This is a genomic window from Paracoccus gahaiensis, from assembly GCF_005048225.1.
Taxonomy (GTDB): domain Bacteria; phylum Pseudomonadota; class Alphaproteobacteria; order Rhodobacterales; family Rhodobacteraceae; genus Paracoccus; species Paracoccus gahaiensis.
On sequence record NZ_SUNI01000002.1, the window covers coordinates 115344 to 168926 of the forward strand.

The following is a 53583-nucleotide window of genomic DNA, read 5'->3' on the forward strand; positions in this document are numbered from 1 at the left end:
CCGCCCTGTCGCTGGCCGAGGGGCGGCAACGTGCGCTGGACGCCTATCAGGGGCTGAAATCGTGATGCGGGCGCTGGTGCTGGGCGCCTCGGGCGGGATCGGCGCGGCGCTGGTCGCGCGGCTGCAGGCGCAGGGGGCCGAGGTCACGGGCCTGTCGCGCAGCCGCGACGGGCTGGACCTGACGCGGGCCGACACGGTGGCCGACCACGCGGCGCGGCTGGAGGGGCAGGCGTTCGATCTGATCCTCAACACCACCGGCGCGCTGGTCATCGACGGCCACGGCCCCGAGAAATCCATGGACGCCGTCGATCCGCAGGCGATGGCCGCGCAATTCGCACTGAACGCCATCGGCCCGGCGCTGGCCATCCGCCATTTCGCGCCGCTGCTGGCGCGGGACCGGCGGGCGGTGATGGCGTCGCTGTCTGCGCGGGTGGGGTCCATCGGCGACAACGATCTGGGGGGCTGGGTGTCCTATCGCGCGGCCAAGGCGGCGCAGAATCAGATCATCCGCACGGCGGCCATCGAATATCGCCGCCGCAACCGCCATGCGATCCTGGTGGCGCTGCATCCGGGCACGGTGGAAACGCCGCTGACCGCGAAATACGCCGCCCGCTATCCGACCATACCCCCCGATCGCAGCGCCGAGGCGCTGCTGGCGGTGATCGACGGGTTGACGCCCGAGGACACGGGCAGCTTCTGGGACTGGAAGGGCGCGCGGGTGCCGTGGTGAGCGGTCGCGCCTAGGTCAGGAAGGGGTCGGCGGCCTGCAGGATCTGGCGCGCGCCGGGGCTGGTGAAGGATCCCCACTGGCCCAGAACCTGACCCTGCGGGCCCAGCAGGACCTTGTTGAAGTTCCACTTGGGCACGAAGCCGGTCTCTTGCCGCAGCCAGGCATAGAAGGGGTGCACGTCCCCCTTGGCGACATGCAGGATGTCGGTCATCGGCAGGGTGATGCCGTATTCCATCTGGCAGTATTTGCTGACCTCCTGCGCGCTGCCCAGTTCCTGGTTGAAGTCGTCCGAGGGGACGGCCAGCACCACCAGCCCGCGCGGCCCGTGGCTGTCATGCAGCGCCTGCATGTCGCGCAGCTGCCCCGAGAAGCCGCAGAGGGACGCCGTGTTGACCACCAGCACCGGGCGCCCGCGCCAGTCGGCGGTGTCATAGGCGCCTCCGTCGATCGAGGGGAAGGTGAAGCGCGGCGCATCCTGGGCGCGCGCGGGCGCCAGCCCCAGGGCCGAGATCGCGGTGGCGAGCGACAGGAAGACGCGGCGTTTCATGGGCGGTCCTTTCCGGGGCGGTCGGTGCGGCGGGCCATCCGATCATCGGCTGCGGGGCGATTCGTCCAGATGCGGCAGAACAGCACAGCCGCCGCCAGCGCCGCCGTGGCGATGACCGGCCAGCGCCCCCCGGGCCCCGCCTGCAGGTTGGCGATGACGATGCCCAGCAGCGCCCAGATGACGGCGGCGGGATAGGGCCATGCGCCGGGCCGGCGCGTCTGCACGGCCAGCGCCAGCGCGGACACGGCCAGCAGCGCCAGGATCGCGGCGGCGATGGGCGACAGCCAGCCATGCCCGCCCAGCCAGATCCCCGCCGACACGCCCGAGGCCGCCGTCAGCCATCCGGCATAGAGCGCCACCGGCCCCGCCTGCCAGCCCGGATCGCGCCGCCCCGCGCGCAGCAGCGCCAGGATCGCACCTCCCAGCATCGCCAGGATCATCAGCGTCGCCAGCCCCGGCAGGTGCTGCGCCACCGGCAGCCAGACAGACCCCACCGCCAGGCTGGCCAGCAGGGGCGGACGCATCGCGCGCCAGTCCGGGTCGTCCTTGCGCCGCCACAGGCCGAAGCCCGCGCCCAGGATCAGCCACAGATAGATGATCCCCCAGATCGAGAACGCCCAGCCTTCAGGCTGGACCGGTGGATCGACCTGCGGGATCGGGAACCGCCCCGCGTCATAGCCCGCGAAGCCCGGAAAGATCAGCGGGGATGCCGCAAAGGCCAGCGCCGCCAGCAGCACCATCCGGGCCAGGGTCGCGTTCGACATGGGGTCTTTCCTTTTCGGGCGGGGGTCTTCGGGGCGGCAACGCGGCCCCGGGCGGGGGCGTTCCGGGGCACGCGCGGGGTCGGGATCGGTGGGTGGCCGGCGGGGGAACGCAGTGCGTTACGGGGGACGGGTCCGGGATGTCGGAACGCAGGAGCGACGGGTCATGGACGCCGGTCAGGGCGGGGCGGCCTGCAGCACCGCTTGGGCGGCGACGCGTAGGGCGGGGGTGTGGCCGAAGCCCAGGATCTGCCCCTCGGACGCCAGGTCGGCGATGCGCGGGTCGGGGGCCAGCAGCGCCACCAGAGCGTCGCGATCGTCCAGATGGCGCAGGCTGCGGGCCAGAAGCCCCACCTGCGCCGCATCGAGGCAGGGATAGCCGCGCGCCGCCCGGACCTCGGGCGCGATCATCGAGGGATAGACCTCGGCCAGCACCACCATGGCGTCGTGCCACGGCTGGAAGGGCCAGACCGTCACCCCGCGGTGCCGGCGCAGGCGGTTCAGGCGCGGGATGCCGGTCAGGCTTTGCGCACCGACCGCGCCCGCGCCCGCCAGCTGGAAGGGCGATTTGGGGCGCGGGCAGCCGGGCAGGGGCGCCTCGGTCGCGCGATGCGGGGCGAGGCTCGGATGGGGCGGCGGCTTCAGGCGCGGCAGGTTGGGGGTCGGGGTGCGGCGCCCGTCCCCCCAGAAGACCGGCCTGCCGAGCGTCGCGTTCATCCCGGCCGCCACGTCGCGATAGCTGCTGCGATTGGCGTCGTCGTCGTGATGGCACGCCTCCAGATGATCCCACAGCGCCTGCGCCTCGGGCCGCCCGGTGATCCGCAGGGCCAGTCCCGAGGGGTGGCCGAAGGCGAAATCCGCGCCGATCAGCAGGCGCGCTCCCGCCGCGCGCGCCTCTGCCACGGCCGCGTCCAGCAGAGCCGCCGCCTGCGCGCGCGTGGCGGGATTGGCCAGCATCCCCCGGTCGTCGCCCAGCCAAATGGAATTGGCGCCGCGCACGGGGAGGCCCGCCGCCGACCAGTCGAGGATCAGGATGCGGTCAAAGCGCGGCAAGCCGCGCCTCGGCCCGGGCCAGATCATCCGGCGTGTTGATATTGGCGAAGGGGTCGGGATCGCCGGGCCAGAGGGCCTGGCCGGGCTGGTGGCGGGCGGTGAAGCTGCGCACGCGGCGCTGGTCTGCGGCCAGGGTCGCGGCCAGATCGTCGCGCAGGGCCACGGGCCAGATCCCGATGGTCGGGTGCTCGCGCGGCGCGGCTTCTCCGGTCAGGCTGGCGGCCAGGGCCAGCCCCCGAGGCCCCCGCGCCGCCAGAAGGCGCTGCGCCAGATCGGGGGGCAGGAAGGGCGTGTCGCCCGCGACCGTCAGCACGTGATCGGCACCACACTCCGCCGCCCAGTCCAGCGCCGCCAGCACGCCCGCCAGGGGGCCGGGATGGTCGGGCAGGCTGTCGGCGCGGACCGGCAGGCCGAAGCCCGCGAACCGCGCCGGATCGCCATTGGCGTTCAGCGCGATCCGGCCCACCTGCGGGCGCAGGCGGTCCAGCAGATGGGCCAGCATCGGTCGGCCGCCCAAGGGCAGCAGGGGCTTGTCGCCGCCGCCCATGCGGGTGGCGCGGCCTCCGGCCAGGATCATCGCGGGGGGCTGGGGGGATGTCATGACCCGGACTGTGCCCGCTGCCGCGCCCCCGGGCAAGGCCGGGATGGGGCTGCACGATCTGCACTTCGCATTCTTGACATAATCCGTCAGATTCCTTACCCGAGCAGAAACGTCAACCATTCGGCCCGCTCTGCCCGGGGGGATTCGGACCATGCGCCTCGAGACCCTTTCCGCCGGGCATCGTCCGCCCCCACCTGCCTCCCTCCAAGCGGTCCGCCCGGCCGCCCTGTCCAAGGAACCGACCCGATGACCCATCTTGCGACCTCCCTGGCGGCGCTGCCGCTGTTCGGACTGATCCGCGACGGGGGCTGGACCATGTGGCTGATCGCGGCCCTGTCGGTCATCACCCTGGCGGTCGTGCTGTGGAAGCTGTGGTCGCTGTGGCGCCTGGGGGTCTGGGGCGGCAGCCATTCGCGCGCCGCCCTGGTCCTGTGGGCGCAGGGCCGCCCGCGCGAGGCGATGGAGCAGGTGCGCGGCCGCCCCTCGGCCCGGGCGCGGGTGGCGCAGGCGGCCATCGGCACCTCGCTGGACCCGCGCTTCGACGAGGCCGCCGCCCGCGAGGAAACCGCCCGCGTCGCCCGCCAGGCGCTGTTCCGGTCCCGCGCCGGCCTGCGCGCGCTGGAGCTGATCGCCACCATCGCCCCGCTTCTGGGCCTGCTGGGCACGGTCCTGGGCATGATCGCGGCCTTCCAGGTGCTGCAAAGCTCGGGCAACCAGGCCGATCCGTCCGATCTGGCGGGCGGCATCTGGGTGGCGCTGCTGACCACCGCCGCCGGCATGGCCGTGGCGATCCCGGCGGGCGTGGCCCTGTCCTGGTTCGAAAGCATCGCGGACCGGCTGCAGTCGGATCTGGAGGATCTGGCCACCCGCGTCTTCGTCGCCCGCGACGCGCCCGCCGCCCCCCCGGCCCGCAGCCGGCTCGAGGCTGCGGAATGAGCGGGACGACCGGGTTCGATCTGGGGCCCCGGCGCCATCCGCGCCGGATGTCGCTGACGCCGATGATCGACGTGGTCTTCCTGCTGCTGATCTTCTTCATGCTGGCCTCGCGCTTCGGCACCGATGCCGTGCTGCCCATCTCGGGCGGCGCCGAGGGCACGGGCACCGACTGGCAGGGCGCGCCCCGGCTGGTCGACGTGCGCCCCCAGGCGCTGTCGGTGAACGGCGTCGAGACCGCGCCCGGGTCGCTGGTCGCGGGCGTCGCGGCGCTGATGCCCCAGCCCGATGCGGCGGTGATCCTGCGCCCGCGCGACGGGGCCGACCTGCAGCGACTGGTCGGCGTCATGGACCTGCTGCGCGACGGCGGCATCCCGAACCTCATCCTGATCGAATAGGCCCATGCGCATCGACATGCCCCCCCGGAAGCCGCGCGGCGAATCGATCATCCCGATGATCAACGTCGTCTTCCTGCTGCTGATCTTCTTCCTGCTGACCGCGCAGATCACCCAGCCGACGCCCTTTCCGCTGACCCCGCCCGACAGCCGGTCCGAGACCGCCGCCGGGGCCCGCGACGTGCTCTACATCTCGGCCGGGAACGAGCTGGCCTGGAACGAGGCGCGCGGCGCGGCGGTCTGGACGGCGCTGGTGGCCCGAGGCGGCGCGGATCCGGTCGAGATCCGCGCCGATGCCGCCCTGCCCGCCGCGATCCTGGCGGGCCATCTGAAGCGGCTGCGCAAGATCGCCCCGGCGGGCGCGCATCTGGTCGTCACCGGAGGCTGAGCATGATCACGCGCCGCACCCTGGAAACCGCGGGTTTCTTCACCATCGCCGCCGCGCTGCATGTCTCGGCGGCGGCCATCATGCTGTCCGACCGGCTGGAGCGCGGCGACGCCGCCGAGGCCCCGCCCGCCGCGCTGTCCGCCGGTGGCGAGGAGATCCGCGCGATGGTCGAGGCCTGGGAGTCGCCGCCCGAGACCGAGACCGCCCCCGAGATCGCCGCGACGGAACCGCAGCCGCAGCCCGAACCGGCGCCGCCGCCTGCGGAGCCGGCGCCCGAATCCGCCCCAGCCCCGCTCGCTGCGCCCCCCCTGGCGCCGCCCGACCCGGCGCCGACCCAGCCCAACCTGCCGCCGCCGCCCGAGCCGGTGGCCCCCGAGCCCGAACCCGATCCGATCGAGCCCGCGGAGCTGGACCTGCCCGAGCTGCAGCAGCTGACCCCGCCCACCATCGAAGTGGCTTCGCCCCTGGCGCTGGAGGCGTCGTCCCGCCCCGACCGGCGCCCCGCGCGCCAGCCCCGACCCGAGCCCGAGCCCGAACCCCGCCGCGCCGCCGCACCCGCCCCGCAGCCCGCGCGCGAGGCCCCCGCGCAGGCGCAACCCGCCCAACGCGCGGGCGAGGGCGGCCAGTCGCAGCGCAGCAGCGCGGGCGGCGGCGGGGGCGGGGTCCGCGCCGAGACGCGGGCCAGCGCGATGGCGCAATGGACCGCCCAGATCGCCACCTGCATCGGCCGGCAATTCTCGCGCGTGTCGGGCGCCCGGGGAGGCCGGATCGTGGTGAACATCTCGATCGCCCGGAACGGCCGCGTGCAGGGCGCCACGCTGATCTCGGGAACCGGCGATGCCCGGGTCGACGGGCAGGTGGTCCGCACCGCGCAGCGCCTGCGCGCCTGCCCCGCCGCCCCCGCCGCCGTCACCGACGCCACGCATACCTTCACCACGCCCTTCACCCTGCAATAACCCGCCCGGCAGGCGGAAGGGCGCCCCGACCAGGGACGGCCGCCCTCGCACAAAGGTCTCAGGCGGGGTCAAAGCTCGGCCCCGGCACGGCCGAATGCGGCCCATCTTTGACCCCGCCCCTTTCATCTTGGCAAAAATATCCCGCGGGGGTCCGGGGGCGCGAAGCCCCCGGTCCGGCCTGTGCCGTCCCGCGATCAGACGTGGTGCAGGACCAGGGGCCGGCCCAGATGCTGCCCCACCCGGATCGGCGCATCGTAGAGATCCGACAGCAGCGCCTCGGTCAGCACCTCCGCCGCCGGGCCCTCGGCGATCACGCGCCCGTCCTTCATGGCGATGACATGATCGGCCCAGGCCGCGGCATAGTTGATCTCGTGCACGACCATGGCGACGCTGCGGCCCGCGTGGTCGACCAGCGCGCGCAGCCGGCTCATCAGGGCGCGGGCATGGGCCATGTCCAGGTTGTTCAACGGCTCGTCCAGCAGCAGCCAGTCGGTGTCCTGCGCGAAGGCCATGGCGATATGGGCGCGCTGCGCCTGCCCGCCCGAGACCTCGTCCAGGAAGCGATGCGCCAGCGGGGCCAGCGCGAAGGCCTCCAGCGCCTGCGTCACGCGGGCGCGGTCGGCGGGGCCGGGGCGGCCCTTGTGATGGGGCCAACGGCCGAAGGCCACCAACTCGGACAGGCGCAGGCGGCTGGCGATGGCGGTCTGCTGGCCCAGGATGGCCATGACCCGGGCCAGCCGGTCGGTGGGGGTGGTGGCGACATCATGGCCCGCCACGGTGATGCGGCCCGCCTGCAGGGGCTCCAGCCGCCCGATCAGGCGCAGCAGGGTCGACTTGCCGGCGCCATTGGGGCCGATCAGCGCGGTCAGCCGCCCCTTGGGCAGCGTGGTCGAGATGTCGTGCAGGATCGGCGTGCCGCCGATCTGGTGGCTGACCTGGTCGATCTGGATCATCGGATGCGTCCCTTCAGCAGCAGATAGAGGAAGAACAGCCCGCCCGCGAACTCGACCACCACCGACAGGGTGGCGGCCTGGCCCAGCTGGCGCTCGAAGAGCCACTGGCCGCCGACCAGCAGGATCGCCGCCGACAGCCCGGCCGCGGGCAGCAGCACCGCATGGGCGGCGGTCCGCATCAGCCCATGCGCCAGCCCCGCCACGATCAGCCCGAAGAAGGCCACCGGCCCGACCAGCGCGGTCGAGACCGAGACCAGCACCGCGACCAGCGCCAGCACGGCCAGCGTCACCCCGCGATGGGCCAGCCCCAAAGACACCGCCGGATCGCGGCCCAAGGCCAGCACATCCAGCCGCGCCGACATCCGCCAGGCCAGTGCCACGGCCAGCGCGGTCACCGCCATGGCCAAAGGCAGCAGCGTCGCGTCCACCCGGTTGAAGCTGGCGAAGCTGACCGATTGCACCACGGCGAATTCGTTGGGATCCATGATCCGCCCCAGGAACCCCGAGACCGACCGGAACAGCACGCCCAGGATCACCCCGGTCAGGATCATGCGCGGCACGTCGCGCGCGCCGCGCAGCAGCAGCGTGCCGAACAGCGTTGCGGCCAGCGCGGACATCACCGCGATCTCGGCCAGGAACTTCGCGCCGGGCGGCAGGCCCACCAGGCCCGCGCCGCCCAGGGTGATGACCAGCACCGTCTGCAGCAGGACATAAAGCGCATCGAAGCCCATGATCGAGGGCGTCAGCACCCGGTTCGCCGCCACTGTCTGGAAGAGGATGGTCGAGACGCCCACCGCCACCGCCACCGTGACCAGCGCCGCCAGCTTGGTGGCGCGCAGGCCCAGGATGAAGCCGCGATTGCCCGGCCCCAGGCCCTGCAGCATCCAGACCGCCGCCAGCAGCGCCAGCAGCAGCGCCATGCCGCCCAGGATCAGCGCCGGGCGGCGGTCGGGGGCGGGGCCCGCGGCGGCCTCGGGGCGGCGGGCGGCGATCCCGGGGTCCAGCGCGCGGCTATCCATGGGCGGGCCTGCGATGCAGAAGCACAAGGAACAGCACGGCGCCCAGCACGCCCAGGATCACCCCGGCGGGGATCTCGTAGGGGCGGATGACCAGGCGGCCCAGCAGATCGCAGGCCAGCACCAGCACCGCGCCCGCCAGCCCCACCACCGGCAGCGAGGCGCGCAGGTTGTCGCCCATCACGCGGGCGACCAGATTGGGGACCACGAGGCCCACGAAGGGGATCATGCCCACCGTCGTCACCACCATCGCGGTGACCATCGACACCACCGCCAGCCCCAGACGCATGACCGCCGCCGTGGACAGGCCCAGCCCGGTGGCCACCTGATCGCCCAGGCCCAGGATGGCGAAGCGGTCGGCCGAGAACCAAGCCAGCCCGGCGGCCAGGGCGGCGATCCAGAGAAGCTCGTAGCGGCCTGAGATGACGCCCGAGAACTCGCCGCTCATCAGCCAGGTGCCGACATATTGCATCAGGTCGGTCTGCCAGCCCACGAAGGTGACGACCGATCCCAGCACTCCCGACAGCACCAGCCCCGCGATCGGGACCAGCATCACCTCGCGCACCGGCAACCGGCGGATCACGGCCAGGAACAGCGCGGTCGTGACCATCGCCGACAGGCTGGCCGCGATCATGCGCAGCCAGAGCGGGCTGGAGGGCCAGAGGATGGTGATGGCCAGCAGGCCCAAGGCCGCGCCCTCGGCGGTACCCGAGGTGTCGGGGCCCACGAAGCGGTTCCTGACCAGCGCCTGGATCAGCACGCCCGCCACCGACAGCGCGGCCCCGGTCAGGGCCACCGCCAGCGTGCGCGGCAGCCGCGATTCCAGCAGGACCAGCATGGCCTGCGGGTCGCGGAAGACGGCGCGCAGGTCGACCTGGGCGGCCCCCACGGTCAGGCTGGCCAGCATCAGCGCCAGAAGCGCCGATGACAGGGCGGGCAGCAGGCGCATCAGCTGTCGGTGCCGTCCGACAGGGCTTCGGTCAGCAGGTCCAGCGTCCCGATCATCGAGCCATAGCCCCCGGCCGAGATATAGGTTGCCGCCGGATCCAGCAGGATCACCTGATCCTGCTGCCAAGCGGTCGTGCCCTCGACCAGGGCCGAGGCCAGCGTCTCGGTCGCGCCCGCGCCGTCCGCGCCGATGGCCGCGCCCCGGTCGATGACCAGCAGCCAGTCGGGATCGGCCTCGGCGATGAATTCATGGCTGATGGCCTGGCCGTGGCTGGCATCGTCCAGACCCGGCACGGCCTCGGTCAGGCCGGTCGCGTCGAAGATCCAGCCAAAGCGCGAGCCGGCGCCATAGGCCGACATCTTGGGCCCGTTGGTCATCACGATCAGCGCGCTGCCCTGCCCCTCGGCGGCGTCGCGCAGATCTTCCAGCCGGCTGTCCAGCGTGGCGGTCATCTCGGCGGCGCGGTCGCTCATGTCGAACAGCGTGCCATAGGCGGTGATGCGGGCGCGGGCATCGGCCAGCAGATCCGGCCCCAGGGACATGTCGATGGCCGGCGCGACCTGACCGACCGCCGCCAGCTGCGTCATCGAGCGTCCGCCCACGATCACCAGATCGGGGGCCAGCGCGGCCAGCGCCTCCAGATCGGGCTCGAAGAGCGTGCCGACCGGCGTGGCGCCGGGGGCGGCGTCCTGCAGGGCCGGGACCAGGATGCGGTCGATGGTGCCGGTGGGCACCACGTCGAAGGCCTGCAACGTGTCCAGCGCGGCCATGTCATAGACCGCGACCGAGCGGGGCGTGGCGGGCAGGGTGACGGGCCCCTGCGCGGTGTCGAGGGTGACCTCTTGCGCCAGCGTGGCCAGCGGAAGGGAGGCGAGGGTGGCGGCCAGAAGGCCGGACAGCGCGATGCGACGCATGGCAGATCCTTTCGAAGGGGTCATGGCGTGTGGCTGTCGGCTTGGCTTCACGCAGGGCCGGGTTAACGCGCCCCCGACGGGAGGGCAAGATATCCGGGTGTTTTTGTCGGAATATTGCCCAGATTTGTTGACTGTTTGCATCGGCCATTCTAAGGGCAGCCCGAACCCCTTGCGAAGGACGTGCCCCGTCATGCGGATGACCGCCGATTTCCCGACCTCTCGCGGCCCGGCCCTGATGGGGACCATGGCCAAGCATTTCGGCCACAAGATCCCCGTGGCCGTCGACGACCGGCAGGCGGTGCTGGGCTTTCCGATGGGCGACGCGCAGATCGACCTGCGCGACGGCGCCCTGCGTCTGGCGCTGCAGGCGTCGGATGCCGAGGCGCTGGAGCGCCTGCGCGACGTGGTCGAGCGCCATCTGCTGCGCTTTGCCCATCGCGAGGACCCGGGCGCCCTGACCTGGCAGCCCGCCTGAGCCGCTTCACGCGAATTTCGCTGGATCGGCGGGCCGGTTTCTGGTCAGAGGGGCGCCAAGGCAGCCGGCCCCGACGGGTCGGCCAACCACCAAGGCAGGACCGGCGATGAGCATCCATCTGTATCCCAACGACCTTCCCGACGATCTGGTTCTGGGCCCGGTCGTGGCCATCGACACCGAGACGATGGGCCTGGACCCGCGCCGCGACCGGCTGTGCCTGGTGCAGATGTCCTCGGGCGACGGCGAGGCGCATCTGGTGCAGATCGACCGCGGCCAGACCGAGGCGCCGAACCTGACGAAGTTGCTGACCGATCCCAAGGTGCTGAAGCTGTTCCATTTCGGTCGCTTCGACGTGGCGGCGCTGGAGAATGCCTTCGGGGTCGTGACCTCTCCGGTGTGGTGCACCAAGATCGCCTCCAAGCTGGTGCGGACCTTCACCGACCGGCACGGGCTGAAGGTGCTGCTGCAGGAGCTGGTCGGCGTCGATGTCAGCAAGCAGCAGCAGACCAGCGACTGGGGCGCGGCCGACCTGTCGGACGCCCAGCTGGAATATGCGGCATCCGATGTGCTGCACCTGCACAAGCTGAAGGAGGTGCTGGAAGAGCGCCTGAAGCGCGAGAACCGGCTGGGGCTGGCGCAGGCCTGCTTTGACTTTCTGCCCGCCCGTGCCCATCTGGACCTGCTGGGCTGGGGCGACGAGAGCGACATCTTTCGTCACTGAGGCCGGGTTTGGCCGGGGGCGGTGACCGGGGGCGCTTCGCCCCCGTCAGCCAGCGGTTCTTGAACCGATGGCGAACCTCTGGCTGACCCCTGAGGATATTTGCGGACCAAAGCAGGAGCAGGCACGTGGCGGATTTCATCGAGACGGGGCGGCGGGTGATCGATGTCGAGGCCGCGGGGCTGCAGGCCCTGTCGGCCGGCCTTGGGGATGCGTTCTCGCGCGCGGTCGAGATGATGCTGGCGGTCAAGGGCCGGGTGATCGTGTCGGGCATGGGCAAGTCGGGCCATGTCGGGCGCAAGATCGCGGCGACGCTGGCCTCGACCGGGACGCCGGCGCAGTTCGTCCATCCCGCCGAGGCGAGCCATGGCGATCTGGGCATGGTCACCGCCGCCGATCTGGCGCTGGTGCTGTCCAACAGCGGCGAGACGCCCGAACTGGCCGATCTGATCGCCCATACGCGGCGGTTCTCGATCCCGCTGATCGGGGTGGCGGCGCGACCCGATTCGACGCTGATGCGGCAGGCCGACATCGCGTTGGCCCTGCCCGCCGCCGCCGAGGCCTGCGGGAACGGGATCGTGCCCACCACCTCGACCACCATGACCCTGGCCTTGGGCGACGCGCTGGCCATCGCGATGATGGAGCATCGCCGCTTCACCCCCGAACATTTCCGCACCTTCCATCCGGGCGGCAAGCTGGGCGCGCTGCTGGCCAAGGTGGGCGACCTGATGCATGCCGACCTGCCGCTGGTGGGTCTGCACGCACCCATGTCCGAGGCGCTGCTGGTGATCAGCCAGAAGGGCTATGGCGTGACCGGGGTCGTGGACGATCAGGGCCGGCTGGTGGGCATCATCACCGACGGCGACCTGCGGCGCCACATGCAGGGGCTGCTGGATCTGGACGCGGCGGCGGTGATGACGCCCGCGCCGCGCACCATCGGCCCCGAGGCGCTGGCCGGGGCCGCGCTGGCCCAGATGCAGGACCGCAAGATCACCTGTCTCTTCGCCGTGACGGACGGGCGCCCCTGCGGCATCCTGCACATCCACGACTGCCTGCGCGCCGGGCTGGTCTGATCCGGTGAGCCGCACCCGCATCGTCCGCTGGCTGAGGGTGCTGCTGCCGCTGGTGGCCCTGGTCATGCTGTCGACGATGTTCCTGTTCTCGCGCCGCTCGGACACCGAATCGCGCATCCCCTATGCCGAGGTCGAGGCCGAGGCCGCCGCCCGCGAGGGGCGCATCGTCGCCCCCGATTACAGCGCCGTCACGCCCGATGGCGCCCGCCTGTCGCTGCGCGCGGCGCAGGCGACGCCTGCGGAGGGCGGCGGGGCGGCGGGCGATCTGCAGCTGGACTGGCAGCGGCCGGGCGGCGCGGACGGAGACCTCAGCGCCCGGCTGACGGCGCCGCAGGGCGGGCTGGCCGAGGGGCAGGTGCGGCTGGAGGGCGGCGTGCGGATGACCACCAGTTCCGGCTGGCAGCTGGATGCCGCGCGGATCGAGGCGCATCTCGATGCTTCGGTCATCACCGCGACCCAGGGGATCGAGGCGCAGGCGCCTTTCGGCCGGATCACCGCCGGGCAGATGCGCCTGGCGCCCCGCAGCGCCGAAGCGGCCCCGGAGGGTGCCCCGGCCCCGGGGTCAATCTTGAATTTCTCGGACGGCGTGCGTCTGATATACCAGCCCTGAGACCTGTCCTTTCCCGGCCCGTTGCGGCCCCGACCCGATCGAGGATCCGATGATGCTTCGCCCCCTGATGATCGCCCTGACGCTGACATCGGCCTGGCTTGCCTTGACCGGGCCCGCCTTCGCGCAGACCACCGCCTTCGGGGGGATGCGGGCCGATGTCTCGGCCCCGGTCGAGGTCGCGGCGGACAACCTGACGGTCGACCAGACCGATGGCAGCGCGCTGTTTTCGGGCAATGTGGTCATCGGGCAGGGCGAGATGCGCCTGTCGGCGGACGAGGTCACCGTGGACTATGCCGAGGGCGGGCAGGAGCGCATCCGGTCGCTGACGGCCATCGGCAATGTCACGCTGGTCTCGGGCGAGGATGCGGCCGAGGCGCAGCAGGCGGTCTATGACGTGGCGGAGGGCAGCGTGGTGCTGACCGGCGACGTGCTGCTGAGCCAGGGCGGCAATGTGCTGTCGGGCGACCGCATGACCGTCAATCTGGCGACCGGGGCGGCGCAGGTGCAGGGGCGCGTGCGCTCGGTCCTGCAGCCGGGAACCCCGTGATGCGGCGCGGGCCCGCCGGGCCGGGCGACGGGCTGGATGTCCGGGGCCTGCGCAAGTCCTATCGCAACCGACCCGTGATCCGCGACGTGTCGGTGACCCTGCGGCGCGGCGAGGTCGTGGCGCTTCTGGGGCCGAACGGCTCGGGAAAGACCACGTGCTTCTACTGCATCGCCGGGCTGGTGGCGCCGGATGCGGGGCAGGTGCTGATCGACGGGCGCGATGCCACCCGCCTGCCGATGTTCCGCCGCGCCCGGCTGGGCATCGGCTATCTGCCGCAGGAGATGTCGATCTTTCGCGGGCTGACGGTCGAGCAGAACATCATGGCCGTGCTGGAGGTCGCGCTGGACGATCCCCGCCACCGGCGCGACCGGCTGGAGGAGCTGCTGGCGGATTTCTCGATCACCCATCTGCGCAACGCCTCGGCGCTGGCCTTGTCGGGCGGCGAGCGGCGGCGGGTCGAGATCGCGCGCTGCCTGGCCTCGGATCCGGGCTTCCTGCTGCTGGACGAGCCCTTCGCCGGCGTCGATCCGATCGCCGTGGGCGAGATCCGCACCCTGGTCCATGCGCTGAAATCGCGGGGCATCGGCGTGCTGATCACCGATCACAACGTGCGCGAGACCCTGGGAATCGTCGACCGGGCCTATATCCTGCATGACGGGCATGTGCTGATGTCGGGCACGACCGACCAGATCGTGGCCGATCCCCGCGTGCGCGAGGTCTATCTGGGCGACAGCTTCACCATGGCCTGAGGGCCGTGCCGAACGGCCCGCCGGGGGCCGTCCGCAAATCCGCGTCACGGGCTTCGGTGGCCCGTTGACATCCCCGGCCAGCTGTCACCAAATTGAGACATGCGGGCGCGGCTCTGGCGCCCGTCCTACCCGTTTCCGCCCTTGCCGGCATCCGAACGGGCCGGCGCGGCGAAAATGGTCAACCGAAGAGGAATGACGATGCGCTACACCATCAGCGGAAAACAGATCGATGTCGGGGATGCCCTCAGCACGCATGTGAAGACCGAACTGGGCGAGACGATCGAGAAATACTCGCAGCGTCCGACGGATGCCGCCGTGACCTTCTCGAAGGACGCGCATCAGTTCCTGTGCGACAGCGTGGTGCACCTGTCCACGGGCCTCAACGTACAGGCGCGCGGGGCGGCCAACGACATCTATGCCGCCTTCGAGGCCTGCCGCGAAAAGATGGACAAGCAGCTGCGCCGCTACAAGCGCCGCCTGAAGGATCACCACCGCGAACGCGTCGAGCCGGTTGTCTTCGGGCAGGCCGACAGCTATGTGCTGGCCGCCGAGGACGAGGATGCGGAGGCCCGGGACGGCAGCCTGGAGCCGATCATCATCGCCGAGATGGAAAGCCGCGTTCCCACCCTGTCGGTGGGCGATGCGGTGATGCAGATGGAACTGTCGGGAACGCCGCTTCTGGTGTTCCGCAACGAGAAACATGGCGGCGTCAACGTCGTCCATCGCCGCGATGACGGCAATGTGGGATGGATCGACCCGCGCGGCAACGGCTGAGCCCCCGACGGCTGAGCCTTGCCCCGCCCGGGATCCGACATCCGGGATCCGACGTGACGCGCCGCCCTCCGATCTTGCCATCGGGGGGCGGACAGCTTGGGAAAGACATGACGCGATGCAGCTAGCTGAAATCCTCCGGCCCGGGGCGGTGCGCTCTCTGGGGCAGGTCACCTCGAAGAAGCGCCTGTTCCAGGAGCTGGCCGATCTGGCCCATGCCGAATACGGGCTGAACGCCTCGGAAGTGCTGGACGCCCTGCAGGAGCGCGAGAGCCTGGGGCCGACCGGCGTGGGGCAGGGGGTGGCGCTGCCGCATGCCCGGCTGCACGGGCTGGACAAGGTCGCGGGGCTGTTCCTGCGGCTGGACAAGGCGCTGGATTTCGATGCGGTCGACCGCCAGCCGGTCGATCTGGTCTTCGCGCTTCTGGCCCCCGAAAGCAGCGGCGTGGACCATCTCAAGGCGCTGGCGCTGGTCTCGCGCACGCTGCGCGATCAGGACCTGCGCGCCAAGCTGCGGGCCAATGACGACCCGGTCGCGCTGCATGCCGTCCTGTCCGCCGCGCAGGGCATCAAGGCGGCCTGATCCGGGGGAGGGGCCCGCAGGGGGTTCAATTCGGTCCGGATCGGTCCTATATAGGAGGAAGGAAGACATTCCCAGGAGGGCTTTTCCCATGACCCGGCATCTGACGGACCAACCCCGTACCCGCGGCGCGTCGAAACTGGCTGCATTCCTGCGCCAGGATCGGGCGGACCGACCCCATCCCAGCACCCTTGCGCTGCAGACCCGCCCCAAGCCCCGGGCGGACGCAGCGCGCAAGGCCGCCGAATACCTGCGCATCGCCCGCACCGGAACCGACTGAGCCCACCACTGGGGTCGCAAGAGGGGGGCTTTCCGCCCCCCAAGCGCGTGCCGCGCTTTCCCCCCGAGGATATTTCCGGACCAATGCAGAGGCGGCACCTTATGCCTGCATTGGTCCTCAAATATCCCGGGGGGATCGCGGAACGCGATGGGGGCGGAGCCCCCTGCGGCGTCTGGCATCAGGTACGGACGAGGGCCTCGTAGCTTTCGGCCACGTCGCGGGTGATCTGGCCCACCTGGAAATGCCAGTCGCCGATCTGGCCCACCGGGGTCACCTCGGCGGCGGTGCCAGTCAGCCAGCATTCCTGGAAACTTTCCAGTTCCTCGGGCAGGATGCGGCGCTCGTGGACGGTATAGCCCTTGCCCTTGAGCATCTCGACGATGGTCTGGCGGGTGATTCCGTTCAGGAAGCGGTCGGCCAGCGGCGTGTGGATCTCGCCGTCGCGCACGAAGAAGATGTTGGCGCCGGTGGCCTCGGCCACGTAGCCCTCCCAGTCCATGAACAGCGCGTCCGAGCAGCCCTTGGCCTCGGCGGCGTGCTTGGACATGGTGCAGATCATGTAGAGGCCGGCGGCCTTGGCGGCGGTGGGGATGGTCTCGGGCGAGGGGCGCTTCCACTTGGCCACGTCCAGTTTCGCGCCCTGCCATTTCGCATCGCCGTAATAGCTGCCCCATTCCCATGCGGCCACCGCCATGCAGACCGGGTTCCTGGCCGCCGAGACGCCCATGTCCAGCCCCGACCCGCGCCAGGCGACGACGCGCACATAGGCGTTGTCGAAGCCGTTGGCCTTCAGCACGGCTTCCTTGGCGGCGTCGATCTGGTCGGCGGTGTAGGGGATCGGCATGTCCAGCAGCCGGCCCGATTCCAGCAGGCGCAGCGAATGCTCGTGGCCCTTGAAGATCTTGCCGTCATAGCAGCGCTCGCCCTCGAAGACCGAGCTTGCGTAATGCATCGCATGCGTCAGGACATGCACCTTGGCGTCGCGCCAGTCGACCAGGTCTCCGTCCATCCAGATCTTGCCGTCGCGATCGTCGTAAGCCAGCATCTTCTTGTCTCCATCCGCCGCCCGTTTTTGCGATTCTTGCGTCTGTCAGGGCGGATTTGGCATGTTTGTTACGCAAGATGCTTGACGGCTAGCAATCAGCGCTTAGAAAGTCAACAAGGCTGCCATATCGGGCGGCAGCGAAAAACGCGGGGACGGCATGCAGGACAAGGCGCGCATTCAGGCGATGGTGGGCGAGGATCTGCTGTTCCTGACCGACGACCAGCTGCGCCGGGGGATCGAGGCGATGTTCTTCGCCTATCGCGCCTTCACCGCCGATCCCGACCTGATCCTGGCCGATCTGGATTACGGCCGTGCCCATCACCGGGCCCTGCATTTCATCCATCGCGATCCGGGGCTGACGGTGACCTCGCTGCTGGCGGTGCTGGGGGTGACCAAGCAGTCGCTGAACCGGGTTCTGCGGACCCTGATAGAGGACGGGCTGGTCGACAGCCGCATCGGCCGGCGTGACCGGCGCGAACGCCAGTTGCACCTGACCTCGGCGGGCACCGCACTGGAGCGGCGCCTGTCCGAGGCGCAGCGGGCGCGGATGCGGGCGGCCTATCGCAATGCCGGTCCGCAGGCCGTGGCGGGGTTCCGGCAGGTGCTGGAAGCGATGATGGACCCCGAGACGCGGGCGCAGTATCAGGCGCTGAAAGACCTGTCCGACGACCGCTGAGGCCCCCATGACCCACCCCGAGACGCATCTGCCCGATACGCATCTGCTGGTCGTCGACGATGACGAGCGCATCCGCGCGCTTCTGGGGCGGTTCCTGCGCAAGAACGGCTACATGGTCACCATGGCCCGCGACGCGGCGCAGGCCCGGCGGCTGCTGGTGGGCCTGGATTTCGACCTGATCGTTCTGGATGTGATGATGCCCGGAGAGGACGGTCTGGCCCTGACCCGGCATCTGCGCACCCGCCTGAACACGCCGATCCTGCTGCTGACCGCCAAGGGCGAGACCGAGGACCGGATCAGCGGCCTGGAAAGCGGCGCCGACGATTACCTGGCCAAGCCCTTCGAGCCGCGCGAGCTGCTGCTGCGGATCGGGGCGATCCTGCGCCGCGTGCCGGTGGTCGAGCTGGCCCAGCCCAAGTTCCTGACCCTTGGCGCGCTGCGCTATGACAGCGACAAGGGCGAATTGTGGAACGGCGACGCGCCGCTGCGGCTGACCGGCACCGAGACCGCGCTGCTGCGGCGGCTGGCGGCCAGCCGGGGCCAGCCCGTCAGCCGGGCCGCGCTGATCGAGGATCTGGGCCGCGGCAGCCCCGACGAGGACAACGGCGAGCGCGCCATCGACGTGCAGATCACCCGCCTGCGCCGCAAGATCGAGCCCGACCCGCGCGAGCCGCGCTTCCTGCAGACGGTGCGGGGCACGGGCTACATGCTGGTGGTGGACTAGGGCCGCCTCAGGGCCTAGCGTGCCGCCCGTGACGGACCGGGCGACATATCAGGGAATCGAGCTGGACGCGGAGACCGCGCTGGCGCTGCTGGACTGGCAGCTTGAGATGGGCGTGGACGTGCCCCTGATGGACGTGGCCCTGGACCGCTTCGACCTGCCTGCCCGCGCGGCGCCCCCGCCGGCCGCCGCCGCCCCCGAGACACCGCCGGTCCTGACGCTGGAGGGCGGGGCGCCCGACGATCTGGCCGACCGGCTGGCCCAGGCCGAGGCGCTGGCGGCGGGGGCCGACAGCCTGGAGGCGCTGGCCGCAGCCCAGGAGGGCTTCGACGGGATCGAGCTGAAGAAGGGCGCGCGGAATTTCTGCTTTTCCGACGGCAATCCCAAGGCGCGCGTCCTGATCCTGGGCGAGGCGCCGGGCGACGAGGAGGACCGGCAGGGCCGTCCCTTCGTGGGACGCTCGGGGCAGCTCTTGGACCGGATGTTCGGGGCCATCGGGCTGGCCCGGGACGCCGTCGATGCCGAACGCGCGCTCTATATCGCCAATGTGCTGACCTGGCGCCCGCCGGGCAACCGCGATCCGTCGGCGGATGAAATTGCCGTGAGCCTGCCCTTCCTGCGCCGCCATATCCAGCTGGCCGCGCCCGAGGTGATCGTGCTGATGGGCAATATCTCGTGCCAGGCCGCGATCGGCCGGCGGGGCATCCTTCGGCTGCGGGGGCAGTGGGTGCAGGCGTTCGACCGTCCCGCGCTGCCGATGACGCATCCGGCCTATCTGCTGCGCAACCCGCCCGCCAAGCGCGAGGCCTGGGGCGACCTGTTGTCGCTGGCGGCGCGGCTGGAATCGCTTTCCGTTTAGGCTGCGTTTCCCCATCATGCGCTATCCCGGTCCTCCCCCCGGTCCTCCCGATGAGGCGCCCATCCCATGCGATTCCTGACACGCAGCCTGCTGGGGCTGTTCCTGACCTTCCTGACGCTGGCCCTGCTGTTCTTGGCAGGGTTCCAGCTGTGGCAGGCGGCCGCCCAGCGCGGCGCGGGGGGCGGGCCCGCCCGCACCGCCGAGGAGCAGGTCTATGCCACAAGGCTGGTGACGCTGACGCCCGGCACCGTGGCGCCCGTGCTGCAGGTCTTTGGCCAGGTCCGCACGCGGCGCGAATTGCAGCTGCGGGCCGGGGCCTCGGGCCGGATCGTGCAGCTGGACGCGGCTTTGCAGGAGGGCGGTGTCGTCGTGGCGGGACAGCTGTTGGCGCGGATCGACCCGGCGGCGGCGCAGGCGGCGCTGGACAGCAGCCAGGCCGAACGCGACGACGCGCAGGCCACTCTGGCGGATGTGCGCCGCCGCGTGGACATCGCCGCCGAGGATCTGGCCGCCGCCGAACGCCAGGCCGAGCTGCGCGAGGCCGCCGTCACGCGGCAGGGCCAGCTGGCCGAGCGGGGCCTGGGCACCAGCCTGGACCGCGAGACGGCGGAGCTGGCGGCCTCGACCGCGCAGCAGACGGTGATCGCCGCCCGCGCGGCCCAGGCCGATGCGCAAAGCGCGGTGACGGCGGCCGAGAACGCCCTGCGCCGGGCCGAGATCGCCCTGACCGAGGCGCGGCGCGCATTGGCCGATACCGAGATCCGCGCCGGGTTCGACGGCCGCGTCACCGCCGTCACGGCGGTCGAGGGCGGGCTGGTCAGCCTGAACGAACAGCTGGCCACGATCATCGATCCCGAGGCGCTGGAGGTGCAGATGCCTTTGTCGCTGGACCAGTTCTCGCGGCTGGCGGGCCCGGACGGTGCGCTGCTGCCGCAGGAGGTGACCCTGCTGCTGGACGGCAGCGCGGGGCAGAGGGCGGCGCGGGCGCGGCTGGACCGGGCGGCGGCCTCGGTCGCGGAAGGCTCGGCCGGGCGGATCGTCTATGCGCGGCTGACCGAGGGCGGCGGGGCGCTGCGCCCGGGCGATTTCGTCACCGCCCGCATCGCCGAGCCGGCGCTGGAGGGCGCGGCGATCCTGCCCGCCACCGCGCTTGGGCCGCAGGGCGAGGTTCTGGTGGCGGGCGCGGACGGGCGGCTGGCGGCGATGGCGGTGACCGTGCTGCGGAGGCAGGGCGACGATCTGGTCGTGGCGGTGCCGCCCGCGCTGGCCGGGGCGCGGATCGTGGCCGAACGCGCCCCGCAGCTGGGCATCGGGATCCGGGTGCGCGATGTGACCGAGACACCCGACCCGCCGCCCGCGCCGATGCAGGGCCCCGAGCAGCGGGTCGAACGCCCCGAGGGTGCCTCGCGTGGCTGAGCGCCCGCCCGCCCGGGACGGGCTGCCCGACCGCCCGGGCCTTCTGGGCCTCTTCGTGCGCCATGCCACATTGGCCAACCTGCTTCTGGCGGTGATGGTCGTGGCGGGCCTCTATTCCGCGCCGCGCCTGCGGGCGCAGTTCTTTCCCGACACGGTGGTGCAGCAGATCCAGGTCTCGGTCCGGTGGGACGGGGCGGGGGCTGACGATGTCGACCGATCCGTGGTGGGGGTGCTGGAGCCCGCGCTGATGGCGGTCGAGGGGGTGGCCCTGACGGAAAGCCAGGCCAGCCAGGGCGCCGCCCGCATCACCCTGGAATTCGAGCCGGACTGGGACATGTCCCGCGCCACGGGCGAGGTCGAGACCGCCATCGCCGGGGCGGGCGATCTGCCCGAGGGCACCGAGGACCCCGAGATCACCCGCCGCGCCTGGCGCGATTCGGTGACCGACGTGGTGATCTCGGGTCCTGCGGGGCTGGACCAGCTGGGCCGGATCGCGGACGACCTGACCGGCAGGCTCTATGCGCGCGGCGTGACGCGGCTGACCGTCACCGGCCTGTCGGCGCCCGAGACGCTGGTCGAGCTGCGCATGGCCGATCTGGTGCGCCATGACGTGACGCTGGAACAGATCGCCGCCACCATCGCCGCCGCCGCGGCCCCCACGCCCGCGGGCGACGTGGCGCAGGGCGGATCGCGCGTGCGGACGGGGGCCGAGACGCGCAGCCCGGCCCAGGTCGCGGCGCTGGTCCTGGCTGCGCTGCCCGACGGCACGCAGCTGACCATCGGCGACGTGGCGCGGGTGTCGGACACCGGCATCGACCGGGGCGTGGCCTATTTCGTGGCGGGCCACCCGGCGGTCACCGTCTCGGTCCAGCGCAGCGCCTCGGGCGACGCGATCGGGATGCAGCAGTCGGTGCAGGAGGCGGTGGACCAGCTGGCCCCGACCCTGCCCGAGGGCGTGACGGCAGAGCTGGTCCGCGCCCGGGCCGAGCAGATCTCGGCCCGGCTGTCGCTGCTTCTGGACAATGCGCTTCTGGGGCTGGCGCTGGTGCTGGGGCTGCTGTTCCTGTTCCTGAACGCCCGCACGGCGATCTGGGTCGCGGCGGGCATCCCGGCGGCGCTGCTGGCGGCTGTCGCGCTGATGCATGCGGTGGGCATGACGATCAACATGATCTCGCTGTTCGCGCTGATCCTGACGCTGGGCATCATCGTGGACGATGCCATCGTGGTGGGCGAGCATGCCGATTACCGCGCCCGCAAGCTGCGCGAGCCGCCCCGGGTCGCCGCCGAGCGCGCGGCCCGCGCCATGGCCGCGCCGGTCGTGGCCTCGACCCTGACGACGGTCATCGCCTTTGCCGGGCTGGTGCTGATCGGCGGGCAGTTCGGGTCGCTTGTCGCCGACATCCCGCTGACGGTGATCCTGGTGCTGGCGGCCTCGCTGGTGGAATGCTTCCTGGTGCTGCCCAACCACATGGCCCATGCGCTGGCCCATCAGGCCCGCGACGCGTGGTACGACCGCCCCTCGGTCATCGTGAACCGGTGGCTGGATAGGTTCGTGGCGGGGGTGATCCGGCCCCTGACGCGGCTGGTGCTGCTGGCGCGCTATCCGGTGCTGGCGCTGGTGATGGTCGGCCTGTCCTGGTCGGTGGCCTCGCTGATGACCGGCAAGGTGCCGTGGCGGTTCTTCGACGCGCCCGAACAGGGCAGCGTGTCGGGGAATTTCGCCATGCTGGCGGGGGCCACGCGCGAGGACACGCTGCGCGTCATGGGGCTGGTGCAGGCCGCCGTGGACGGGGTCGCCGCCGAGTACGAGGCCGAATACGGCATCAGCCCCGTCACCCATGTGATGACCCAGATCGGCGGCAATGCCGGGCGCCCGCTGCCCGGGTCCGAGACGAAGGATGCCGACCTGCTGGGCGCGGTGCAGATCGAGCTGATCGACCCCGATTTCCGCCCCTATTCCAGCTTCGAGCTGGTCTCGGCCCTGCAGGAGGCCATGCCCTCGGACCCGCGGCTGGAGACGATCAGCTTTCGCGGCGGACGGTCCGGACCGGGGGGCGACGCGATCTCGGTCCGCATGACCGGCGCGGAGGCGCAGGGGCTGAAGGCGGCGGCCGAAGCGCTCAAGGCGCGGCTGGCGGTCTTCCCCGAGGTGTCGGCGCTGGAGGACAGCCTGGACTATGACAAGGACGAGCTGGCGCTGAGCCTGACCCCGCAGGGCGAGGCCTTGGGCTTCACCACCGAGGGGCTGGCCCGCGAGCTGCGCCAGCGGTTGGGCGGGATCGAGGCCGCGACCTGGCCCGAGGGCACCCGCACCGGCGCCATCACGGTGGAGCTGGCCGAGGACGACCGCCGTGCCGATTTCCTGGACCGGATGCTGATGCGCACCGCCGCCGGGGGCTGGGTGCCCCTGGGCGACATCGTCACGGTCTCGACCCAGGCCGGGTTTTCGGTCGTGCGGCGCGAGAACGGCGACCGGATGATCCTGGTCACCGGCGACATCTCGGGCGACGATCCGGCCCGGGCGGCGGCGATCACCGCCGACCTGCAGGACCGGCTGCTGCCCGACATCGCCGCCGAGTTCGGCGTGGGCTATGACGTGACCGGGCTGGCGCAGCAGGAAAGCGAGTTCCTGACCGAGGCGCTGATCGGCTTCGGCCTGGCGCTGCTGGGCATCTACATGGTGCTGGCCTGGATCTTCGCCAGCTGGGCCCGGCCGCTGGTGGTCATGTCGGTCATTCCCTTCGGGCTGATCGGCGCGGTCTGGGGCCATGCGGCCTGGCAGCTGCCGCTGAGCCTGTTTTCCGTCGTGGGGCTGATCGGGATGTCCGGCATCATCATCAACGATTCGATCGTGCTGATCTCGACCATCGACGCCTACGCACGCGACCGGGGGCTGCGGCCCGCGATCCTGGACGCGGTGGCCGACCGGTTCCGCCCGGTGCTGCTGACCACGGCCACCACCGTGCTGGGGCTGGCGCCGCTGCTCTACGAGCGGTCCTCGCAGGCGCTGTTTTTGAAGCCCACGGTGGTGACGCTGGCCTATGGGCTGGGCTTCGGGATGGTGCTGGTGCTGCTGGTCGTGCCGGCGGTGCTGGCGGTGGGCGCGGATCTGGGCCGCGCCCGGCAGGGGTTCCGCCGCAGCCTGCGCCCGGGGCCCCTGCGCGGCGTGATGCGCGGCGCGGCATGGGCGGCGGGGCTGGGGCTGGTCGCGGTGCTGGGCCCGGTGACGCTGGCGCCCGCGATGGGCTGGACCCTGCCCGGCGGCTGGCCGGTCGCGGAGTCGGTGGGCGGGGCGCTGATCGCCTATCTGGGGCTGCTGGCCGCGATCGTGGCGGGGGCGGGTCTGGCGCAGGCCTGGCGCGGCAAAAGGGTGGCCTAGCCTGTCGGCGCGCAGCCGGTCATTTCGGTCGCGCGGGTGCCGTCCGCCGGGATGACCGTCAGGCGCAGAGCCGCCGGGTCCAGATCGAAGGGCGCGGCCGTGGGGCCGACCATCTCGACCACCGCCTGCGCGCCCTCGGATGTCTGCGCGATCTCGGCGCCCGAGACCCAGATCTCGGGCTGGCCGGTCAGCTCGATCGCGGCCAGGGTGGCCTCGCCCGGCGGCAGGGCCATCGCCACGCGCAGCCCGTCGGCCAGCGGCGTCACCGTGCAGGCGGGGTGCAGGTCCAGACGCACCGGCTCGGCCGCGAGCGCGCGGGCGATGGCGGGGTCGGTGGCGCCTTCCGCCGGCGGGGCCCGCAGGTCCAGGAAGGCCGGCACGCAGATGTTCTCACACAGGCCCAGGTCGATCTGGGCGCGGATGTCCATCGGCTGGTCCGGATCGGTGGCCCGGGCGGTGAAGGGCAGGATCAGGCGGTCGTGATAGCCCATCTCCAGCACCTCGCCCGAGCGAATCGCCTGCGGGGCGGGCCAGTGCAGGGTGACGCCCTCCAGGTTGCCCGCGCCCTGCCACTCGAATTGCGGCGGCAGGCCGGTATCGCCGGGGCTGCGCCAATAGGTCTTCCATCCCGGGGCCAGCTGCAGGTCCAGGGCCAGGATGCGGTTGCCCTCGGCATCGGTCCAGCCGGGCAGCAGCCGGGCCGAGACCAGCCCCGGCGGCAGGTCGTCCGCCTGCGCGAGGACGGGCAAGGGCGTCAGGCTGAGGCCGGCGGCCAGGGCAAGGGCGAGGGCGAGGGCAGAAGGATGGGTCATGGCCCAAGCCTTACCTGCCCGGCGGCCTGCGGGGAAAGTCACAAATCCGCGCAAGCCTTGCATCGGTCGGGCCAAGGCCCGATCTTGGGAGCGAAAAGGAGCCATGATGAGCCGCATCCCAACCCAATCCACCGCCTTCGGTCCCCAGGCCGCCGCGAACCTGACCGGCAAGATCCTGATCGCCATGCCGGGCATGGCCGATCCCCGCTTCGACCGCTCGGTGGTGCTGATCTGCGCGCATTCGGACGAAGGGGCGATGGGTCTGGTCCTGAACCGGCCCTTGCCCGAGGTCGGCTTCGACGAGCTGCTGGACCAGTTGGGCATCGAGGCCGAGGGCGCCGGCCGCGCGGTCGAGGTGCGCTTCGGTGGCCCGGTCGAGCCCGGGCGGGGCTTCGTGCTGCACAAGGTCTCGGAACACGGGACCGACCCCGAGGGCCGGCTGCGCATCGGCCAGGCGCTGGCGATGACCACGACACGCGACATCCTGGTCGACCTGGCGCAGGGCAACGGCCCCGAGCCCGCCGTGCTGGCCTTGGGCTATGCGGGCTGGGGCCCGGGACAGCTGGAGACCGAGATGCTGGCCAATGGCTGGCTGACCGGCGAGGGGGCCGAGGACCTGATCTTCGACCCGGTCCACGAGGACAAGTGGCAACGCGCGCTCCGCGCCCAGGGCATCGACCCGTCCCTGCTGTCGGCGGCCGCCGGCCGCGCCTGATCTGCGTCCCGCGACGGCCGGGGGCGCTTCGCCCCCCGGACCCCCCGAGGATATTTCCGGACCGCTGCAGGCAGCGGGCTAAGAGGTGTATGTCGCGTGCCCCCCTTCCCTGATGGGAGCCGGCCTCCGGACACAACGAAGGGCTTCCGACAAACCGAGGCTGATCCAGCTTCGGTCTTCAAGTATCCTCGGGGGGTCCGGGGGGCGAAGCGCCCCCGGCCGTCGCGGGACGCAACCCGGCCTCAGGTCATGTCGGGAAAGAACCGGTCCGAGGGCGTGAAGATCTCGCAGCCGGTGGCGGTGACGCCGATGGAATGCTCGAACTGCGCCGACAGGGACTTGTCGCGGGTGACCGCCGTCCAGTCGTCGGCCAAGACCTTGGTCTCGGGACGGCCGAGGTTGATCATCGGCTCGATGGTGAAGAACATGCCCTCTTCCAGCAGCGGGCCTTTGCCGGGGCGGCCGAAATGCAGCACGTTCGGCGGCGCGTGGAACACCTTGCCGATGCCGTGGCCGCAGAAGTCGCGGACGACGGACATGCGGCGGTCCTCGGCATAGGTCTGGATGGCGGCGCCGATATCGCCGAACGTGGCGCCGGGGCGCACGGCCTCGATCCCCGCCATCAGCGCGTCATGGGTCACCTGCAGCAGCCGCTGCGCCTTCAGCGAGGCGCGGCCCGCGACATACATGCGGCTGGTGTCGCCGAACCAGCCGTCCAGGATCACCGTCACGTCGATGTTGAGGATGTCGCCATCCTTCAGCAGCTTGTCGCCGGGGATGCCGTGGCAGACGACGTGGTTCACGCTGATGCAGCTGGCATGCTGATAGCCGCGATAGCCGATCGTGGCCGAGGTCGCGCCCAGTTCCGCCACGCGACGCGTGATGAAATCGTCCAGCGCGCCGGTGGTCGTGCCGGGTTCGACCAGCGCGCCCACCTCGTCCAGGACCTGCGCGGCCAGCGCCCCCGCCGCCCGCATGCCCGCGAAATCGCCCGGCATGTGGATGCGGATGCCTTCCTTGGTGATATGGCTGTCGTCCATCGCGGATCCTTTCTGTCTGCCGACCTAGATAGATGCGCGCGCCCACTTGTTCCAGCCCTTCGCGCGGGCATAGAACAGGCGGATCCTTTCCCCAAGCCACGGACCCCGCCATGCAGTCGGACAACCCCACCGCCGCCATCCTTGTCATCGGCGACGAGATCCTGTCGGGCCGCACCCGCGAGGGCAACGCCCATCACCTGGCGCAGGTGCTGACCGCCACCGGCTTCGACCTGCAGGAGATCCGCGTCGTCTCGGACGATCACGACCGCATCGTGGCGGCGATCCGGGCGCTGGATGGCACCTTGGGCGGCGGCTATGACCTGCTGTTCACCTCGGGCGGGATCGGGCCCACGCATGACGACATCACCGCCGACGCGGTGGCCGCCGCTCATGGCACCACGGTCGAGATCCACCCCGAGGCCCGCGCCCTGTTGCAGGAGCGCTGCGACCGCATGGGGATGGCGCTGACCGAGAACCGTCTGCGCATGGCCCGCATCCCCGTGGGCGCCACGTTGATCGACAATGCCGTCTCGGCCGCGCCGGGCTTCTCCATCGGCGCGACCCATGTGATGGCCGGGGTGCCCGAGGTGTTTCGCGGCATGGTCGACTGGCTGATCCCGCGCCTGCCGGGCGGGCGTCCCGTCATGTCGCTGTCGGTCGAGGTGCGGCGCGGCGAAAGCGATGTGGCCGAGGATCTGCAGGCGGTGGCCGGGGACTTCGCGGACCTGTCGCTTGGATCCTATCCGTTCCGCGACGACACGGGCTGGGGCACGAACCTGGTCGTGCGCGGCCTGGACGCGGCCCGGGTGGATCAGGCGATGGCGGCGCTGAAGGAGCGGATCGGCCTCTGATGGCGCGGCCCGACGCCGATCTGGAGGCCGCCTTCGAGGCGACCTGGCCCCCCGCCGAGACGCGGCGCTGCGGTGGCCTGCTGGTCGGGCGCGGCCTGGGGGCCGGGGGCCGGGTCAGTGCGGCGCGCGGCATCGGGCCGTGGAATGCAGGCGATCTGGCCGCCGCCGAGGCGCAGCAGGCCGCCTGGGGCCAGCCGCCGCTGGTCCGGGCCTGGGACGACGAGGCCGGGCCGATCGCCGCCCTGACGGCGGGGGGCTATGTCGTCGAGACCCCGACGTTGGTCATGGAGGCGCCGCTGGCCCTGTTGACTGATCGCAGGCCGCCGCCGGTGACCGCCTTCGCGATCTGGCCGCCGCTGGCGATCCAGCGCCGGATCTGGGAGGCGGGCAGCATCACCCCCGCCCGGCAGGCGGTGATGGACCGCGTGACCGGACCCAAGGCCGCCATCCTGGGGCGCCTGCGCGACCGGGCCGCCGGGGCGGGCTTCGTGGCGGTCCACGGCCCCGTGGCGATGGTCCACGCGCTGGAGGTGCTGCCGGCCTTCCGCCGGCAGGGGCTGGCCGGATGGATGATGCGGCAGGCGGCGTTCTGGGCCGCGGATCTGGGCGCCGTCCGCATGGGTCTGGCGGTCAGCCATGCCAATTCGGCAGCGCGGGCCACCTACGAGGCGCTCGGGTTCACGGTGGCGGGCAGCTACGCCTATTATCGGCGCTGAGGCCATCCGTCCGGCGCGGGCCGTCCGGCGCGGGCGCGACCGGACCGCAGGTCCGGGCGCCACGGACGGGGGCGACCCCGGCCCGGCAGGGCCGGTCAGGCTTGCCCGTCCCCGCCCTTACCGAAGAATCGCCGTCCCGGGGCCCGGGCGGCATCCTGCCGGCCCGGTCATTTCAGGGCCGCCAGCTCTGTCAGGATGGAGCGCGCGATCATGGCGGGGACCTCGGGGGCTAGGCCGATCGGATCCAGGCGCGGGCCGGTGAAGCCCGCCGCATCCAGGGCGTGCGGCAGGTCGTCCAGCACATGTTCGGCGCGCAGCGCGAAGAGGGGCAGGCTGACGGCGCGGTCGAGGCCTTTCGCCGCATCGGCCAGGAAGGGCTCCTGTTCGACGAAGCCCGGCACGACGCGTGCGACCTGCGGGGCCAGCCGGTCGGCCAGCGCCCGGGTAATGTCATGGCTGGCCTGGCTGCGCTGCGAGCCATGCGCGGCCAGGAGGATCGTGACCGAGGCGAGGTCCCAGCCCCGGCCCTCGGCCGCCTGGCGGGTCTTCTCGACCAGCAGCTCGGGCAGGTTCGGGTCGGTGCCGAAGGGGCGCATGATATGGGCGCCCGGCGCGCCGGCGGCACTCAGGCGGCGGGGCAGCTCGGTGCCGGTGAACCAGCCCTCGGCCATGAACATCGGATAGACGACGCAGTCGCTGCGGCAGGTGCGGGCCAGCGCGTCGGGCGCGGCCAGTGTCGCGCCCAGGACCTCGATTCCGGGGCAGTGGCGGGCGACCTCGGCCGCCAGCGCCTCGATGGCGGCCTGCTGGGGTTCGGGATCGCCGGGCTGGCCATGCGAGACGATGACGGCGCGGGTCAGGGTCCTGGGCTGCTCGGCCTCAAGGAAGTAGCCGGCCAGCGCCTCGGGCATGTCGAATTCGGCCAAGGCGCGGGCGCGGCCCTCGGCGGACATCTTGCGGGCGGTCTTTTCCAGGATGCGGGGCAGCTTGTCGTCGGGCATCTCGGCGGTGAAGTCGCCCAGATACCAGCGGATGAAGGTGAAGCAGATGACATCCTCCAGCGCCTGGACCTGGGGGTCGCGCTTGATGCCCTGCTTGGTCAGCATGCGCCGGGCAGCGGCGATGTCGTCCGCGTCGTAGCCCGCATCCGCCATGATGCCCGCGATGCGCTCGGCATGGCGGCGGCCCTGTTCCTGGCGCCAGGCCAGATAGCCGGGGCGGTTCATCGGATAGTCGCGGCGCGGCAGGGTCCAGCGTTCGACATGCTGGCCGCGGCAGGCGATGCGCAGCACGTCGTCGGCCTGCGGGAACAGGCGCTGCTGTTCCGCCGTCATCCGCTGGCCATAGAGGAGGTTCGCGGGCTGGCCATCCTCGAGGTTCGGGTCATGGGCATTGGCCGCGTCGATGGCGGTGAAGGCGTGGTCGAGGCGTGTGGTCATGGGCGTCTCCGGGCTTTGGGACAGGATGCGCGGGCGGGGCACGGGTGGCAAGCGGGGAAGGGGGGCCAGCCCCCCATCGCGTGCCGCGATCCCCCCCGGGATATTTGCGGACCGCCGCAGGGGGCGGGGTCAGGGCAGGGCGAAGAGGTCGGGCACGTCGGTGCGGTCATCGAGCAGCATCTGCGCGGCCAGATCGGCGATCAGCGGGGCCATGCCGAAGCCGATCTTGAAGCCGCCATTGGCGATCAGATGGCCGGGGCGGTCGGGCCAGGGGGCAAGGACGGGGGCGCGCGAGCGGGCGCGGGGGCGCAGGCCCGCCCAGATGTCGAGGACCGGGGCGTCGCCGAGGGCCGGGCAGATCGCGACGGCGCGGGCCAGCAGGTCCTGGGCCTGATGGTCGGGGCGGTCGTGGTCGTAGCTGTTTTCCGAGGTCGAGCCGATGGCCGTGGTGCCGTCCGCATGGGGCACGATGTGCAGCCCGTCGGCGAAGACCTGCGGGCTGTCCGGCGCGGCATGGGCCAGAAGCAGCGACTGGCCCTTGACCCCCTGGCCGATCCGGCGATCCAGCGCGGCGTTCAGATCCTGCAGGCCGGGCGTGCCGGTGGCCCAGATCATGGGGGCATCGTCGGGCGCGGGGTCGGGGGCGGGGCGGGCCTCGAGGATCTCACCTCCCCGGGCGCGGATCGCGGCGGCCAGGGCCGCCAGCGCCGCGCGGGGGTTCAGGCGTGCCGTCAGGGCATCCTGCAGCCAGATGCCCGAGGGGCTGTCGGGGATCAGCGCCGCCTGCGGGTCGCGGGTCAGGGACATGCCCATGTCCCGGGGCCAGTGCTGCGCGGCGGCGGCGATGCGGTCCTGCAGGCGCTCGGCCGTCTGGTCATCCGGCACGGGCTGCAGCCGCCCGGTCCGCCCGTAGCCCGAGGGCAGGCCCGCGGCCTCCTCGACCTCGGCCCACAAAGCCGGGGCGGCCAGCAGGCTTTGCAGCTGCAGCGCCTTCTTGGGGTTCCAGTTGTCCGGCGCATGGGGGGCCAGCGCGCCGACATGCCCGCCCGAGGCGCCCGCGCCGACATGCTGCGCCTCGAACACCCGGACCGTGGCGCCCCGGCGGGCCAGCATCCAGGCGCAGGACAGCCCGAAGATGCCCGCCCCGGCCACATGGATCACCCTTGCCAAAGCCGCGCCCTTTCCCGAAAGCTTGCCCGATGGATGCCATAGCCGATCCCCGCCCCGATGACGAGCCTGCCCCAGACCTGGAGTGGCACGACGGCGGCGTGCCGGTCTCGACCCGGTTCGAGGATCCGTATTTCAGCCTGGCCGGAGGCTTGGACGAGACGCGGCACGTCTTTCTGCAAGGCAACGAGTTGCCCGACCGGCTGCGCCCGGGCTTTCACGTGGCCGAGCTGGGCTTCGGCACCGGGCTGAACGCGCTGGCCTTGGCGCAGGTGGCGCGGGTGCCGGTGCGGATGACCAGCTTCGAGGCCTTTCCGATGACGGTGGAGCAGCTGGCCCGGGCCCATGCCGCCTTTCCCGAGCTGGACGCGCTGGCGACGGAGCTGCGGGCGGGCTGGGGGGGCGGGACGATCCGTGTAGGGCAGGTCGAGCTGAGTGTCGTGACGGGCGATGTGCGCGAGGTTCTGCCCGAGTGGGAGGGGTTGGCGGAGGCGTGGTTCCTGGACGGGTTCTCGCCCGCCAAGAACCCCGAGATGTGGGATGCGGCCCTGATGGGCCAGGTCGCGGCCCATACCGCGCCGGGGGGCAGCTTTGCCACCTATACCGCTGCGGGCCATGTGCGCCGCGCGCTGCAGGCGGCGGGGTTCGAGGTCACCCGCGCGCAGGGCTTCGCGAGCAAGCGGCACATGAGCCGGGGCGTCTTGCGGGGGTAGGGCGGACGCGCGGGCTCTGGCAATCGGGCGCCGGGGTGCTTATCTGCGGGCCGGACGCAGGTCGCCCGGCAGCGCCGACCCCCGTCATCATCAGCAGGAGACAGGCGCATGGGCGCGATCATCGACATCGACCATCTGTCGAAGGACTATGGCAGCGGCACCAAGGCGCTGGACGACGTGACCCTGTCCATCGACGAGGGCGAGATCATCGCCCTGCTGGGGCCGAACGGGGCGGGCAAGACGACGCTGATCTCGATCATCTGCGGGCTGGTCACGCCCACGGGCGGCACGGTCCGGGTGGGCGGGCACGACATCCGCACCGACTGGCGCGCCGCGCGGCGCCTGATCGGGCTGGTCCCGCAGGAGATCGCGCTGGAGCCCTTCGAGAAGGTCATCAACTGCGTGCGCTTCACGCGCGGGCTGTACGGGATGCCCGCCGACGACGCCTATATCGAGCGCGTCCTGCGGTCGCTGTCGCTGTGGGACAAGCGCGACGCCGCCACGCGCGAACTGTCGGGCGGCATGAAGCGCCGGGTGCTGATCGCCAAGGCGCTGTCGCACCAGCCGAAGGTTCTGTTCCTGGACGAGCCCACCGCCGGCGTCGACGTCGCGCTGCGCCGCGAGATGTGGCAGGTCGTGGGCGATCTGCGCCGCGAGGGCGTCACCATCATCCTGACGACCCATTACCTGGAAGAGGCCGAGGAGATGGCCGACCGCATCGGCGTCATCGCCAAGGGCCGGTTGCTGCTGGTCAAGCCCACCGCCCAGCTGATGGGCGAGTTCGGCAAGAAGACCCTATCGATCGAGCTGGACGCGCCCCTGGCCGCCATTCCCGACGATCTGGCGGGCCGCGCGCTGACCCTGTCGGATGACGGGCGGCGGCTGGCTTTCGACTATGACACGCGGGCCGAACGCACCGGCATCGCGCGCCTTCTGGGCGATCTGGCCGCGCGCGGCATCACCGTGCGCGACGTGTCCACGCGGCAATCCAGCCTCGAGGACGTCTTTCTGTCTCTGGTTTCCGAGGACGCGGCATGAGTATCAACTGGCATGGCGTGTGGGCCATCTTCCATCACGAGATGATGCGGTTCTTCCGCACCATCTGGCAGTCGCTGGCCTCGCCGGTCCTGTCCACGGTTTTGTATTTCGTGGTCTTCGGTGCGGCCATCGGCGGGCGCATCCAGTCGGTCGAGGGGGTCGAATACGCCGCCTTCATCGTGCCGGGGCTGATGATGCTGACCGTGCTGCAGCAGGCGGTCAGCAATGCCAGCTTCGGCATCTACTTCCCGAAATTCAGCGGCACGATCTACGAATACCTCGTTTCGCCGGTCGGGTGGATCGAGGTGACGATGGGCTTCGTGGGCGCCGCCGCCGTCAAGTCGATCATGATCGCGCTGGTGATCCTGGTGACCAGCTTCGTCTTCGTAGGCGTCCATATCCTGCATCCGGTCTGGATGGTGGCGTTCCTGGTGCTGTCCTCGGTGGGCTTCAGCCTTCTGGGCTTCATCATCGGACTGTGGGCCAAGTCCTTCGAGCAGCTGCAGATCGTGCCGATGATGATCATCATGCCCTTGGTCTTCCTGGGCGGGGCCTTCTACTCGGCCAGCATGCTGCCGCCCTTCTGGGAGGGCGTGGCCAAGCTGAACCCGGTTCTCTACCTGATTTCGGGGTTTCGCTGGTCGTTCTTCGGGCTGGCCGATGTGCCGGTGGGCGTGTCGCTGGTCGCGGTGGCGATCATGGTGGTGGTCTGCCTGGCCATCATCCGCTGGATCTTCGCCACCGGCTGGCGCCTGCGCGAGTGATCGCGCGACTGCTTGATGGGCGGGTGATCGCGCGCAGCGTGCCCGCTCAGGGGCGGATGCTGTCGCAGATGCGCGTCTGCGGGTCCAGCCGGACATAGTCGCGGGCGCTGATCACCTGCATCTCCATCGAGCGGTTCCAGCCGCCGAACCAGCGGTCGCGGATGCCGTTGCGGTAGAAGTTGCCCATGATCTGGTCGACATAGGGCGGGATGATCTGCGTGTTCGGGATGCGCGGGGCGTGAAAGCCGATTCGCGCGCGGGGCCCCAGGCAGGCATTGGGCAGCGTCGTCAGGATCGTGCAGGCCGAGCGGCAATAGCCCCGGATGCGCACGGTCTTGCCCGACCGCTCCAGCTCGGACCGGCGCTGGACCATCTGCAGCACATTGCCGCCGCGGTTGTCGCTGATGTCGATGAAAGGGCCCCCCTGGGCATGGGCGGGCAGGGCCGCCGTCAGGCAGGCCAGCGCCAGAAGCGGGATGGCCAGCAGGGCGAGGGGGCGTCGGACGTGGATCATGGGGCATCCTTTGGCGAAAACGTGGCGGAACTGAAATCACGTTCCGGCGAACGTGGGGCGTTCGGGCCGCCCGTTGCAAGCGGCGTCTTGGCCCGCGCCCGCGAATCGCCTATGTGCGGCAGATGCAGCAGAACCCGCCCGACCTTCGCCCCGACCTTGCCCGCGCCCGCATCCCCGATCAGCGGCGCGACGGCCAGCCGACCATCGGCATGGTCAGCCTTGGCTGTCCCAAGGCGCTGGTCGACAGCGAGCGCATCCTGACCCGCCTGCGGGCCGAGGGCTATGCGATCAGCGCCGACTATCACGGCGCCGATGCGGTGGTGGTCAATACCTGCGGGTTCCTGGACAGCGCCAAGGCCGAATCGCTGGACGCCATCGGCGAGGCGCTGCGCGAGAACGGCCGCGTCATCGTCACCGGCTGCCTGGGCGCCGAGCCTGACTACATCACCGGCGCGCATCCCAAGGTGCTGGCCGTGACCGGCCCGCACCAATACGAACAGGTGCTGGACGCGGTCCACAAGGCGGTGCCGCCGTCGCCCGATCCCTTCATCGACCTGCTGCCCGCCTCGGGCGTCAGCCTGACGCCGCGCCATTACAGCTATCTGAAGATCTCGGAAGGCTGCAATCACCGCTGCAAGTTCTGCATCATCCCCGACATGCGCGGCCGTCTGGTCAGCCGCCCGGCCCATGCGATCGTGCGCGAGGCGGAAAAGCTGGTGGCTGCGGGCGTCAAGGAGTTGCTGGTCATCAGCCAGGACACCAGCGCCTACGGCCTCGACCGCAAGCACGAGACCGAACGCGGCCACCGCGCCCATATCACCGATCTGGCGCGCGATCTGGGCTCGCTTGGCGCGTGGGTGCGGCTGCATTACGTCTATCCCTATCCGCATGTGCGCGACCTGATCCCGCTGATGGCGGACGGGCTGGTGCTGCCCTACCTCGACATCCCCTTCCAGCATGCCCATCCGGATGTGCTGCGGCGCATGGCCCGCCCTGCGGCCGCCGCGAAGACGCTGGACGAGATCGCCGCTTGGCGCGCGGTCTGCCCGGACATCACCCTGCGCTCGACCTTCATCGTGGGCTATCCCGGCGAGACCGAGGCCGAGTTCCAGACCCTGCTGGACTGGCTGGACGAGGCGCAGCTGGATCGCGTCGGTGCGTTCCAATATGAGAACGTGCGCGGCGCGCGGGCCAATGCCCTGCCCGATCATGTGGACCCTCAGGTCAAGCAGGACCGCTACGACCGCTTCATGGAAAAGGCCCAGGCCATCAGCGCCGCCAAGCTGGCCGCCAAGGTCGGCACCCGGATGCAGGTGATCGTGGACGAGGTCGATGCCGAGGGCGCCACCTGCCGCACCAAGGCCGACGCGCCCGAGATCGACGGTAACCTGTTCATCGATCAGGGGTTTGACGCCCTGTCCCCCGGGGATATGGTGGAGGTGACGGTGGATGAGGCGGGCGAGTATGATCTCTGGGGAACCCTCGCGCATGGATGAGGCGATGGCGCGCGTGATCACCACGCTGGCCATCAGCCCGGCCTTTGATCCAGCTGGCCAGCCGCGCAAGCCGGGCGCGCTGTGCATCGGCGCGCAGAAGGCCGGGACCAGCTGGTTGGCGCAGATGCTGGGCCAGCATCCGCAGGTCTGGATCCCGCCCTTCAAGGAGGTGCAGTATTTCAACCACCTGCACATCCCCGAGCACCGCAAGTGGATCGGCTGGCACTATCGCAACAAGCCGCAGGAGATCCGCCAGCGCCACGTGACGCGCAAGGTCGAGATGCCGCCGGAATTCGACGCCTATCTCAGCGCGGTGACCAGCGGACGGATGTTCCACAACCACTGGTACAAGCGCATCTTCGCGCCCGCGCCCCTGCATGCCATGCCGATGGACTTCACCCCCGAATATTCCGGCCTGCCGGACGAGGGCGTGCAGGCGGTCCATGATTTCCTGCCCAAGGCGCGCGTCATCTATCTGATCCGCCACCCGGTCGACCGCGCCATCTCGCAGTTGCGAATGAACCTGCGCCGCGAGAAGCGCACGCCCGCGACCGATGCCGACTGGCTGGCCGAGGTGTCGAACCCAGTCCTGGACGAGCGCGGCGATTACGCGGCCTATCTGCCGCGCTGGCTGGCGCGCTATCCCGACATGCTGGTGATCCCCTTCGGCCGCATCGCGCGCGCCCCCCACGAGGTGATGGACGCGGTCGAGGCCTATCTGGAGATCGGCCCGTGCTTCTACGGCAACCTCACGCAGAAGGTCTTTGCCAATCCGGCGGGCCTGATGCCGCCCCCGCAGGCGGTCGCCGCGCTGGAGGCCCGGCTGGCGCCCCAGGTGCAGGCGATCCGCGACCTGATGGGCGAGGATTTCGTGGCCGAGATCCGCTGACCTTCCATCAGCGCGCGCGATGGCTTACAAGGCGGCAAATCTCAGGAGTATTCCCGATGGCATCGAACCAGTTCGTCTATCACATGGACGGCGTGTCCAAGACCTATCCCGGCGGCAAGAAGGTCTTCGAGAACATCCGTCTGAACTTTCTTCCCGGCGTCAAGATCGGCGTCGTGGGCGTCAACGGCTCGGGCAAATCCAGCCTGATGCGCGTCATGGCGGGCATCGACAAGGACTTCACCGGCGAGGCCTGGGCCGCCAAGGGCGCGACCGTGGGCTATCTGCCGCAGGAGCCGCAGCTGGACGAGACCCTGGACGTGCGCGGCAACGTGATGCTGGGCGTGGCCAAGAAGCAGGCCAAGCTGGACCGCTACAACGAGTTGGCAATGAACTACTCGGACGAGACCGCCGAGGAGATGTCGGCCCTGCAGGACCAGATCGACGCCGAGAACCTGTGGGATCTGGACAGCCAGGTGGACGTCGCGATGGAGGCCCTGCGCTGCCCGCCCGACGAGGCCGATGTCGCAACCCTCTCGGGCGGCGAGCGTCGCCGCGTGGCGCTGTGCAAGCTGCTGCTGGAAGCGCCCGACATGCTGCTGCTGGACGAGCCGACCAACCATCTGGACGCGGAAACCATCGCCTGGCTGCAGAAGCACCTGATCGAATACAAGGGCACGATCCTGACCGTGACCCACGACCGCTATTTCCTGGACGACATCACCTCGTGGATCCTGGAGCTGGAGCGGGGCCGGGGCCTGCCGCACGAGGGCAACTATTCCTCCTGGCTGGAGGCCAAGGCCAAGCGCGTGGCCCAGGAGGCGCGCGAGGACAAGTCCAAGCAGAAGGTGCTGGAGCGCGAGCTGGAATGGATCCGCGCCGGGGCCAAGGCCCGGCAGGCCAAGCAGAAGGCCCGCGTCAACGCCTATAACGAGATGGCGAACAAGACCGAGAAGGAACGCATCGCCAACGCGCAGATCATCATCCCCAATGGCGAGCGCCTTGGCGGCAAGGTGATCGAGGTCGTGGGCCTGAAGAAGGCCATGGGCGACAAGCTGCTGATCGAGAACCTGGACTTCACCATCCCCCCCGGCGGCATCGTCGGCGTCATCGGCCCCAACGGCGCTGGCAAATCGACGCTGTTCCGCATGCTGACCGGGCAGGAGCAGCCCGACGAGGGCACGATCACCTTGGGTGACACGGTGCAGCTGTCCTATGTCGACCAGTCGCGCGACGCCCTGGGCGACAATCACAACGTCTGGGAGGAAATCTCGGGCGGGGCCGAGCTGATCGCCCTGGGCGATGCGACGATGAACAGCCGTGCCTATTGCAGCGCGTTCAACTTCAAGGGCAGCGACCAGCAGAAGAAGGTCGGCACTCTGTCGGGCGGCGAACGCAACCGCGTGCACATGGCGAAGCTTCTGAAGGCGGGCGGCAACGTGCTGCTGCTGGACGAACCGACCAACGATCTGGACGTGGAAACCCTGCAGGCGCTGGAGGCCGCGCTGGACGATTTCGCCGGCTGCGCGGTCATCATCTCGCACGACCGCTTCTTCCTGGACCGGCTGTGCACGCATATCCTGGCCTTCGAGGGCGATGCCCATGTCGAATGGTTCGAGGGCAATTTCGAAGCCTACGAGGAAGACAAGATCCGCCGCCTCGGCCCGGATTCGGTCAATCCCAAGCGGGTGAAATACAAGAAGTTCACGCGCTGAGGCGCGACCGGCGGAGTTCGCCCGAGGGCGTCGCGGTCGCGGCTCCCCCCGGGCGAGGTCCGCATTCACTTCACCCGGGCGGGGCCGCAGATGCGGGTCCCGTCCGGCATCACAGGAGGCCCGGATGGCCACGATCTCGATCGACTACGGCAAATTCATGCTCAAGGCGGGCCAGCTGTCCGGAACCTGGACGGCGCGCGCCTTCCTGCGTCAGGGCGCGGGCGGGCGCGGCTTCGCCCATGAGGCGACCGGCAAGGATGCCGACCTGGCCATCGAGGCGCTGAAGGCGCAGATCGACGAAGAGATCCAGCAGCGCCTGTCGCGCCGCCGCCACGACGAATCGATGGGCTTCGACGTGCCAACCGTCGAGGATTACACCGACGGGCTGCGCGGCGCGGGCTTGACCGACAAGCAGCTGGTGATGCTGCGCGCCCATGCGGCCGCCGCCGATGCGGGCCTGACCGCGCAGGAACTGGCCGAGGTCGCGGGCTATCGCACCTTCTCGACCGCCAACCTGCATTACAACAAGGCCGGCAAGCTGATGGCCGAGGCGATGGACGTGACCGCGCCCGAGACCGGGCCCGCCGAGGATCAGGTGCTGACCGGCGTGCTGGCCCGCAGCGGCGCGGCGCGCGAGGATGGCGAGTTCGTCTGGGTCATGCATCCCGAACTGCGCGAGGCGGTCAAGGCCACCGCCATCTGATCTTGCCCGAGGGCCGCCATGCGGCCCTCAGCGCGTCTTGCCGGCGAAGCCCGGCGGGCGCTTGGCGATCCAGGCCCAGAAGGGCGCCAGATCGGGATGCTCGCGCAGCGCCTCGATGGTGTTGACGTTGCGGGCCAGCTCGGTCTCGCGCAGGGTCTTGTGGATCGTCTTGTGGCAGATGTGGTGCAGCAGCACCGTGGGTCCGCCCTTGCCGCCCCGCAGCTTGGGGATCAGGTGATGGCGGCTTTGTGGCACATCCGCCGGGATCGGGCGCAGGCACAGGGGGCAGACGGGGACCTCGGCCACGGCGTCGGGATCCTCCGCGCCGGGCAGGTCTGACGGCAACGTGACGCCGCCGTCCAGGGATCGTGATTTCCGCATTGTCAGCCCTCGCGTTAGGCCCTTCATATGACCATGCCCCGATGAGAGGACAAGCCATGCCGACCCGGCGCACCCTTCTGGCCGCCACCGCCGCGGCCACGGCCCTCGCGGCCCTTCCCGCTTTGGCGCAGGCCCCCGCCCGCGCCAATCCCATGCCCGAGGAGCTGCGCCGCGCGCTGGAACGCGATCCGACCGCGCCGGTGCTGGGCAACCCGGATGGCGACATCACCCTGACCGAGTTCTTCGACTACAACTGCCCGCATTGCCGCACGATGCTGCCGCTGGTCCAGCAGCTGGTCAGCAGCGATCCGCAGCTGCGCGTGGTTTATCGCGAATGGCCGGTCTTCGGCCCGGGATCGGATTTCGCGGCCCGCGCCTCGCTGGCGACGCTGCCGATGGGGCGCTACTGGCAGATGCATGCGGGGCTTCTGACCATGCGCGGCCGCGCCGAGGAAGCGACGGTGATGCGCGTGGCCCGCGATGTCGGGCTGGACGAGGCCCAGCTGCGCGAGGCCATGCTGGCCGAGCCGATCGAGCGGCACATCAATACCAGCCACATGCTGGCCGATCACATGGGACTGGCGGGCACGCCCAGCTTCATCTGCGGCGACGAGGCGGTCTTCGGTGCCATGACGCTGGACGAGCTGCGCGAGCTGGTCGCGCGCGGTCGCCGGACGATGGGCGTGGCCGGCTAGGCGGTACCGCTGCGCGCCGCCTCGGGGGTGGGATCGGCGGTTTCAGGGCTGGCATCCGCGCGCCGTCCCCAGGCCGCATCCTGCATCTCGCGCAGGCGGCTGGCGGTGCGTTCGAATTCGAAGCTGCCCTCGCCCTCGTTGTACAGCTGTTCGGGCTCGTCGGCGGCGCTGGCGATCAGCCGGACCTTGGCCTCGTAGAGCGCATCGATCAGCGTGACGAAGCGCCGCGCCTCGTTATAGTTCGAGGCCGACAGGCGTGGCACGCCGTCGATCAGCAGCACGTCCACCGCCCGCGCCACCGCCAGGTAATCCGCCGCCCCCAGGGGGCGCCCGCACAGGTCCCAGAAGCCGGAGCGCGCCACGCGGCCTGCATGGGCGGGCAGGGTGACCTTGCGGCCCTGCACGGCGATGGTCAGCGGTTCCGGGGTCGCGTCCCCGGTCAGGTCGGACCAGACGCCGTCCAGCGCCGCCTTGGCCTGCGCATCGGCGGGGGCGAACCAGACCGGCCCGCCCTGCCGGTTCTGGCGATAGTCGGTCTGGCTGTCCAGGCAGACGACCTCCATCCGCTCGCGGATCAGGCCGATGAAGGGCAGGAACAGCTGCCGGTTCAGCCCGTGCTTGTACAGATCCTCGGGCACCCGGTTCGAGGTGGTGACCACCGTCACCCCCTGGTCGAACAGCACCTGGAACAGCCGCCCCACGATCATCGCATCGGCAATGTCGGTGATCTGCATCTCGTCGAAGCACAACAGCCGGGTCTGGCGGGCGACGCTCTCGGCCACGGGGCGGACGGTGTCCTGCTGGCCGCGCTTGCGCGCCTCGTTCAGCCCGGCCTGGATCTCCTGCATGAATTCGTGGAAATGCACGCGGCGGCAGGGGATATCGCCCGCTGCCTCGGCCATCAGGTCCATCAGCATCGACTTGCCGCGCCCGACCCCGCCCCAGAGGTACAGCCCCTTGGCGGCGGGCGCGGGATCGGGGCTGCCCACGCCCAGGAAGGCCCGCCAGGCCGAGCGTTTGGGCGCCGGGGCGGCCTGCATCTGGTCCAGCACATGGTCCATATGGGGCAGCACCTGCTGCTGCGCGGGATCCGCGCGCAGCAGCCCCGCCGCCACCTTGCGGGAGTAGAGATCGCTGACCTGACCCATGCGGCATGCCCCCTGATTGACCCCGCACCCCTGCCACAGCCCGGCGCCGTGCCGCAAGGGGCCAGCGGGCTTGACCCGGCCCGCCGCGCCATGCGACCCGAAGACCGAACCCCTCGACGAAGGTGTCCGAATGACCCGCGCCCCCGACCTGCCCGCCCCCGACATGATCGCGGGCCTGCCCGTCCTCTTCGTCATGGCGGCCGAGGCCGAATACGGCCCGGCCTTGCGTGCCCGCATCCGGCCCCTGATGACCGGCGTGGGGCCCGTCGAGGCCGCCGTGGAACTGACCGCCGCATTGGCCGCCCTGACGGTGCGCCCCCGGCTGGTCGTCTCGCTTGGATCGGCGGGATCGGCGCGGCTGGCGCAGGGGCAGGTCTATCAGGTGGGCGCGGTCGCGTGGCGCGACATGGATGCCAGCGCGCTCGGCTTCGCGCGCGGCTGCACGCCGTTCCTGGACCTGCCGCGCGTGATCGACATTCCCCATCGCCTTTCCGGCCTGCCCGTGGCCAGCCTGTCCACCGGCGCCGACATCGTCAGCGGTCCCGCCTACACGGCCATCGCCGAGGACATGGTCGACATGGAGACCTTTGCCCATCTGCGCGCGGCGCAGCGCTTCGGGGTGCCGCTGATCGGGCTGCGCGGCATCTCGGACGGGGCCGAGGCGCTGGAGGGTCTGGCCGACTGGACCCGGCACCTGCAGCTGATCGACGGCAGGCTGGCCGCCGCGATCGACCTGCTGGAGGCCGCGCTGGCCCGGGCCGATCCGGCCCTGAACCTCACGGCGTGACATCCGCAACGCTTGTCCTCCGCCCCCCGGCGCCCTAGACCGGGGCCGAGGGACATCATCCGGGCACAGGCAGGCATGGCACGCGGCGCAGGCAAACAGGAAGACCGGCCCACCAGCAGAAAGGTGGGCGCCCTCGGGGCCTTGTGGCCCTTTGTGCAGCCCTATCGCATCCAGGTGGTGCTGGCGATGCTGGCGCTGGTTGTCACCTCGGGCATCAGCCTGATCCTGCCTCTGGCCGCGCGCCGCGTGGTCGACAACTTCGACGATGGCGCGGGGCTGCTGGACCGCTATTTCGGCGCCGCGCTGCTGATCGTGGCGGCGCTGGCCTTGGGCACGGCGGCGCGCTATTTCTTCGTGACGCGCTTGGGCGAGCGGGTCGTGGCCGATATCCGCAAGGCCGTCTATGCCCGCGTCATCACCCTGTCCCCCGCCTTCTTCGAGCGCGTCATGACCGGAGAGATCCTGTCGCGCATCACCACCGACACGACGCTGATCCAGTCGGTCATCGGCTCGTCGCTGTCCATCGCGCTGCGCAACATGCTGATCCTGGCGGGCGGCATGGCGATGCTGGCCTGGACCTCGGTCAAGCTGATGGCGATGGTGCTGCTGATCGTGCCCGCGATCCTGATCCCGATCATCCTGCTGGGACGGCGGCTGCGGGCGCTGTCGCGGGCCAACCAGGACTGGATCGCGGCCTCGTCGGGGACCGCGTCCGAGACGCTGCTGGCCGCCCAGACCGTGCAGGCCTATACCGCCGAGGCGCGCAGCATCGCCCGCTTCGACGAGGTGACCGAACAGTCCTACGGCGTGGCCCGCACCCGCATCGCCACCCGCGCGGTGATGACCGCCATCGTGATCTTCCTGATCTTCGCGGGCGTCATCGGCGTCTTGTGGATCGGCGCCCGCGACGTCCAGGAGGGCGCGATGACCGCGGGCCAGCTGGTGCAGTTCGTCATCTACGCGATCCTGGTGTCCAGCGCCGCCGGCGCCCTGTCCGAGATCTGGGGCGAATTGCAGCGCGCCGCCGGCGCCACCGAGCGTCTGGCCGAGCTGCTGTCGGCCGAGGACACGCTGGTCGATCCGCCCCATCCGCAGCCCCTGCCGCAGCCCCTGCGCGGCCAGATCGCGCTGCAGGGGGTGGGGTTCCGCTTTCCCTCGCGCCCCGATGCGGCGGCGCTGGCCGGCATCGACCTGACCATCCGCCCCGGAGAGACGGTGGCCCTCGTCGGCCCCTCGGGTGCGGGCAAGACCACGGTGATCCAGCTGATCCAGCGGTTCTGGGACCCGGCCGAGGGGCGGGTGACGCTGGACGGGATCGACCTGCGCGATCTGGCCCGCACGGACCTGCGCGGCCAGATCGCGCTGGTGCCACAGGACCCGGTCATCTTCGCGGCCTCGGCGGCTGACAACATCCGGCTTGGCCGTCCCGAGGCCAGCGATGCCGAGGTGCAGGCGGCGGCGCGCGCCGCCCATGCGCATGACTTCATCGCCGCCCTGCCGCAGGGCTACGAGACGGCCTTGGGCGAACGCGGCGTGATGCTGTCGGGGGGGCAGCGCCAGCGCGTGGCCATCGCCCGCGCCATGCTGCGCGACGCGCCGATCCTGCTGCTGGACGAGGCGACCAGCGCGCTGGACGCGGAATCCGAATCGCTGGTGCAGGCGGCGGTCAACCGGCTGGCGCAGGGGCGCACCACCATTGTCGTGGCGCACCGTCTGGCGACCGTGAAGCAGGCCGACCGGATCGTGGTGCTGGATCAGGGCCGCATCGTGGCGACGGGCAGCCATGACCAGCTGGTGGCCGAAGGCGGGCTGTATGCCCGGCTGGCGCGGATGCAGTTCACCGACGGCCCCGGGCGACAGGGCGACCCGGCGCTGGCCCGCACGGCCTGACCGGCAGGCCGCCGCGCTATTGCGGCGCGGCATAGACCGCCACCCAGTAGGTGTTCCGCCCGTCCGGCCCAAGCGCCTGACCCAGCCCGTAATCGCGGATCTGCGGCAGCAGGATATTGGCCCGGTGCCCCGGCGAGGCGGTCCATTCCGCCAGCACCCGCGTCAGCGAAAAAGGCCCCGCCGCAATGTTTTCGGCCGAGAGGGCGGGTCGGTAGCCCGCTTCCTTCACCCGCATGGCTGGGCCGGTCGTCGTGCTGCCCAGATGGGTCATGCGCCCGCGCCGGGCCATGTCGCAGGCATGGGCGGCCGCCACCCGCGCCAGCAGCGGGTCGGGCACCACCGGGGCCAGTCCCGCCGCGCGGCGCGGTGCATTCGTGGCGGCGGCCCCGGCGGCATTCTGCGCGGGGCTCGTGCTGGGGCAGCTGGCCGCACCCGGCGGGCCGATCTGTACCGCATGATCATCCTTGGGCGGCGGCGGGGCGACCTGCGAGCCGCACCCCGCGGCCAGAAGGGCCGTTACGGCCAGCGCCGGTCCCGCCTTGCCCCTGCCGATTGCGCGCATCCTGACCCCTCGCCCCTGGAATCGTCCCGGGCCATCCTGGCACGCCACCCCTTAACAGCCGGTTTCCTGCAGCCGGTGTCCTGCGGGGGGTGCGTCACGGAACCGCACCCATCGGTTCGTCGTTTCCCGGGCGAGTTTGCAAAAGGACGATCAGGACATGGCCATCTGGGATTTCGTGAAAGATGCCGGCAAGGCCGTCTTCGGCAAGGCCGAGGCCGCGCCTGCGCCCTCGACCCCCTCTGCGGACGCCGCCGCCCCCAAGGCGGACCCGGACGCCGAGACGCAGCGCAAGGTCGCGGCGTTGAAGGCCGAGCTGCAATCGCTGAACCTCGATGCCGGTGACGTGCATCTGCGGCTGCGCGGCGACACGGTGGTGGTCGAATCCCGCGGGGCCGACCGCGAGGTGCTGGAAAAGCTGATCCTGGCGGTCGGCAACATCCAGGGCATCGCCAAGGTCGAGGCGGACCTGCCCGATGACGCGCCCCCGCCCGTCTTCCACACGGTGACAAAGGGCGAGACGCTGTCGGCCATCGCCAAGGAGCATCTGGGCAGTGCGACCCAGTACAATGCCATCTTCGAGGCCAACCGGCCCATGCTGAGCGATCCCGACAAGATCTATCCCGGTCAGGTGCTGCGGATCCCCGCCAAGGCGTGATCCGCGCCCAGGGGCCTGACGCCGCGTCGACCCCTGTCTGACGCGGCGTTTTTACGCGGGCAAATACGTCGGGGCCTTGCTCCGCTCGGTTGAAAAAGACCATCCTGCCCGACGGGAGGGGCCGCATATCGACGGTCCGGCGAGGAGAGGACTACATGGCCAAGTTCAGCAGCTACGATGACCGCGACCGGGTCGAGGCCGAAAGCCGCTACGAGGACCGCGACCTGCCGGTGACGATCTACGAGTTTCTGGCCCGCACCGCCACGCGCGTGCCGGACCGCCCGGCCATCTCGTTCCAGCTTCTGTCGGGGCCGCGCGACCCCTCCGTCACCCTGTCCTGGCAGGACCTACTGGAGCGGGTGACCGAAGCGGCGAACCTCTTTCGCAGCCTGGGCGTGGGGCCGGACGACACCATCGCCTATCTGCTGCCCAACAGCATCGAGACCCCGGTCGTGCTGCTGGCCGGGGCCACGGCGGGGATCGTCAACCCGATCAACCCGCTGCTGGACACCCGCCAGATCGCCGGCATCCTGCGCGAGACGCGGGCCAAGGTGCTGGTGACGCTGCGGGCCTTCCCCAAGACCGACGTGGCCCAGAAGGCCGCCGAGGCCGTGGCCGAGGCCCCCGACGTGACCCATGTGATCGAGATCGACCTGAACCGCCATCTGCGCGGCGCCAAGCGCTTCATCGTGCCGCTGATCCGGCCCCGGGTGAAGGTGCGCCACAAGGCCAAGGTCCTGAACTTCGAGGCGGCGGCCAGCGCGTGCAGCCACAAGGCGCTGGACTTCGACGATCCCGCCACGGATCGCGTCGCCGCCTATTTCCATACCGGCGGCACCACCGGCACGCCCAAGGTCGCGCAGCACAAGTATTCGGGCATGATCTACAACGGCTGGCTGGGCGGCACGCTGCTGTTCGACGAGACCGACGTGCTGATGTGCCCGCTGCCGATGTTCCATGTCTTCGCGGCCTATCCGGTGCTGATGTCCTGCATCTCGTCGGGCGCGCATATGGTCATGCCGACGCCGGCGGGCTATCGCGGCGAGGGGGTCTTCGACAATTTCTGGGGGTTGATCGAGCGCTGGCAGGCGACTTTCCTGATCACCGTGCCCACCGCCATCGCGGCGCTGATGCAGCGCCCGGTGAATGCCGATGTCAGCAGCCTCAAGACCGCGATCTCGGGGTCTGCGCCGCTGCCGATCGAGCTGTACAACCGCTTCAAGGCCGCCACCGGGGTCGAGATCGCCGAGGGCTATGGCCTGACCGAGGCGACCTGCCTGGTCAGCTGCAACCCGGTGGACGGAAAGAAGAAGGTGGGCTCGGTCGGCATCCCGCTGCCCTATACCCATGTGCGCATCCTCAACCATGGCGATGCGGGCCAGGTGCAGGAATGCGCCACCGACGAGGTCGGCGAGATCTGCATCGCCAATCCCGGCGTCTTCCCCGGCTCGACCTATACCGAGGCGGACAAGAACCACCGGCTGTTCTGCGACGACGTCTATCTGCGCACCGGCGATCTGGGGCGGCTGGACGCGGATGGCTATCTGTGGATCACGGGCCGGGCCAAGGACCTGATCATCCGGGGCGGCCACAATATCGACCCCGCCGAGATCGAGGAGGGGCTTCTGTCCCATCCGGCGGTGTCCTTCGTGGGCGCCATCGGCCAGCCCGACGCTTTCGCCGGCGAATTGCCCTGCGCCTATGTCGAGCTGGTGGCGGGGGCCGAGGTCTCGGTCAGGGAGCTGATGGCCCATGCCAAGACGCATATCCACGAGCGCGCCGCCGTGCCCAAGCATGTCGAGATCCTGCCCGAACTGCCCAAGACCGCCGTGGGCAAGATCTTCAAGCCCGAGCTGCGCAAGCTGGCCATCGCCCGGGTCTTCGACGGGGTGCTGGAGGGGACCGGCGCCCATGTCCTCGATGTCCACGAGGACAAGAAGCGCGGGCTGGTGGCCCGCCTGTCCCGCGCGGGCGCCGACGAGGCCGAGGTGACGACCCGCCTCGGCGCGTTCACGACGCCTTGGGAATGGGACCGGTCCTAGGGCGGGTTGCGGACCGGGCCGGGGTGCTCAGGCGCCCCGGTCCTGTTCGTTGTTGGCCCAGAGATAGCCGATGAAGGCGCCCTTGATCAGGCGCAGCAGCGCCAGCGTCATCAGGGTCATGACGATGCCGGTGATGGCCAGCAAGGTCAGCGGCTCGGGGCGCCAGACGGTCCAGACGATGCCCAGAAGCGGGATCAGCACCAGAAGCATGATGGTCATGGTGAAGAAGGCCGGGCCATCCGCGGCCGGATAGCGGCCAAGCGGGGCGTGGCATTGCGCGCATCCGGCATTCACCGACAGGAAGCCCTTCAGCAACTGGCCCTCGCCGCAATTCGGGCAGCGGTTGGCAAGGCCGCGCAGGACCGCCGTGCGCGGATCGCGGGGCGGTTCGTCCGGGGCGGGGGCGCCAGGTTTTGGGCCACCGGGTTTTGAACTGGACGGAGAGGACATTATGGATGCCCGGAGGTCCGGGCCTTGGTCATCCGGAGGGGGGAGCGTCATGGCGCCTCGCAGGTCTGGAGCGAGGGCAACACCCCGGCAGCGCGCCTGGTTGCGCCGGCTCAGCCGTTTTCGCGCAGGATGCGGCCGGCCAGATACAGCGATCCGCAGATGAGGATGCGCGCCCCCGGGGCATTGTCGGTCAGGCCGCGCAGCGCCGCCGCCGCATCCGGGGCGGTGCGGGTGGCAAGGCCGACCGAGGCGGCGGCCTCGGCGGTGGCCGAGGCGGGCAGGGTGTTCGGCTCTCCGGGGATGTCGATGGCGGTGAGGCTTTGGGCCTCGGCGGCCAGCGGGCGCAGATAGCCCGCGACATCCTTGGTGTTCAGCATGCCGCAGATCAGATGGGTGGGGCGCACGGGCATCGCGGCCAGCGTCGCGGCCAACGCCTGACCGCCCGCCGGGTTGTGCCCGCCATCCAGCCACAGCTCGGAGGCGCCGGCCAGATCGACCAGAGGGCCGTGACGCAGGCGCTGCATCCGGGCGGGCCATTCGGCCTCCGTGACGGCGGCGCGGGCCTGTGCCTCGGTCGCGCCGAGCGCGCGCAGGGCGGCCAGCGCGGTGCCGGCGTTCTGGATCTGGTGCGGGCCGATCAGGTTCGGGCGCGGCAGGTCCCACAGCCCGTGATCGTCCTGAAAGACCATGCCGTCGCGTTCGGGCTGGATCATCCAGTGCTGGCCATGGGCCAGGATGGGCGCGCTCAGGCCCATCGCGCGGGCCTCGATCACGCGCAGGGCGGCGTCCTGCTGCGGGGCGATGACGACGGGCACGCGGGGCTTGAGGATCCCGGCCTTTTCGGCGGCGATCAGCGGCAGGGTGTCGCCCAGATATTGCGTGTGGTCGATCGAGACCGGGGTGATGACCGTCAGGCGCGGGGCGTCGATCACGTTGGTGGCGTCCAGCCGCCCGCCCAGGCCCACCTCGAGCAGGGTGTAATCGGCCGGGGTCCGCGAAAAGGCCAGGAAGGCGGCGGCGGTGGTGATCTCGAAGAAGGTGATGGGCTGGCCGTCATTGGCGGCCTCGCATTCGGCCAGCGTGTCGGCCAGCGCCTGATCGTCGATCAGCTCGCCCGCCAGCCGGATCCGTTCGCGGAACTGCGCCAGATGCGGCGAGGTATAGGCATGGACGCGCGCGCCCCCAGCCTGAAGCCCTGCGCGGATCATCGCCTGCGTGCTGCCCTTGCCATTGGTGCCGGCGATATGGATCACCGGCGGGATGCGGCGTTCGGGGTGGTCCAGTGCCGCCAGCAGGCGGTGCATCCGGTCCAGCGACAGGTCGATGACCTTGGGGTGCAGCGCCATCAGGCGGGACAGGAGGGCGTCGGATGCGGTCATGGGCGTGTCACCGGGGGCCAGCCCCCGGACCCCCGGGGTATTTCGACAAAAGAGAAGGTTATTCCGCCGGGGCGGGGGCCGGGGCCGGGGCCGGATCGGGGGAGGGGGCCGGCGGCGGCAGGTCGGCGCGGGTGGGGGCGGGCAGGCCGCCCAGCATCCGCAGGATCGAGACCAACTCGTCGCGCAGCTTCGTGCGGTGGGTGACGCGGTCCAGCATGCCGTGTTCCAGCAGGTATTCGGCGCGCTGGAAGCCTTCGGGCAGCTTCTCGCGGATGGTCTGCTCGATGACCCGGGGGCCGGCGAAGCAGATCAGCGCATTGGGTTCGGCGATGTGGATGTCGCCCAGCATCGCGTAGCTGGCCGTGACCCCGCCCGTGGTCGGATGGGTCAGGACGACGACATAGGGGATGCCGGCCTCCTTCAGCATCTCGACCGCGACGGTGGTGCGGGGCATCTGCATCAGGGACAGGATGCCTTCCTGCATGCGGGCGCCGCCGGCGGCCGAGAAGAGGACGAGGGGTTTTCTGACCTTCACCGCGCGTTCGGCGGCGGCGACGATGGCATTGCCGACATACATGCCCATGGAGCCGCCCATGAAGCTGAAGTCCTGACCCACGGCGATGACCGGGGTGCGGCCGACCTCGCCTTCGGCGACCAGCATCGCCTCCTTCTCGCCAGTGGCCTTCTGGGCGGCCTTCATGCGGTCGGGATATCTCTTCTGGTCGCGGAACTGCAGCGGGTCGGCGATCGGGTCGGGGACCTTGACCTCGACGAAGGCGCCGCCGTCGAAGAGCGCGCCGAAGCGGTCGCGCGGGGTGATCGGCATGTGGTGATCGCAGGTGGTGCAGACGTTCAGGTTGTCCGACAGTTCGCGATGGAACAGCATCGTCCCGCATTCGGGGCATTTGGTCCACAGATTCTCGGGCACTTCGCGGCGCGAGAACAGCGAATTGATGCGCGGGCGGACATAGTTCGTGATCCAGTTCATCGCGAATGGCCTTGGCTGTTTCAGGCCCCCAGATAGGCCGGCAAGCGGGGAATTGCAATTGCCCGGGGCGCGGCGGATATTGCGCGCCATGTGGGCCACCCTGTTCTTTCTGTCGCATACGACCCTGTCGCTGGTGATCATCGCCCGTGTGCTGCTGCGTCCGCGCGTCGAGCCCTCGGTCCGGCTGGTCTGGATCATGGTCATCGAGGCCGTGCCGCTGCTGGGCATCGCCGCCTATCTGCTGTTCGGCGAGGTGCGCATGAAGCAGGCCGAGGTCCAGCGCATGGCGGACGTGCGCGACCGGCTGACGAACCTGCGCACCCCGGTGCCCGCCGTGCTGGCCCCCGCGCCCGATCCCGCCGGGCCGGTGATCGCCGCCAACAGCGCCGTGGGCGGGATGCAGGCCACGGGCGGCAACCGGCTGGTGCTGCTGGAGGAGAGCGATGCGGCCATCGACCGGCTGGTCGCGGCGATCGACAGGGCCTGCGACCATGTCCATGTGCTGTTCTACATCTGGCTGCCCGATGCCAGCGGCACCAAGATCGCGAAGGCGATCTGCCGGGCCGAGGCGCGGGGCGTGCAATGCCGGGTGATCGTGGATGCCCTGGGCTCGCGGGTGCTGGTCCGGTCGGCCCTGTGGGAGGAGATGTGTCAGGCGGGTGCCGAATGCGTCACCGCCTTTCCCTGGGGTCTGCCCTTCATCAGCGTGCTGTTCCAGCGGCTGGACCTGCGCAACCACCGCAAGATCCTGGTGATCGACAACCGGCTGGCCTTCACCGGCAGCCGCAACTGCGCCGACATGGCCTTCGCGGTGAAGGCGCGCTTCGGGCCCTGGATCGACATCCTCGTCTCGGTCGAAGGGCCGGCGGTGCGCCAGCTGCAGGGGGTCTTTCTGGGCGACTGGATGAGCTATACCGGGCGCGATCTGGGGCCGATGCTGCAGCCCGTCGCGCCGGTCGCGGATCCCGGGCTGGCCGCGCAGGTGGTGGCCACGGGGCCGGACCTGCGGGCGGGCAGCGTGTCCGACTGCCTCAGCGCCATGCTGCATGCGGCGCGCGACCGGGTGGTGATCACCACGCCCTATTACGTGCCCGATGCCGCGCTGGATGCCGCGATCCGGGCGGCGGCGCGGCGCGGCGTGCATGTGACGCTGATCCTGCCGGCCCGCAATGACAGCCTGATCGTGGGGGCGACCAGCCAGGGCTTCTATTACGGGCTGCTGGCGGCGGGGGTTCGGCTGATGCTGTTCCAGGACGGGTTGCTGCATTCCAAGATCCTGTCCGTGGACGGGCGCATGGCCATGATCGGCAGCGCCAATCTGGACCGGCGCAGCTTCGAGCTGAACTACGAGGTCAACATGGCCGTCTTCGATCCGGAATTCGTGGGGATGCTGGATGCCCGCCAGTCAAGCTATGCCGAGCGCGCCCGCGAGATCAGCCTGGACGAGGTCCGCGACTGGAGCAAGGGACGCCGGATCCGCAACAACCTGCTGGCGTTGGCCTCGCCGCTGCTATGAGCCCTTTCAAGGAGATGCCGATATGACCGATCCCGAGCTTGCGACCCGGACCTGCCAGCCCTGCGCGGCGGGCACCGCGCCCCATGACGCGGCCACGGCCGGGCGGATGATGTCCGGGCTGACCGGCTGGCGGATGTCGGACGATGCCCGCGCCATCACCCGGCGCTTCGAGGTCAAGGGATTCGCCAAGGCGGTCGAGCTGGCCAATCTGGCCGCCTGGCTGGGCAACCGGCAGGGCCATCATCCCGACATCGCCTTCGGTTGGGGATATTGTGCCGTCACCTTCACCACCCATGCCGCCGGCGGGCTGACCGACAACGATTTCATCTGCGCGGCGCGGCTGGATGCCTTGCTGGCCTGAGCGGGCCGCTCTATGGGTTGTCCTGCGCAGGCCGCCGGTCTATTCCCGTACAACGTGTAATGGGTTGTGCCGCATGACGAATCGACGCCATGCCGAAACCGGGCCGGAACGGGCCCTTGCCGGCCTTGGCCGACCGAACCGGGGGACGACATATGGCGCTGAATGATCAGGGCTGGCTGTCCGGGCGCATCCGCCGGAATGCCTTCCGCCAATGGAACCGCTTCCTGCGGACCGTGAGCCAGCGGCAGCAGCCGGTCGATCACGACCTGCGCGACGAGGCCCGCGACCTGCAACAGGTCCTGGCGCGCTTCCTGCAGATCGCCGATGCCCGCGCGGTGCGGGCCGGCAATTCGCTGTCGCGCATCGACCTGCCGGCGGGCACCGACTGGCGCTGGCGCCCGCAGGTGATGTCCTCGCGCAGCACGCTGCCGGCGCTGATCTCTCCGCCGGACGGCAAATGGCTGTCCGAGGAGGTCGCGCTCTATCACGACTGCCCCGAGCGGGCGCTGATCCTGTGCCAGATCCGCAACCGTCTGGCGACCGATCTGGCCGAATACGGGATCAAGCTGGAGGTGATGGGGTTCTCGGGCAGCTACCTGTCCTTTTCCCTGGCCCTGCCGCCCGAGGCGCTGGAAAACCTGGGCGGGCATTACATCATCCGCCTGGATGCCCGGCTGCAGGCCGAACGGCCCATCCGTGTCTATTCAAGGCTGAACATCCAGCAGGGCCCCAATACTGAGACCCTGCTGCGCCAGATGGGCGACCCGATCGAGGGCGGCAACTGCCAGCGGGTGGTCGAGTTCGATCTGGGCTATGCCGAGCTGTCGCAGCGCTCGGTCGACAAGGCCTGGCTGGACGTGATCCTGGAGGCGCCCTACATGAACGCCGTCTCTCTGCGCGACGTGATCCTGTCCCGCCACCCCCGCGCCCATATCTGAGGAGGCCCAGATGCCGCAATTCGAAAGCTTTGGCCTGAAGGGCGGTGTCTGGCGCGGACGGCTGACCGATTCCAAAGGCGCGCCCGCCCGCATCGTGCTGGTCCAGCACGGCGAGGTGCTGGCCGAGGCGCGGATGACGGAAACCGGCGCCTCGGAATGGCAGGTCGAGGTCGAGCTGCCGTCGCAGGTGATGGCCGAGGGGATCCAGACCCTGCTGCTGAAGACCGACGACGGCGAGCACGGCACCGAGACCACGCCCGGCGGGCACCAGCTGGGCCGGCTGACGCTGATGGCGGGCCGGATGCTGGACGACGACCTGACCGCCGAGATCGCCGCCCTGCGCGCCGAGCTGGAACTGGTCAAGCGCGAGCTGCGCCGCCTGGCCACCCGCGACACCGCCGTCTGACCTCGGATGGGGCGGGCCATGGGCCCGTCTGTCATGCGCCCGTTACAGCCCGAGCAAGCTTCCTTGCGAAATGCGGGGGGCATGGCTATATCGCGGCTTCGCAATCCTTTGCGCATTCACAGGAAGGTTGGCCGATGACCCTGCCGCAGACGCCGCATTACCTGATCGACATGGGCCTGTTGCGGGCCAACATGGAGAAGGTCGCCCAATTGCGCGAGGCCTCCGGCGCCAAGGCGCTGCTGGCGCTGAAATGCTTTGCCACCTGGTCGGTCTTCGATCTGATGCGCGACTACATGGACGGCACGACCTCGTCCTCGCTCTACGAGCTGCGCCTGGGGCGCGAGACCTTCGGCAAGGAAACCCATGCCTATTCCGTCGCTTGGGCCGATCACGAGATCGACGAGGCGGTGTCCTATGCCGACAAGATCATCTTCAACAGCCTGACCCAGCTGGACCGCCACGGCGCCCGCGCGCAGGGCATCGCCACCGGGCTGCGCCTGAACCCGCGTTTCTCGACCAGCGGCTTCGATCTGGCCGACCCGGCGCGGCCCTTCTCGCGCTTGGGCGAATCCGATCTGGACCGGCTGGAGGATGCGCTGGACCGGATCAGCGGCGTGATGATCCACTACAATTGCGAGAACGGCGATTTCGACCTGTTCGACCGCCAGCTGACCCGGATCGAAGCCGAGTTCGGCGGGCTGCTGAAGCGGCTGGACTGGGT

60 protein-coding genes and 1 pseudogene (2 of these 61 running past the window's edge) are annotated in these 53583 nt (G+C 70.6%); 40 read left to right on the plus strand and 21 right to left on the minus strand.

Going from position 1 to position 53583, the window contains the following annotated elements; genetic code table 11:
- Both FA743_RS20430 and FA743_RS03570 read left to right on the plus strand, forming a co-directional pair.
- Positions 1 to 65 carry the end of a cryptochrome/photolyase family protein gene (locus FA743_RS20430; RefSeq protein ID WP_211242189.1) on the plus strand. It extends 1312 nt beyond the left edge of the window, so the window shows 65 of its 1377 coding nt (coding positions 1313-1377); the start codon falls outside the window, past its left edge; it ends in the stop codon at positions 63 to 65.
- A complete protein-coding gene (locus FA743_RS03570; RefSeq protein WP_342774365.1) occupies positions 65 to 730 on the plus strand; it encodes an SDR family NAD(P)-dependent oxidoreductase in 666 nt (221 codons plus the stop codon). The genes FA743_RS20430 and FA743_RS03570 overlap by 1 nt, the downstream gene beginning before the upstream one ends.
- A gap of 10 nt (positions 731 to 740) precedes the next feature.
- Here FA743_RS03570 and FA743_RS03575 read toward each other — a convergent pair whose 3' ends face one another.
- The 4 genes from FA743_RS03575 to mobA form a co-directional block, all read right to left on the minus strand.
- The gene (locus FA743_RS03575; protein ID WP_136884514.1) at positions 741 to 1277 is read right to left on the minus strand and encodes a glutathione peroxidase; all 537 of its coding nucleotides are present in this window, start codon (positions 1275 to 1277) and stop codon (positions 741 to 743) included.
- Positions 1274 to 2041 carry a TspO/MBR family protein gene (locus FA743_RS03580; RefSeq protein ID WP_136884515.1) on the minus strand — a complete coding sequence of 256 codons (768 nt, stop codon included), beginning with the start codon at positions 2039 to 2041 and terminating at the stop codon, positions 1274 to 1276. The genes FA743_RS03575 and FA743_RS03580 overlap by 4 nt, the downstream gene beginning before the upstream one ends.
- 174 nt (positions 2042 to 2215) lie before the next feature.
- On the minus strand, positions 2216 to 3091 hold the full coding sequence (locus FA743_RS03585) for a hypothetical protein (protein WP_136884516.1): 876 nt from the start codon (positions 3089 to 3091) through the stop codon (positions 2216 to 2218).
- Entirely contained in the window at positions 3078 to 3692 is a 615-nt protein-coding gene (gene mobA, locus FA743_RS03590) for a molybdenum cofactor guanylyltransferase MobA (protein WP_136884517.1), read from the minus strand. Before mobA ends, FA743_RS03585 begins: the two co-directional genes overlap by 14 nt.
- 246 nt (positions 3693 to 3938) lie before the next feature.
- Here mobA and FA743_RS03595 point away from each other — a divergent pair, with 246 nt between their 5' ends.
- The 4 genes from FA743_RS03595 to FA743_RS03610 are packed head-to-tail and all read left to right on the plus strand — an operon-like array spanning position 3939 to position 6364.
- The gene (locus tag FA743_RS03595) at positions 3939 to 4628 is read left to right on the plus strand and encodes a MotA/TolQ/ExbB proton channel family protein (RefSeq protein WP_136884518.1); all 690 of its coding nucleotides are present in this window, start codon (positions 3939 to 3941) and stop codon (positions 4626 to 4628) included.
- Positions 4625 to 5023, plus strand: a complete 399-nt coding sequence (locus FA743_RS03600; protein ID WP_136884519.1) for an ExbD/TolR family protein — start codon at positions 4625 to 4627, stop codon at positions 5021 to 5023. The genes FA743_RS03595 and FA743_RS03600 overlap by 4 nt, the downstream gene beginning before the upstream one ends.
- 16 nt (positions 5024 to 5039) lie before the next feature.
- Entirely contained in the window at positions 5040 to 5408 is a 369-nt protein-coding gene (locus FA743_RS03605) for a biopolymer transporter ExbD (protein WP_246054818.1), read from the plus strand.
- A gap of 2 nt (positions 5409 to 5410) precedes the next feature.
- Positions 5411 to 6364, plus strand: coding sequence for an energy transducer TonB family protein (locus FA743_RS03610; RefSeq protein ID WP_136884521.1), 954 nt, complete (start codon positions 5411 to 5413; stop codon positions 6362 to 6364).
- A gap of 194 nt (positions 6365 to 6558) precedes the next feature.
- Here the strand turns inward: FA743_RS03610 and FA743_RS03615 are convergent, their stop codons facing one another.
- The 4 genes from FA743_RS03615 to FA743_RS03630 form a co-directional block, all read right to left on the minus strand.
- The gene (locus FA743_RS03615; protein WP_136884522.1) at positions 6559 to 7317 is read right to left on the minus strand and encodes an iron ABC transporter ATP-binding protein; all 759 of its coding nucleotides are present in this window, start codon (positions 7315 to 7317) and stop codon (positions 6559 to 6561) included.
- Positions 7314 to 8237, minus strand: a complete 924-nt coding sequence (locus tag FA743_RS03620; RefSeq protein WP_136884716.1) for an iron chelate uptake ABC transporter family permease subunit — start codon at positions 8235 to 8237, stop codon at positions 7314 to 7316. Before FA743_RS03620 ends, FA743_RS03615 begins: the two co-directional genes overlap by 4 nt.
- Before the next feature lie 91 nt (positions 8238 to 8328).
- Entirely contained in the window at positions 8329 to 9282 is a 954-nt protein-coding gene (locus tag FA743_RS03625; protein WP_136884523.1) for an ABC transporter permease, read from the minus strand.
- Entirely contained in the window at positions 9282 to 10196 is a 915-nt protein-coding gene (locus FA743_RS03630) for a siderophore ABC transporter substrate-binding protein (protein WP_136884524.1), read from the minus strand. Before FA743_RS03630 ends, FA743_RS03625 begins: the two co-directional genes overlap by 1 nt.
- Before the next feature lie 190 nt (positions 10197 to 10386).
- Between FA743_RS03630 and FA743_RS20215 the strand changes: the two genes are divergently transcribed.
- The 9 genes from FA743_RS20215 (at position 10387) to FA743_RS03675 (ending at position 15999) form a co-directional block, all read left to right on the plus strand.
- Complete coding sequence (locus tag FA743_RS20215) at positions 10387 to 10671, plus strand: DUF2218 domain-containing protein (protein ID WP_169308756.1); 285 nt, start codon at positions 10387 to 10389, stop codon at positions 10669 to 10671.
- Between the two features lie 106 nt (positions 10672 to 10777).
- Positions 10778 to 11392, plus strand: coding sequence for a ribonuclease D (locus FA743_RS03640; RefSeq protein ID WP_135313997.1), 615 nt, complete (start codon positions 10778 to 10780; stop codon positions 11390 to 11392).
- A 125-nt stretch (positions 11393 to 11517) separates the two neighbouring features.
- The gene (locus FA743_RS03645; protein ID WP_136884526.1) at positions 11518 to 12462 is read left to right on the plus strand and encodes a KpsF/GutQ family sugar-phosphate isomerase; all 945 of its coding nucleotides are present in this window, start codon (positions 11518 to 11520) and stop codon (positions 12460 to 12462) included.
- A gap of 4 nt (positions 12463 to 12466) precedes the next feature.
- Entirely contained in the window at positions 12467 to 13072 is a 606-nt protein-coding gene (locus tag FA743_RS03650) for a hypothetical protein (RefSeq protein WP_136884527.1), read from the plus strand.
- Positions 13073 to 13124: 52 nt separating this feature from the next.
- Positions 13125 to 13619, plus strand: a complete 495-nt coding sequence (lptA, locus tag FA743_RS03655; RefSeq protein ID WP_136884717.1) for a lipopolysaccharide transport periplasmic protein LptA — start codon at positions 13125 to 13127, stop codon at positions 13617 to 13619.
- Positions 13619 to 14368, plus strand: a complete 750-nt coding sequence (gene lptB / locus FA743_RS03660) for an LPS export ABC transporter ATP-binding protein (RefSeq protein ID WP_136884528.1) — start codon at positions 13619 to 13621, stop codon at positions 14366 to 14368. The genes lptA and lptB overlap by 1 nt, the downstream gene beginning before the upstream one ends.
- A gap of 198 nt (positions 14369 to 14566) precedes the next feature.
- Positions 14567 to 15142, plus strand: coding sequence for a ribosome hibernation-promoting factor, HPF/YfiA family (gene hpf / locus FA743_RS03665; RefSeq protein WP_136884529.1), 576 nt, complete (start codon positions 14567 to 14569; stop codon positions 15140 to 15142).
- Between the two features lie 115 nt (positions 15143 to 15257).
- Positions 15258 to 15722 (plus strand): PTS sugar transporter subunit IIA, encoded by a 465-nt coding sequence (locus tag FA743_RS03670; RefSeq protein ID WP_136884530.1) that lies wholly within the window; start codon positions 15258 to 15260, stop codon positions 15720 to 15722.
- Positions 15723 to 15810: 88 nt separating this feature from the next.
- Positions 15811 to 15999 (plus strand): hypothetical protein, encoded by a 189-nt coding sequence (locus FA743_RS03675; RefSeq protein ID WP_136884531.1) that lies wholly within the window; start codon positions 15811 to 15813, stop codon positions 15997 to 15999.
- 178 nt (positions 16000 to 16177) lie between these two features.
- On the opposite strand, the gene FA743_RS03680 is transcribed toward FA743_RS03675, so the two are convergent.
- Positions 16178 to 17044, minus strand: a complete 867-nt coding sequence (locus tag FA743_RS03680; RefSeq protein ID WP_136884532.1) for a branched-chain amino acid aminotransferase — start codon at positions 17042 to 17044, stop codon at positions 16178 to 16180.
- 157 nt (positions 17045 to 17201) lie between these two features.
- Between FA743_RS03680 and FA743_RS03685 the strand changes: the two genes are divergently transcribed.
- The 5 genes from FA743_RS03685 to FA743_RS03705 all read left to right on the plus strand — a co-directional run bounded on the left by FA743_RS03685 (position 17202) and on the right by FA743_RS03705 (position 24095).
- Positions 17202 to 17720, plus strand: a complete 519-nt coding sequence (locus tag FA743_RS03685; RefSeq protein ID WP_246054819.1) for a MarR family winged helix-turn-helix transcriptional regulator — start codon at positions 17202 to 17204, stop codon at positions 17718 to 17720.
- A 7-nt stretch (positions 17721 to 17727) separates the two neighbouring features.
- Complete coding sequence (locus FA743_RS03690) at positions 17728 to 18444, plus strand: response regulator (protein WP_136884533.1); 717 nt, start codon at positions 17728 to 17730, stop codon at positions 18442 to 18444.
- Positions 18445 to 18472: 28 nt separating this feature from the next.
- Complete coding sequence (locus FA743_RS03695; RefSeq protein ID WP_246054834.1) at positions 18473 to 19300, plus strand: uracil-DNA glycosylase; 828 nt, start codon at positions 18473 to 18475, stop codon at positions 19298 to 19300.
- A 66-nt stretch (positions 19301 to 19366) separates the two neighbouring features.
- Positions 19367 to 20716 carry an efflux RND transporter periplasmic adaptor subunit gene (locus tag FA743_RS03700; protein WP_136884534.1) on the plus strand — a complete coding sequence of 450 codons (1350 nt, stop codon included), beginning with the start codon at positions 19367 to 19369 and terminating at the stop codon, positions 20714 to 20716.
- A complete protein-coding gene (locus FA743_RS03705) occupies positions 20709 to 24095 on the plus strand; it encodes an efflux RND transporter permease subunit (protein ID WP_246054820.1) in 3387 nt (1128 codons plus the stop codon). Before FA743_RS03700 ends, FA743_RS03705 begins: the two co-directional genes overlap by 8 nt.
- On the opposite strand, the gene FA743_RS03710 is transcribed toward FA743_RS03705, so the two are convergent.
- The gene (locus tag FA743_RS03710; RefSeq protein WP_136884535.1) at positions 24092 to 24907 is read right to left on the minus strand and encodes a protein-disulfide reductase DsbD domain-containing protein; all 816 of its coding nucleotides are present in this window, start codon (positions 24905 to 24907) and stop codon (positions 24092 to 24094) included. The two genes, FA743_RS03705 and FA743_RS03710, sit on opposite strands and share 4 nt — an antisense overlap.
- Before the next feature lie 106 nt (positions 24908 to 25013).
- On the opposite strand from FA743_RS03710, the gene FA743_RS03715 reads away from it, so the two are divergent.
- The gene (locus tag FA743_RS03715; RefSeq protein WP_136884536.1) at positions 25014 to 25622 is read left to right on the plus strand and encodes a YqgE/AlgH family protein; all 609 of its coding nucleotides are present in this window, start codon (positions 25014 to 25016) and stop codon (positions 25620 to 25622) included.
- A gap of 242 nt (positions 25623 to 25864) precedes the next feature.
- Here the strand turns inward: FA743_RS03715 and map are convergent, their stop codons facing one another.
- Positions 25865 to 26662 carry a type I methionyl aminopeptidase gene (gene map, locus FA743_RS03720; RefSeq protein WP_136884537.1) on the minus strand — a complete coding sequence of 266 codons (798 nt, stop codon included), beginning with the start codon at positions 26660 to 26662 and terminating at the stop codon, positions 25865 to 25867.
- Between the two features lie 110 nt (positions 26663 to 26772).
- Here map and FA743_RS03725 point away from each other — a divergent pair, with 110 nt between their 5' ends.
- Both FA743_RS03725 and FA743_RS03730 read left to right on the plus strand, forming a co-directional pair.
- Positions 26773 to 27513 carry a competence/damage-inducible protein A gene (locus FA743_RS03725; protein WP_136884538.1) on the plus strand — a complete coding sequence of 247 codons (741 nt, stop codon included), beginning with the start codon at positions 26773 to 26775 and terminating at the stop codon, positions 27511 to 27513.
- The gene (locus FA743_RS03730) at positions 27513 to 28229 is read left to right on the plus strand and encodes a GNAT family N-acetyltransferase (protein WP_136884539.1); all 717 of its coding nucleotides are present in this window, start codon (positions 27513 to 27515) and stop codon (positions 28227 to 28229) included. The genes FA743_RS03725 and FA743_RS03730 overlap by 1 nt, the downstream gene beginning before the upstream one ends.
- Before the next feature lie 167 nt (positions 28230 to 28396).
- Here the strand turns inward: FA743_RS03730 and FA743_RS03735 are convergent, their stop codons facing one another.
- The 3 genes and pseudogenes from FA743_RS03735 to FA743_RS03740 form a co-directional block, all read right to left on the minus strand.
- Positions 28397 to 29140, minus strand: coding sequence for a CbiX/SirB N-terminal domain-containing protein (locus FA743_RS03735; protein ID WP_136884721.1), 744 nt, complete (start codon positions 29138 to 29140; stop codon positions 28397 to 28399).
- Positions 29114 to 29668: pseudogene (locus FA743_RS20435) on the minus strand (DUF4202 domain-containing protein); the annotation flags it as partial. The pseudogene FA743_RS20435 and the gene FA743_RS03735, both read right to left, overlap by 27 nt.
- Positions 29669 to 29797: 129 nt before the next feature.
- Complete coding sequence (locus FA743_RS03740) at positions 29798 to 30829, minus strand: NAD(P)/FAD-dependent oxidoreductase (protein ID WP_342774366.1); 1032 nt, start codon at positions 30827 to 30829, stop codon at positions 29798 to 29800.
- 38 nt (positions 30830 to 30867) lie between these two features.
- Here FA743_RS03740 and mnmC2 point away from each other — a divergent pair, with 38 nt between their 5' ends.
- From mnmC2 to FA743_RS03755, 3 genes are all read left to right on the plus strand, one after another.
- The gene (gene mnmC2, locus FA743_RS03745) at positions 30868 to 31548 is read left to right on the plus strand and encodes a tRNA (5-methylaminomethyl-2-thiouridine)(34)-methyltransferase MnmC2 (RefSeq protein ID WP_136884541.1); all 681 of its coding nucleotides are present in this window, start codon (positions 30868 to 30870) and stop codon (positions 31546 to 31548) included.
- 108 nt (positions 31549 to 31656) lie between these two features.
- Positions 31657 to 32586: an ABC transporter ATP-binding protein gene (locus FA743_RS03750; RefSeq protein WP_136884542.1), complete on the plus strand. Its 930-nt coding sequence runs from the start codon at positions 31657 to 31659 to the stop codon at positions 32584 to 32586.
- Between the two features lie 2 nt (positions 32587 to 32588).
- Positions 32589 to 33350, plus strand: a complete 762-nt coding sequence (locus tag FA743_RS03755; RefSeq protein ID WP_425467167.1) for an ABC transporter permease — start codon at positions 32589 to 32591, stop codon at positions 33348 to 33350.
- A gap of 46 nt (positions 33351 to 33396) precedes the next feature.
- On the opposite strand, the gene FA743_RS03760 is transcribed toward FA743_RS03755, so the two are convergent.
- Positions 33397 to 33864, minus strand: a complete 468-nt coding sequence (locus tag FA743_RS03760) for a hypothetical protein (protein ID WP_136884544.1) — start codon at positions 33862 to 33864, stop codon at positions 33397 to 33399.
- A gap of 122 nt (positions 33865 to 33986) precedes the next feature.
- On the opposite strand from FA743_RS03760, the gene rimO reads away from it, so the two are divergent.
- The 4 genes from rimO to FA743_RS03780 all read left to right on the plus strand — a co-directional run bounded on the left by rimO (position 33987) and on the right by FA743_RS03780 (position 38664).
- Complete coding sequence (gene rimO, locus FA743_RS03765) at positions 33987 to 35360, plus strand: 30S ribosomal protein S12 methylthiotransferase RimO (RefSeq protein ID WP_169308757.1); 1374 nt, start codon at positions 33987 to 33989, stop codon at positions 35358 to 35360.
- Between the two features lie 4 nt (positions 35361 to 35364).
- A complete protein-coding gene (locus tag FA743_RS03770; RefSeq protein WP_136884722.1) occupies positions 35365 to 36249 on the plus strand; it encodes a sulfotransferase family protein in 885 nt (294 codons plus the stop codon).
- Positions 36250 to 36305: 56 nt separating this feature from the next.
- Positions 36306 to 37961, plus strand: a complete 1656-nt coding sequence (ettA, locus tag FA743_RS03775) for an energy-dependent translational throttle protein EttA (protein ID WP_136884546.1) — start codon at positions 36306 to 36308, stop codon at positions 37959 to 37961.
- Positions 37962 to 38085: 124 nt separating this feature from the next.
- Complete coding sequence (locus FA743_RS03780) at positions 38086 to 38664, plus strand: hypothetical protein (protein ID WP_136884547.1); 579 nt, start codon at positions 38086 to 38088, stop codon at positions 38662 to 38664.
- Positions 38665 to 38691: 27 nt separating this feature from the next.
- On the opposite strand, the gene FA743_RS03785 is transcribed toward FA743_RS03780, so the two are convergent.
- The gene (locus tag FA743_RS03785) at positions 38692 to 39045 is read right to left on the minus strand and encodes an HNH endonuclease family protein (protein ID WP_425467162.1); all 354 of its coding nucleotides are present in this window, start codon (positions 39043 to 39045) and stop codon (positions 38692 to 38694) included.
- A 56-nt stretch (positions 39046 to 39101) separates the two neighbouring features.
- Between FA743_RS03785 and FA743_RS03790 the strand changes: the two genes are divergently transcribed.
- Positions 39102 to 39740: a DsbA family protein gene (locus tag FA743_RS03790; RefSeq protein ID WP_136884548.1), complete on the plus strand. Its 639-nt coding sequence runs from the start codon at positions 39102 to 39104 to the stop codon at positions 39738 to 39740.
- Here the strand turns inward: FA743_RS03790 and zapE are convergent.
- Positions 39737 to 40888 (minus strand): cell division protein ZapE, encoded by a 1152-nt coding sequence (gene zapE / locus FA743_RS03795; RefSeq protein WP_136884549.1) that lies wholly within the window; start codon positions 40886 to 40888, stop codon positions 39737 to 39739. The genes FA743_RS03790 and zapE overlap by 4 nt on opposite strands.
- A 130-nt stretch (positions 40889 to 41018) precedes the next feature.
- On the opposite strand from zapE, the gene FA743_RS03800 reads away from it, so the two are divergent.
- Together FA743_RS03800 and FA743_RS03805 are read left to right on the plus strand one after the other, a co-directional pair.
- Complete coding sequence (locus tag FA743_RS03800) at positions 41019 to 41675, plus strand: 5'-methylthioadenosine/S-adenosylhomocysteine nucleosidase (protein WP_136884550.1); 657 nt, start codon at positions 41019 to 41021, stop codon at positions 41673 to 41675.
- Between the two features lie 75 nt (positions 41676 to 41750).
- Positions 41751 to 43565: an ABC transporter transmembrane domain-containing protein gene (locus tag FA743_RS03805; RefSeq protein ID WP_136884551.1), complete on the plus strand. Its 1815-nt coding sequence runs from the start codon at positions 41751 to 41753 to the stop codon at positions 43563 to 43565.
- Positions 43566 to 43581: 16 nt separating this feature from the next.
- Here FA743_RS03805 and FA743_RS03810 read toward each other — a convergent pair whose 3' ends face one another.
- The gene (locus tag FA743_RS03810; protein WP_136884552.1) at positions 43582 to 44127 is read right to left on the minus strand and encodes a CAP domain-containing protein; all 546 of its coding nucleotides are present in this window, start codon (positions 44125 to 44127) and stop codon (positions 43582 to 43584) included.
- Between the two features lie 157 nt (positions 44128 to 44284).
- On the opposite strand from FA743_RS03810, the gene lysM reads away from it, so the two are divergent.
- Both lysM and FA743_RS03820 read left to right on the plus strand, forming a co-directional pair.
- Entirely contained in the window at positions 44285 to 44782 is a 498-nt protein-coding gene (gene lysM / locus FA743_RS03815; RefSeq protein WP_136884553.1) for a peptidoglycan-binding protein LysM, read from the plus strand.
- Positions 44783 to 44937: 155 nt separating this feature from the next.
- The gene (locus FA743_RS03820; RefSeq protein ID WP_136884554.1) at positions 44938 to 46824 is read left to right on the plus strand and encodes an acyl-CoA synthetase; all 1887 of its coding nucleotides are present in this window, start codon (positions 44938 to 44940) and stop codon (positions 46822 to 46824) included.
- 27 nt (positions 46825 to 46851) lie between these two features.
- On the opposite strand, the gene FA743_RS03825 is transcribed toward FA743_RS03820, so the two are convergent.
- The 3 genes from FA743_RS03825 to accD all read right to left on the minus strand — a co-directional run bounded on the left by FA743_RS03825 (position 46852) and on the right by accD (position 49641).
- Positions 46852 to 47274: a DUF983 domain-containing protein gene (locus FA743_RS03825; RefSeq protein WP_136884555.1), complete on the minus strand. Its 423-nt coding sequence runs from the start codon at positions 47272 to 47274 to the stop codon at positions 46852 to 46854.
- 110 nt (positions 47275 to 47384) lie between these two features.
- Positions 47385 to 48653, minus strand: a complete 1269-nt coding sequence (locus FA743_RS03830; RefSeq protein WP_136884556.1) for a bifunctional folylpolyglutamate synthase/dihydrofolate synthase — start codon at positions 48651 to 48653, stop codon at positions 47385 to 47387.
- A gap of 58 nt (positions 48654 to 48711) precedes the next feature.
- Entirely contained in the window at positions 48712 to 49641 is a 930-nt protein-coding gene (gene accD, locus FA743_RS03835; RefSeq protein ID WP_136884557.1) for an acetyl-CoA carboxylase, carboxyltransferase subunit beta, read from the minus strand.
- An 88-nt stretch (positions 49642 to 49729) separates the two neighbouring features.
- Here accD and cls point away from each other — a divergent pair, with 88 nt between their 5' ends.
- The 5 genes from cls to FA743_RS03860 form a co-directional block, all read left to right on the plus strand.
- A complete protein-coding gene (gene cls / locus FA743_RS03840; protein ID WP_136884558.1) occupies positions 49730 to 51157 on the plus strand; it encodes a cardiolipin synthase in 1428 nt (475 codons plus the stop codon).
- Between the two features lie 22 nt (positions 51158 to 51179).
- A complete protein-coding gene (locus tag FA743_RS03845; RefSeq protein WP_136884559.1) occupies positions 51180 to 51518 on the plus strand; it encodes a 4a-hydroxytetrahydrobiopterin dehydratase in 339 nt (112 codons plus the stop codon).
- 152 nt (positions 51519 to 51670) lie between these two features.
- Complete coding sequence (locus tag FA743_RS03850) at positions 51671 to 52456, plus strand: DUF6478 family protein (RefSeq protein WP_136884560.1); 786 nt, start codon at positions 51671 to 51673, stop codon at positions 52454 to 52456.
- 10 nt (positions 52457 to 52466) lie between these two features.
- On the plus strand, positions 52467 to 52862 hold the full coding sequence (locus FA743_RS03855) for a hypothetical protein (RefSeq protein ID WP_136884561.1): 396 nt from the start codon (positions 52467 to 52469) through the stop codon (positions 52860 to 52862).
- A gap of 134 nt (positions 52863 to 52996) precedes the next feature.
- Positions 52997 to 53583: the 5' portion of a carboxynorspermidine decarboxylase gene (locus FA743_RS03860; RefSeq protein WP_136884562.1), read on the plus strand. It continues 514 nt past the right edge of the window; the window shows 587 of its 1101 coding nt (coding positions 1-587); it begins with the start codon at positions 52997 to 52999; its stop codon lies beyond the right edge, outside the window.

Excerpts from the sequence above, each read along its gene's own strand:
- cls (WP_136884558.1), top strand. The coding sequence starts at position 49,730 with ATGTGGGCCACCCTGTTCTTTCTGTCGCATACGACCCTGTCGCTGGTG.
- FA743_RS03750 (WP_136884542.1), top strand. The coding sequence starts at position 31,657 with ATGGGCGCGATCATCGACATCGACCATCTGTCGAAGGACTATGGCAGC.
- FA743_RS03610 (WP_136884521.1), top strand. The coding sequence starts at position 5,411 with ATGATCACGCGCCGCACCCTGGAAACCGCGGGTTTCTTCACCATCGCC.
- ettA (WP_136884546.1), top strand. The coding sequence starts at position 36,306 with ATGGCATCGAACCAGTTCGTCTATCACATGGACGGCGTGTCCAAGACC.
- FA743_RS03600 (WP_136884519.1), top strand. The coding sequence starts at position 4,625 with ATGAGCGGGACGACCGGGTTCGATCTGGGGCCCCGGCGCCATCCGCGC.
- mobA (WP_136884517.1), bottom strand. The coding sequence starts at position 3,692 with ATGACATCCCCCCAGCCCCCCGCGATGATCCTGGCCGGAGGCCGCGCC.
- FA743_RS03690 (WP_136884533.1), top strand. The coding sequence starts at position 17,728 with ATGACCCACCCCGAGACGCATCTGCCCGATACGCATCTGCTGGTCGTC.
- FA743_RS03595 (WP_136884518.1), top strand. The coding sequence starts at position 3,939 with ATGACCCATCTTGCGACCTCCCTGGCGGCGCTGCCGCTGTTCGGACTG.
- FA743_RS03760 (WP_136884544.1), bottom strand. The coding sequence starts at position 33,864 with ATGATCCACGTCCGACGCCCCCTCGCCCTGCTGGCCATCCCGCTTCTG.
- FA743_RS03790 (WP_136884548.1), top strand. The coding sequence starts at position 39,102 with ATGCCGACCCGGCGCACCCTTCTGGCCGCCACCGCCGCGGCCACGGCC.
- FA743_RS03730 (WP_136884539.1), top strand. The coding sequence starts at position 27,513 with ATGGCGCGGCCCGACGCCGATCTGGAGGCCGCCTTCGAGGCGACCTGG.
- lysM (WP_136884553.1), top strand. The coding sequence starts at position 44,285 with ATGGCCATCTGGGATTTCGTGAAAGATGCCGGCAAGGCCGTCTTCGGC.
- FA743_RS03715 (WP_136884536.1), top strand. The coding sequence starts at position 25,014 with ATGAGCCGCATCCCAACCCAATCCACCGCCTTCGGTCCCCAGGCCGCC.
- FA743_RS03680 (WP_136884532.1), bottom strand. The coding sequence starts at position 17,044 with ATGCTGGCTTACGACGATCGCGACGGCAAGATCTGGATGGACGGAGAC.
- map (WP_136884537.1), bottom strand. The coding sequence starts at position 26,662 with ATGGACGACAGCCATATCACCAAGGAAGGCATCCGCATCCACATGCCG.
- FA743_RS03710 (WP_136884535.1), bottom strand. The coding sequence starts at position 24,907 with ATGACCCATCCTTCTGCCCTCGCCCTCGCCCTTGCCCTGGCCGCCGGC.
- FA743_RS03725 (WP_136884538.1), top strand. The coding sequence starts at position 26,773 with ATGCAGTCGGACAACCCCACCGCCGCCATCCTTGTCATCGGCGACGAG.
- lptA (WP_136884717.1), top strand. The coding sequence starts at position 13,125 with ATGCTTCGCCCCCTGATGATCGCCCTGACGCTGACATCGGCCTGGCTT.
- zapE (WP_136884549.1), bottom strand. The coding sequence starts at position 40,888 with ATGGGTCAGGTCAGCGATCTCTACTCCCGCAAGGTGGCGGCGGGGCTG.
- FA743_RS03850 (WP_136884560.1), top strand. The coding sequence starts at position 51,671 with ATGGCGCTGAATGATCAGGGCTGGCTGTCCGGGCGCATCCGCCGGAAT.
- accD (WP_136884557.1), bottom strand. The coding sequence starts at position 49,641 with ATGAACTGGATCACGAACTATGTCCGCCCGCGCATCAATTCGCTGTTC.
- FA743_RS03800 (WP_136884550.1), top strand. The coding sequence starts at position 41,019 with ATGACCCGCGCCCCCGACCTGCCCGCCCCCGACATGATCGCGGGCCTG.
- FA743_RS03575 (WP_136884514.1), bottom strand. The coding sequence starts at position 1,277 with ATGAAACGCCGCGTCTTCCTGTCGCTCGCCACCGCGATCTCGGCCCTG.
- FA743_RS03805 (WP_136884551.1), top strand. The coding sequence starts at position 41,751 with ATGGCACGCGGCGCAGGCAAACAGGAAGACCGGCCCACCAGCAGAAAG.
- rimO (WP_169308757.1), top strand. The coding sequence starts at position 33,987 with ATGCAGCAGAACCCGCCCGACCTTCGCCCCGACCTTGCCCGCGCCCGC.
- FA743_RS03570 (WP_342774365.1), top strand. The coding sequence starts at position 65 with ATGCGGGCGCTGGTGCTGGGCGCCTCGGGCGGGATCGGCGCGGCGCTG.
- FA743_RS03615 (WP_136884522.1), bottom strand. The coding sequence starts at position 7,317 with ATGATCCAGATCGACCAGGTCAGCCACCAGATCGGCGGCACGCCGATC.
- FA743_RS03820 (WP_136884554.1), top strand. The coding sequence starts at position 44,938 with ATGGCCAAGTTCAGCAGCTACGATGACCGCGACCGGGTCGAGGCCGAA.
- FA743_RS03625 (WP_136884523.1), bottom strand. The coding sequence starts at position 9,282 with ATGCGCCTGCTGCCCGCCCTGTCATCGGCGCTTCTGGCGCTGATGCTG.
- FA743_RS20215 (WP_169308756.1), top strand. The coding sequence starts at position 10,387 with ATGCGGATGACCGCCGATTTCCCGACCTCTCGCGGCCCGGCCCTGATG.
- FA743_RS03675 (WP_136884531.1), top strand. The coding sequence starts at position 15,811 with ATGACCCGGCATCTGACGGACCAACCCCGTACCCGCGGCGCGTCGAAA.
- FA743_RS03855 (WP_136884561.1), top strand. The coding sequence starts at position 52,467 with ATGCCGCAATTCGAAAGCTTTGGCCTGAAGGGCGGTGTCTGGCGCGGA.
- FA743_RS03605 (WP_246054818.1), top strand. The coding sequence starts at position 5,040 with ATGCCCCCCCGGAAGCCGCGCGGCGAATCGATCATCCCGATGATCAAC.
- FA743_RS03670 (WP_136884530.1), top strand. The coding sequence starts at position 15,258 with ATGCAGCTAGCTGAAATCCTCCGGCCCGGGGCGGTGCGCTCTCTGGGG.
- FA743_RS03785 (WP_425467162.1), bottom strand. The coding sequence starts at position 39,045 with ATGCGGAAATCACGATCCCTGGACGGCGGCGTCACGTTGCCGTCAGAC.
- FA743_RS03580 (WP_136884515.1), bottom strand. The coding sequence starts at position 2,041 with ATGTCGAACGCGACCCTGGCCCGGATGGTGCTGCTGGCGGCGCTGGCC.
- FA743_RS03640 (WP_135313997.1), top strand. The coding sequence starts at position 10,778 with ATGAGCATCCATCTGTATCCCAACGACCTTCCCGACGATCTGGTTCTG.
- FA743_RS03830 (WP_136884556.1), bottom strand. The coding sequence starts at position 48,653 with ATGACCGCATCCGACGCCCTCCTGTCCCGCCTGATGGCGCTGCACCCC.
- FA743_RS03620 (WP_136884716.1), bottom strand. The coding sequence starts at position 8,237 with ATGGCGCTGCTGCTGGCGCTGCTGGCGGCGGTCTGGATGCTGCAGGGC.
- mnmC2 (WP_136884541.1), top strand. The coding sequence starts at position 30,868 with ATGGATGCCATAGCCGATCCCCGCCCCGATGACGAGCCTGCCCCAGAC.
- FA743_RS03685 (WP_246054819.1), top strand. The coding sequence starts at position 17,202 with ATGCAGGACAAGGCGCGCATTCAGGCGATGGTGGGCGAGGATCTGCTG.
- hpf (WP_136884529.1), top strand. The coding sequence starts at position 14,567 with ATGCGCTACACCATCAGCGGAAAACAGATCGATGTCGGGGATGCCCTC.
- FA743_RS03630 (WP_136884524.1), bottom strand. The coding sequence starts at position 10,196 with ATGCGTCGCATCGCGCTGTCCGGCCTTCTGGCCGCCACCCTCGCCTCC.
- FA743_RS03825 (WP_136884555.1), bottom strand. The coding sequence starts at position 47,274 with ATGTCCTCTCCGTCCAGTTCAAAACCCGGTGGCCCAAAACCTGGCGCC.
- FA743_RS03810 (WP_136884552.1), bottom strand. The coding sequence starts at position 44,127 with ATGCGCGCAATCGGCAGGGGCAAGGCGGGACCGGCGCTGGCCGTAACG.
- lptB (WP_136884528.1), top strand. The coding sequence starts at position 13,619 with ATGCGGCGCGGGCCCGCCGGGCCGGGCGACGGGCTGGATGTCCGGGGC.
- FA743_RS03845 (WP_136884559.1), top strand. The coding sequence starts at position 51,180 with ATGACCGATCCCGAGCTTGCGACCCGGACCTGCCAGCCCTGCGCGGCG.
- FA743_RS03770 (WP_136884722.1), top strand. The coding sequence starts at position 35,365 with ATGGCGCGCGTGATCACCACGCTGGCCATCAGCCCGGCCTTTGATCCA.
- FA743_RS03700 (WP_136884534.1), top strand. The coding sequence starts at position 19,367 with ATGCGATTCCTGACACGCAGCCTGCTGGGGCTGTTCCTGACCTTCCTG.
- FA743_RS03780 (WP_136884547.1), top strand. The coding sequence starts at position 38,086 with ATGGCCACGATCTCGATCGACTACGGCAAATTCATGCTCAAGGCGGGC.
- FA743_RS03735 (WP_136884721.1), bottom strand. The coding sequence starts at position 29,140 with ATGCCCGAGGCGCTGGCCGGCTACTTCCTTGAGGCCGAGCAGCCCAGG.